Source organism: Mediterraneibacter sp. 210702-DFI.3.120 (genome assembly GCF_020561005.1).
In the GTDB taxonomy this organism is placed as follows: domain Bacteria; phylum Bacillota; class Clostridia; order Lachnospirales; family Lachnospiraceae; genus Mediterraneibacter; species Mediterraneibacter faecis.
The window spans coordinates 1-57,671 of the sequence record NZ_JAJCNG010000008.1 but is presented as its reverse complement, the minus strand read 5'-3'; the positions used below and the strand labels follow the sequence as shown (position 1 = coordinate 57,671).

53 protein-coding genes, 1 pseudogene and 1 riboswitch (1 of these 55 running past the window's edge) are annotated in these 57,671 nt (G+C 39.2%); of the genes and pseudogenes, 45 read left to right on the top strand and 9 right to left on the bottom strand.

Annotated elements, in window-relative coordinates; genetic code table 11:
- Window positions 1–249 carry the beginning of an SPFH domain-containing protein gene (locus LI162_RS05995; protein WP_055170830.1) on the bottom strand. It extends 795 nt beyond the left edge of the window, so 249 of the gene's 1,044 nt are visible here — the first part of the coding sequence; its start codon is at window positions 247–249; the stop codon falls past the left edge of the window.
- 302 nt (window positions 250–551) lie between these two features.
- Complete coding sequence (gene pckA, locus LI162_RS05990; protein ID WP_117497364.1) at window positions 552–2,156, bottom strand: phosphoenolpyruvate carboxykinase (ATP); 1,605 nt, start codon at window positions 2,154–2,156, stop codon at window positions 552–554.
- Between the two features lie 365 nt (window positions 2,157–2,521).
- Here pckA and cobT point away from each other — a divergent pair, with 365 nt between their 5' ends.
- The 10 genes from cobT (at window position 2,522) to LI162_RS05940 (ending at window position 12,995) form a co-directional block, all read left to right on the top strand.
- Window positions 2,522–3,640: a nicotinate-nucleotide--dimethylbenzimidazole phosphoribosyltransferase gene (gene cobT, locus LI162_RS05985; protein ID WP_227156010.1), complete on the top strand. Its 1,119-nt coding sequence runs from the start codon at window positions 2,522–2,524 to the stop codon at window positions 3,638–3,640.
- Between the two features lie 18 nt (window positions 3,641–3,658).
- A complete protein-coding gene (gene cobS / locus LI162_RS05980) occupies window positions 3,659–4,411 on the top strand; it encodes an adenosylcobinamide-GDP ribazoletransferase (protein WP_227156008.1) in 753 nt (250 codons plus the stop codon).
- An 86-nt stretch (window positions 4,412–4,497) separates the two neighbouring features.
- Complete coding sequence (locus LI162_RS05975; protein WP_227156006.1) at window positions 4,498–5,112, top strand: histidine phosphatase family protein; 615 nt, start codon at window positions 4,498–4,500, stop codon at window positions 5,110–5,112.
- On the top strand, window positions 5,109–6,101 hold the full coding sequence (gene cbiB, locus LI162_RS05970) for an adenosylcobinamide-phosphate synthase CbiB (protein ID WP_227156004.1): 993 nt from the start codon (window positions 5,109–5,111) through the stop codon (window positions 6,099–6,101). The genes LI162_RS05975 and cbiB overlap by 4 nt, the downstream gene beginning before the upstream one ends.
- Complete coding sequence (locus LI162_RS05965; protein WP_227156002.1) at window positions 6,089–6,679, top strand: GNAT family N-acetyltransferase; 591 nt, start codon at window positions 6,089–6,091, stop codon at window positions 6,677–6,679. The genes cbiB and LI162_RS05965 overlap by 13 nt, the downstream gene beginning before the upstream one ends.
- Window positions 6,680–6,713: 34 nt before the next feature.
- Window positions 6,714–7,763 (top strand): pyridoxal phosphate-dependent aminotransferase, encoded by a 1,050-nt coding sequence (locus tag LI162_RS05960; protein WP_227156000.1) that lies wholly within the window; start codon window positions 6,714–6,716, stop codon window positions 7,761–7,763.
- A 14-nt stretch (window positions 7,764–7,777) separates the two neighbouring features.
- Window positions 7,778–9,286 (top strand): cobyric acid synthase, encoded by a 1,509-nt coding sequence (locus LI162_RS05955; RefSeq protein WP_227155998.1) that lies wholly within the window; start codon window positions 7,778–7,780, stop codon window positions 9,284–9,286.
- Window positions 9,287–9,367: 81 nt separating this feature from the next.
- Window positions 9,368–10,708 (top strand): MATE family efflux transporter, encoded by a 1,341-nt coding sequence (locus tag LI162_RS05950; protein WP_227155996.1) that lies wholly within the window; start codon window positions 9,368–9,370, stop codon window positions 10,706–10,708.
- Window positions 10,686–11,366 carry an HAD family hydrolase gene (locus tag LI162_RS05945; RefSeq protein ID WP_227155995.1) on the top strand — a complete coding sequence of 227 codons (681 nt, stop codon included), beginning with the start codon at window positions 10,686–10,688 and terminating at the stop codon, window positions 11,364–11,366. The genes LI162_RS05950 and LI162_RS05945 overlap by 23 nt, the downstream gene beginning before the upstream one ends.
- A gap of 81 nt (window positions 11,367–11,447) precedes the next feature.
- On the top strand, window positions 11,448–12,995 hold the full coding sequence (locus LI162_RS05940) for a WD40/YVTN/BNR-like repeat-containing protein (protein ID WP_227155993.1): 1,548 nt from the start codon (window positions 11,448–11,450) through the stop codon (window positions 12,993–12,995).
- Between the two features lie 423 nt (window positions 12,996–13,418).
- Here LI162_RS05940 and LI162_RS05935 read toward each other — a convergent pair whose 3' ends face one another.
- Window positions 13,419–13,655 (bottom strand): hypothetical protein, encoded by a 237-nt coding sequence (locus LI162_RS05935; RefSeq protein ID WP_227155991.1) that lies wholly within the window; start codon window positions 13,653–13,655, stop codon window positions 13,419–13,421.
- A 56-nt stretch (window positions 13,656–13,711) separates the two neighbouring features.
- The gene (locus LI162_RS05930) at window positions 13,712–15,067 is read right to left on the bottom strand and encodes an 8-oxoguanine deaminase (RefSeq protein ID WP_155203329.1); all 1,356 of its coding nucleotides are present in this window, start codon (window positions 15,065–15,067) and stop codon (window positions 13,712–13,714) included.
- 189 nt (window positions 15,068–15,256) lie between these two features.
- Window positions 15,257–15,352: riboswitch (purine riboswitch) on the bottom strand.
- Between the two features lie 237 nt (window positions 15,353–15,589).
- On the opposite strand from LI162_RS05930, the gene LI162_RS05925 reads away from it, so the two are divergent.
- The 9 genes and pseudogenes from LI162_RS05925 to LI162_RS05885 all read left to right on the top strand — a co-directional run.
- Complete coding sequence (locus LI162_RS05925) at window positions 15,590–16,273, top strand: 3'-5' exonuclease (RefSeq protein WP_227155989.1); 684 nt, start codon at window positions 15,590–15,592, stop codon at window positions 16,271–16,273.
- 151 nt (window positions 16,274–16,424) lie between these two features.
- On the top strand, window positions 16,425–16,673 hold the full coding sequence (locus LI162_RS05920) for a hypothetical protein (RefSeq protein ID WP_155203327.1): 249 nt from the start codon (window positions 16,425–16,427) through the stop codon (window positions 16,671–16,673).
- A gap of 16 nt (window positions 16,674–16,689) precedes the next feature.
- Entirely contained in the window at window positions 16,690–17,049 is a 360-nt protein-coding gene (locus LI162_RS05915) for a YccF domain-containing protein (protein WP_054753526.1), read from the top strand.
- Between the two features lie 96 nt (window positions 17,050–17,145).
- Window positions 17,146–17,472: a hypothetical protein gene (locus LI162_RS05910; RefSeq protein WP_227155987.1), complete on the top strand. Its 327-nt coding sequence runs from the start codon at window positions 17,146–17,148 to the stop codon at window positions 17,470–17,472.
- A 20-nt stretch (window positions 17,473–17,492) separates the two neighbouring features.
- The gene (locus LI162_RS05905; RefSeq protein WP_155203325.1) at window positions 17,493–18,281 is read left to right on the top strand and encodes an HD domain-containing protein; all 789 of its coding nucleotides are present in this window, start codon (window positions 17,493–17,495) and stop codon (window positions 18,279–18,281) included.
- Window positions 18,282–18,415: 134 nt separating this feature from the next.
- Window positions 18,416–19,060, top strand: a complete 645-nt coding sequence (locus LI162_RS05900; RefSeq protein WP_227155985.1) for a metallophosphoesterase — start codon at window positions 18,416–18,418, stop codon at window positions 19,058–19,060.
- Between the two features lie 129 nt (window positions 19,061–19,189).
- Complete coding sequence (locus LI162_RS05895; protein ID WP_118106978.1) at window positions 19,190–19,768, top strand: metallophosphoesterase; 579 nt, start codon at window positions 19,190–19,192, stop codon at window positions 19,766–19,768.
- Window positions 19,769–19,795: 27 nt separating this feature from the next.
- Window positions 19,796–20,536, top strand: coding sequence for a metallophosphoesterase family protein (locus LI162_RS05890; protein WP_227155978.1), 741 nt, complete (start codon window positions 19,796–19,798; stop codon window positions 20,534–20,536).
- A 118-nt stretch (window positions 20,537–20,654) separates the two neighbouring features.
- Window positions 20,655–21,178 (top strand): annotated as a pseudogene (locus LI162_RS05885) (IS256 family transposase); the annotation flags it as partial.
- A 550-nt stretch (window positions 21,179–21,728) separates the two neighbouring features.
- On the opposite strand, the gene LI162_RS05880 reads toward LI162_RS05885, so the two are convergent.
- A complete protein-coding gene (locus LI162_RS05880; RefSeq protein WP_155203321.1) occupies window positions 21,729–22,934 on the bottom strand; it encodes a PucR family transcriptional regulator in 1,206 nt (401 codons plus the stop codon).
- 14 nt (window positions 22,935–22,948) lie between these two features.
- The gene (codA, locus tag LI162_RS05875) at window positions 22,949–24,214 is read right to left on the bottom strand and encodes a cytosine deaminase (RefSeq protein WP_226865594.1); all 1,266 of its coding nucleotides are present in this window, start codon (window positions 24,212–24,214) and stop codon (window positions 22,949–22,951) included.
- 337 nt (window positions 24,215–24,551) lie between these two features.
- Between codA and LI162_RS05870 the strand changes: the two genes are divergently transcribed.
- Both LI162_RS05870 and LI162_RS05865 read left to right on the top strand, forming a co-directional pair.
- Window positions 24,552–25,232, top strand: a complete 681-nt coding sequence (locus tag LI162_RS05870) for a DUF3990 domain-containing protein (RefSeq protein WP_117497332.1) — start codon at window positions 24,552–24,554, stop codon at window positions 25,230–25,232.
- Window positions 25,207–25,848, top strand: a complete 642-nt coding sequence (locus LI162_RS05865) for a helix-turn-helix domain-containing protein (RefSeq protein ID WP_015527854.1) — start codon at window positions 25,207–25,209, stop codon at window positions 25,846–25,848. The genes LI162_RS05870 and LI162_RS05865 overlap by 26 nt, the downstream gene beginning before the upstream one ends.
- 93 nt (window positions 25,849–25,941) lie before the next feature.
- On the opposite strand, the gene LI162_RS05860 is transcribed toward LI162_RS05865, so the two are convergent.
- Complete coding sequence (locus LI162_RS05860) at window positions 25,942–26,454, bottom strand: hypothetical protein (RefSeq protein ID WP_020436345.1); 513 nt, start codon at window positions 26,452–26,454, stop codon at window positions 25,942–25,944.
- 177 nt (window positions 26,455–26,631) lie between these two features.
- Here LI162_RS05860 and bioD point away from each other — a divergent pair, with 177 nt between their 5' ends.
- The 15 genes from bioD to folK all read left to right on the top strand — a co-directional run bounded on the left by bioD (window position 26,632) and on the right by folK (window position 41,770).
- On the top strand, window positions 26,632–27,315 hold the full coding sequence (bioD, locus tag LI162_RS05855) for a dethiobiotin synthase (protein WP_020436346.1): 684 nt from the start codon (window positions 26,632–26,634) through the stop codon (window positions 27,313–27,315).
- A 54-nt stretch (window positions 27,316–27,369) separates the two neighbouring features.
- Window positions 27,370–28,575, top strand: a complete 1,206-nt coding sequence (gene bioA, locus LI162_RS05850; RefSeq protein ID WP_015527858.1) for an adenosylmethionine--8-amino-7-oxononanoate transaminase — start codon at window positions 27,370–27,372, stop codon at window positions 28,573–28,575.
- Between the two features lie 3 nt (window positions 28,576–28,578).
- A complete protein-coding gene (bioF, locus tag LI162_RS05845) occupies window positions 28,579–30,513 on the top strand; it encodes an 8-amino-7-oxononanoate synthase (protein ID WP_015527859.1) in 1,935 nt (644 codons plus the stop codon).
- Window positions 30,514–30,772: 259 nt separating this feature from the next.
- On the top strand, window positions 30,773–31,306 hold the full coding sequence (locus LI162_RS05840; RefSeq protein ID WP_227155976.1) for an RNA polymerase sigma factor: 534 nt from the start codon (window positions 30,773–30,775) through the stop codon (window positions 31,304–31,306).
- Window positions 31,307–31,369: 63 nt separating this feature from the next.
- Window positions 31,370–33,454, top strand: coding sequence for a beta-propeller domain-containing protein (locus tag LI162_RS05835; protein WP_227155974.1), 2,085 nt, complete (start codon window positions 31,370–31,372; stop codon window positions 33,452–33,454).
- Window positions 33,455–33,632: 178 nt separating this feature from the next.
- The gene (locus LI162_RS05830; RefSeq protein ID WP_117826191.1) at window positions 33,633–34,499 is read left to right on the top strand and encodes a DMT family transporter; all 867 of its coding nucleotides are present in this window, start codon (window positions 33,633–33,635) and stop codon (window positions 34,497–34,499) included.
- 48 nt (window positions 34,500–34,547) lie between these two features.
- Window positions 34,548–35,087: a DUF3877 family protein gene (locus LI162_RS05825; protein ID WP_015527865.1), complete on the top strand. Its 540-nt coding sequence runs from the start codon at window positions 34,548–34,550 to the stop codon at window positions 35,085–35,087.
- 29 nt (window positions 35,088–35,116) lie between these two features.
- Entirely contained in the window at window positions 35,117–35,917 is an 801-nt protein-coding gene (locus LI162_RS05820) for an MBL fold metallo-hydrolase (protein ID WP_227155972.1), read from the top strand.
- Window positions 35,918–35,945: 28 nt separating this feature from the next.
- Window positions 35,946–36,938 (top strand): bifunctional adenosylcobinamide kinase/adenosylcobinamide-phosphate guanylyltransferase, encoded by a 993-nt coding sequence (locus LI162_RS15740; protein WP_055148752.1) that lies wholly within the window; start codon window positions 35,946–35,948, stop codon window positions 36,936–36,938.
- A 13-nt stretch (window positions 36,939–36,951) separates the two neighbouring features.
- Window positions 36,952–37,587 carry a precorrin-8X methylmutase gene (locus LI162_RS05805; protein WP_055148754.1) on the top strand — a complete coding sequence of 212 codons (636 nt, stop codon included), beginning with the start codon at window positions 36,952–36,954 and terminating at the stop codon, window positions 37,585–37,587.
- Between the two features lie 99 nt (window positions 37,588–37,686).
- Complete coding sequence (locus tag LI162_RS05800; protein WP_227155970.1) at window positions 37,687–38,997, top strand: bifunctional folylpolyglutamate synthase/dihydrofolate synthase; 1,311 nt, start codon at window positions 37,687–37,689, stop codon at window positions 38,995–38,997.
- A 21-nt stretch (window positions 38,998–39,018) separates the two neighbouring features.
- On the top strand, window positions 39,019–39,576 hold the full coding sequence (gene folE, locus LI162_RS05795) for a GTP cyclohydrolase I FolE (RefSeq protein ID WP_015527868.1): 558 nt from the start codon (window positions 39,019–39,021) through the stop codon (window positions 39,574–39,576).
- Between the two features lie 46 nt (window positions 39,577–39,622).
- Entirely contained in the window at window positions 39,623–40,114 is a 492-nt protein-coding gene (locus LI162_RS05790) for an HD domain-containing protein (RefSeq protein WP_227156049.1), read from the top strand.
- Window positions 40,111–40,926 (top strand): dihydropteroate synthase, encoded by an 816-nt coding sequence (folP, locus tag LI162_RS05785; RefSeq protein WP_015527869.1) that lies wholly within the window; start codon window positions 40,111–40,113, stop codon window positions 40,924–40,926. Before LI162_RS05790 ends, folP begins: the two co-directional genes overlap by 4 nt.
- Window positions 40,927–40,933: 7 nt before the next feature.
- A complete protein-coding gene (folK, locus tag LI162_RS05780; RefSeq protein ID WP_020436357.1) occupies window positions 40,934–41,770 on the top strand; it encodes a 2-amino-4-hydroxy-6-hydroxymethyldihydropteridine diphosphokinase in 837 nt (278 codons plus the stop codon).
- Window positions 41,771–41,950: 180 nt separating this feature from the next.
- On the opposite strand, the gene aroA is transcribed toward folK, so the two are convergent.
- Entirely contained in the window at window positions 41,951–43,249 is a 1,299-nt protein-coding gene (gene aroA / locus LI162_RS05775; protein ID WP_196021791.1) for a 3-phosphoshikimate 1-carboxyvinyltransferase, read from the bottom strand.
- A gap of 23 nt (window positions 43,250–43,272) precedes the next feature.
- Window positions 43,273–44,370 carry a prephenate dehydrogenase gene (locus LI162_RS05770; RefSeq protein WP_055163107.1) on the bottom strand — a complete coding sequence of 366 codons (1,098 nt, stop codon included), beginning with the start codon at window positions 44,368–44,370 and terminating at the stop codon, window positions 43,273–43,275.
- A 339-nt stretch (window positions 44,371–44,709) separates the two neighbouring features.
- Between LI162_RS05770 and LI162_RS05765 the strand changes: the two genes are divergently transcribed.
- The 9 genes from LI162_RS05765 to LI162_RS05715 all read left to right on the top strand — a co-directional run bounded on the left by LI162_RS05765 (window position 44,710) and on the right by LI162_RS05715 (window position 57,407).
- Window positions 44,710–46,785: an elongation factor G gene (locus LI162_RS05765; RefSeq protein ID WP_055163106.1), complete on the top strand. Its 2,076-nt coding sequence runs from the start codon at window positions 44,710–44,712 to the stop codon at window positions 46,783–46,785.
- A 281-nt stretch (window positions 46,786–47,066) separates the two neighbouring features.
- Window positions 47,067–48,425: a Trk system potassium transporter TrkA gene (trkA, locus tag LI162_RS05760; RefSeq protein ID WP_055170883.1), complete on the top strand. Its 1,359-nt coding sequence runs from the start codon at window positions 47,067–47,069 to the stop codon at window positions 48,423–48,425.
- 10 nt (window positions 48,426–48,435) lie between these two features.
- Complete coding sequence (locus LI162_RS05755; protein WP_227155968.1) at window positions 48,436–49,881, top strand: TrkH family potassium uptake protein; 1,446 nt, start codon at window positions 48,436–48,438, stop codon at window positions 49,879–49,881.
- Window positions 49,882–50,358: 477 nt separating this feature from the next.
- Window positions 50,359–51,114 (top strand): hypothetical protein, encoded by a 756-nt coding sequence (locus LI162_RS05750; RefSeq protein WP_040015611.1) that lies wholly within the window; start codon window positions 50,359–50,361, stop codon window positions 51,112–51,114.
- Window positions 51,115–51,756: 642 nt separating this feature from the next.
- Entirely contained in the window at window positions 51,757–52,725 is a 969-nt protein-coding gene (locus LI162_RS05745) for a hypothetical protein (RefSeq protein ID WP_227155967.1), read from the top strand.
- Window positions 52,726–52,818: 93 nt separating this feature from the next.
- Window positions 52,819–54,042: an XRE family transcriptional regulator gene (locus tag LI162_RS15565; RefSeq protein ID WP_117459757.1), complete on the top strand. Its 1,224-nt coding sequence runs from the start codon at window positions 52,819–52,821 to the stop codon at window positions 54,040–54,042.
- 107 nt (window positions 54,043–54,149) lie between these two features.
- Window positions 54,150–54,674: a DUF5104 domain-containing protein gene (locus LI162_RS05725; RefSeq protein ID WP_055065934.1), complete on the top strand. Its 525-nt coding sequence runs from the start codon at window positions 54,150–54,152 to the stop codon at window positions 54,672–54,674.
- A gap of 1,266 nt (window positions 54,675–55,940) precedes the next feature.
- Window positions 55,941–56,141 carry an excisionase gene (locus tag LI162_RS05720; RefSeq protein WP_055065933.1) on the top strand — a complete coding sequence of 67 codons (201 nt, stop codon included), beginning with the start codon at window positions 55,941–55,943 and terminating at the stop codon, window positions 56,139–56,141.
- Between the two features lie 78 nt (window positions 56,142–56,219).
- Window positions 56,220–57,407: a site-specific integrase gene (locus tag LI162_RS05715; protein WP_117865373.1), complete on the top strand. Its 1,188-nt coding sequence runs from the start codon at window positions 56,220–56,222 to the stop codon at window positions 57,405–57,407.
- Window positions 57,408–57,671: the final 264 nt, after the last annotated feature.

The window sequence follows — 57,671 nt, the reverse complement described above, 5'->3', positions numbered from 1 at the left end:
GTTTCCAAAAAGTGTAAGAACCAGAGCTTCCTGTGGTTTCAGCACCTTCAATCCAAGAAATGGAACCCATCCGATGCACAGCCAGATAATGCTGACAACCAGTCCAGCGATAACCGGCGGAGCATCAAACTCATGTTCCAGTGCGATTGCGGACAGAACGCATCCTGCTATTGCAATCAGATAGAGCAGACAAAAGAGCAGAAGCATTCCCATTCCGTTTTTCTTATTTGATAATATTTTTTCATTCATAGTGATTCCTCCTCTGGAAATAAAATGAAATTTATTTGATATCATTATGATATCACTTTTAGAAAAAGAAGTCAACAAGAACAAAGAATGTGCCTTGGCACATTCTTGCGCCTGCGGCGGTCGCTTGCGACACCTACCTTGTACGCCGCAGTGCGCATCCTGAGCGGAGCGTTTTTTACATATTAGGAAAGGACTTTCCTAATATATAAAAAAGCTGTGAAAGATAAGTAATTTCATCTTTCACAGCTTCTATTTACATATTTATTCTATCAATCCCAGAATTTTGGAATACAAGAACAATCTTACAGCTGAGGACCTGCAGCAACAAGTGCTTTACCAGCTTCATTTCCTTCGTATTTAGCGAAGTTCTTGATGAATCTCTGAGCAAGGTCTTTTGCCTTAACATCCCATTCAGCAGCGTCAGCGTATGTGTCACGAGGATCAAGGATTCCTGTGTCAACACCCTCAAGCTCTGTAGGTACTTCGAAGTTGAAGTATGGGATTGTCTTTGTAGGAGCTTTGTTGATTGCTCCGTTAAGGATAGCGTCGATGATTCCACGAGTATCTTTAATGGAGATACGTTTTCCTGTTCCGTTCCATCCTGTGTTAACAAGGTAAGCCTTAGCTCCGCTAACTTCCATCTTCTTAACAAGTTCCTCTGCATATTTTGTAGGATGCAGCTCAAGGAATGCCTGTCCGAAGCAAGCTGAGAATGTTGGTGTAGGCTCTGTAATTCCACGCTCTGTACCAGCAAGTTTTGCTGTAAATCCAGACAGGAAGTAGTACTGTGTCTGATTCTCTGTCAGGATAGATACCGGAGGAAGTACTCCGAAAGCATCTGCAGACAGGAAGATTACATTCTTAGCTGCCGGTGCAGAAGATACTGGACGAACGATGTTCTTAATGTGGTTGATCGGGTAAGATACACGAGTGTTCTCTGTTACGCTCTTGTCGTTAAAGTCGATCTTTCCGTTCTCGTCAAGTGTAACGTTCTCAAGAAGAGCGTCACGAACGATTGCGTTGTAGATGTCTGGCTCAGACTCTTTGTCAAGGTTGATAACCTTAGCGTAGCATCCACCCTCGAAGTTGAATACTCCGTTGTCATCCCAGCCGTGCTCGTCATCACCGATGAGGAGTCTCTTAGGATCTGTGGAAAGTGTTGTCTTACCTGTTCCTGAAAGACCGAAGAAGATTGCTGTGTTCTCTCCGTTGAGGTCTGTGTTAGCTGAGCAGTGCATGGAAGCAATTCCCTTAAGTGGAAGGAAGTAGTTCATCATAGAGAACATACCTTTCTTCATCTCTCCGCCGTACCATGTGTTAACGATAACCTGCTCTTTGCTTGTGATGTTGAAAAGTACAGCTGTCTCAGAGTTAAGTCCGAGCTCTTTGTAGTTCTCAACTTTAGCTTTGGAAGCATTGTAAACAACGAAATCTGGCTCGAAGTTCTCAAGTTCTTCCTCTGTTGGCTGAATGAACATATTTGTTACGAAATGTGCCTGCCAAGCTACTTCAACGATAAAACGGATTGCCATACGAGTATCTTTGTTAGCACCGCAGAATGCATCTACAACGAAAAGTCTCTTGTTAGAGAGCTCTTTGATTGCGATATCTTTAACAGCTGCCCAAGCTTCTTCTGTAGCTGGGTGGTTGTCGTTCTTGTATTCATCAGATGTCCACCAAACTGTATCTTTGGAGTTCTCATCCATAACGATGAATTTATCTTTAGGAGAACGTCCTGTGTAAACACCTGTCATAACATTGACAGCACCGAGTTCACTTTCCTGTCCTTTTTCAAAACCTTCAAGCTCCGGTTTTGTCTCTTCTTCGAATAATAATTCGTAGGAAGGGTTGTATACGACTTCTGTTGTTCCAGTAATGCCATACTTACTTAAATCAATTTTTGCCATCTTACATATACCTCTTTCTTTCTAATGATAGAATAAAATGCTGCTCATGCAAGCTTTTCATATCCTTTTTTAATTATACATATTATGTGAAGAAAATCAATAAAAATCCCGTAAATTTTTTAACAAAGAACTGGGAAAAATGAAAGATTTCATATTAAAAATGCAAGAAGAAAAAAGAAAAATGTCAAAAAATGAAAAATTACAAGGAAAATATGACAGATTCCGTTGCTTTTTTATATATCAGAATGAAAAAAATTATGATAAAATAGGAGAATGATGCTAGAAAATGCGAAAAAAACTGGCTTGTGAAGTTAGAAAGACAAACTATAGATCAGAAGAAAATAATAAGAAAAGCAGACATAACAATGGTAGATGATGAAAGAAAAACGACAAAAAATGAAAAGATGTCGATGAAAGAAAATGAAAGATTATTGATTGAAAAATTCAAAATGATAAAACCGGTGGAGAAATCCTATGAAGAACAGGCAAAAAGACGATGGAAAACAGTTGCAAAACCACTGTTTAGCTTAGGAAAACTGGAAGATGCTGTGATCCGGATGGCTGGAATTCGAAGAAAAGCGGATTTTGAGATTAAAAAGAAAGGCTTGCTGATCTTTTGTGCGGATAATGGAGTTGTATCAGAAGGAGTGACCCAGACCGGACAGGAAGTGACAGCAATCGTTGCGGACAATTTTACAAAATGTGCGACGAGCGTATGTATTATGGCAGAGACCGCCGGAGTGGATTTATTTCCAATCGATATTGGAATGGTGACAGATGTTCCGTCGGTGACAGATCCGAAAGACAAAGTGATGTACGGAACAAAGAATATGGCGATGGAACCTGCAATGTCAAGAGAACAGGCTGCACAAGCCGTTCTTATTGGCATACGAAAGGTCAAAGAGCTGGCAGAACAAGGGTATGATCTGATCGCAACAGGTGAGATGGGGATTGGAAATACAACGACGAGCAGTGCTGTTGTGTCCGTTCTGCTTGATGAAAGTGTAGAAAATGTGACAGGGAGAGGCGCAGGCCTTAGTTCAGAAGGGTTAAACAGAAAGATTCAGGCAATCCAGACGGCAATTGAGAAAAATCAGCCGGACAAGGAAGATATTTTAGATGTCTTGTTCAAAGTCGGAGGGCTTGATATTGCCGGAATGACAGGTGCATTTCTCGGAGGTGCGATCTATCATATTCCGGTTCTGATTGATGGGTTCATCTCTTCTGCAGCAGCATTGTGCGCAGTGCGTATGGTTCCTGAGACGGCGGATTATATCCTGGCATCACATTGCTCTGGAGAACCGGCGGGGCGAATGGTCTTAGAAGAGCTGAAACTTCCATATCTGATTGATGCGAAGATGTCTCTTGGAGAAGGCAGTGGTGCAGTTGCAGCAATTCCACTTCTTGAGATGGGTGTGAATGTTTATCGGAAGATGAGTACCTTTGAGGAGATTAAAGTAGAGCAGTATGAAGAACTTAAGTGAAGATGAGGAGTAAGAAAAATGTGGTTATTGAACGCAATGATCATTGCAATCGCAATGTATTCTAAGATTCCGATGCCGCGGGTTGACTGGAATGAGAAAAATATGAGATATGCGATGTGCTTTTTCCCTCTTGTTGGTGTTATAATCGGTGTACTAGAGGCAGTTGCAGGGAATCTGATCACAGTATGGAAGGGAGAAGGAACTTTCTTTTATGCAGTTGTATTGACTTTGATTCCGGTTTTTATAACAGGTGGGATTCACCTGGATGGATTCGCAGATACGATGGACGCAAAAAGTTCTTATGGAGACCGGGAGAAGAAGCTGGAGATTCTGAAAGACCCACATACGGGAGCATTTGCGATCATCAGTCTTTGCTGTTATTTCCTTCTGTGTGTGGGGATTTTTAGTGAAATGAGAATAGAACGCCTGTTTGCGACAGCACTCGTGTTTGTGTTCTCGCGTTCGCTGAGTGGAATTTCTGTTGTGACGTTTCAGGCAGCGAAGAACAGTGGACTGCTTCGGACATTTCAAGACGGTGCACAGAAGAGAAATGTAAGAATTGTATTGATCATATGGCTATTGGCAGCCGGAGTTGGATTCTATCTGACAGCAGGATTATGCGGAGTGGCAGCAGCAGTTGTCGGATTTGCTGTTTTCTTTTATTATTATCAGTTTAGCAGAAAACAGTTTGGAGGTATTACGGGAGATCTTGCCGGATACTTCCTGCAGTTATGTGAACTGTTTATGCTGGCAGTGCTTGCATTATTCTAGAAATGTTATTGCATATAAATGTTTTATGATAGATGCTTTATTATAGAAATGAAAATGAAATAAAATAGATTTTTTTGGAGTGATTTATGGAGCTTATTTTGATCCGGCATCTGAAGACACCGGGCAATGAAAAGAGACAATATATCGGAAGTACAGACGAAGAACTGTCAGAACAGGAAGTACTGAACTTTAAACAGAGATATAAAATAGATAGCTATCCACAGGTACAGCAAGTGATTGTCAGCCCAATGAAGAGATGTATTCAAACGGCAGAGTTGATTTATCCAGAGGTGCAGATACAACAGGAATCGTTGCTGAAAGAATGTGATTTTGGTATCTTTGAAGGTAAGACATATGAAGAACTGAAAGATAGAGAAGAATATCAGGCATGGCTGGATTCCGGTGGAACGATTGCATTTCCGGAAGGGGAGGAACAGAAGGAATTCCGTTCACGTTGTGTGAGAGGCATGCTCTGTCAGGTGGATAGATTATGCAAAGAAAATGTAGAAAGCGCAGCTTTTGTCGTTCATGGAGGAACGATTATGGCGGTGCTGGAACAATTGGCAGAAGACCAAAAAGATTTTTATCACTGGCAGGTGGAAAATGGCGGAGGATATAGAATGCTTGTGAATGAAGATGAGTGGAAGTCAGGTATTCATAGATTTCGTAAAATTCAAAAACTGGGAGGAGTGACAGAATGAATGGAAGGATGACGATTCTGGCATGCATCATAGGATTTTTGTTAGACTGCATTTTCGGAGATCCGGTCTGGATGTATCATCCGATACGCGTGATCGGAAACCTGATCAGTGTGTTGGAAAAAGGATTGCGGAAGTTGTTGTGCAGTCGGATTCCTGCATCAGAACAAAAGAAGAAAAATAAAAGAGAAGTTCTGGCAGGAGGGATTTTATGGATTCTGACAGTTTCATTATCCTTTCTTGTACCGGCGGTACTCTTATTTGCTGCAGGAAAGGTTCATCCGGCAGTACAGTTTCTTTTGGAAACCTTCTGGTGTTACCAGATATTTGCGGCGCGGTGTCTTGTAGGAGAAAGTAGGAAGGTTTATCAGAAATTAAAAGAAGACGACTTGCCTGGTGCAAGAAGAGCTGTATCCATGATTGTCGGAAGAGACACAGAGAACCTTACAGCAGAAGGTGTGACGAAAGCTGCAGTAGAGACAGTGGCGGAGAATACTTCCGACGGCGTGACGGCTCCACTTTTATTTCTTCTGATCGGCGGCGCACCGCTTGGATTCTTATACAAGGCAGTGAATACGATGGATTCCATGCTTGGATACAAAAATGAAAAATATCTGTATTTCGGAAGAATTCCGGCAAAGATGGATGATGTATTTAATTACATTCCAGCCAGGTTGACGGCGTGGTTTATGGTTGCTGCAGTATTTTTGACGGGGATGGATGGGGAGAATGCGTGGAAGATTTATCTGCGTGATAAGAGAAAACATGCAAGTCCGAATTCCGCCCAGTCAGAGGCGGTATGCGCCGGAGCGCTTGATGTACAGTTAGCCGGGGATGCGGTTTATTTCGGGAAAATCTATAAAAAGGATTATATCGGCGATGCAATCCGTAAGATTGAACCGGAAGATATTCTTCGTGCCGGGAAGTTAATGTATATGACAACGATACTGATGATGGTTGTCTTTGGAGGTTTATTGTTATGGATTTATTGATTCGATTTGCAAAAATGGAAGATGCAGAAGAACTTCTTGCACTCTATACACCATATGTAATGGATACAGTGATTACATTTGAATATGAAGTTCCGTCACTGGAAGAATTCAAAGATCGAATGCGTCAGACGATGAAAAAGTACCCGTATCTGGTCGCAGAACAGAATGGCGAGATTCTTGGATATAGCTGTGCAGGGGCATTTAAAGGTCGTGCAGCATATGACTGGGCAGTGGAAACAACAATTTATATAAGAAAAGACCGGCAGAAAACCGGAGTTGGTAAAAAGCTGTATGAGGCACTGGAGAAAGTACTGCACGCTCAGAACATTTGCAATTTATATGCATGCATTGGATATCCAGAGGTTGAAGATGAATATCTGACAAAGAACAGCGCACAGTTCCATGCACATCTTGGATACCGCATGGTAGGAGAATTCTATCATTGTGGATACAAATTTGACCGCTGGTATAATATGGTCTGGATGGAAAAGCTTCTGAATCCGGAGGTTAAACATCCAAAGCCGATCAAATGGATGGAAGAGAATCGCGAGGAGTTGGAGGCAGTACTTTTAGATTAAAAATGAAACACATAGAGAAGTAGGAGTATGATTCATGGAATATGTACACGGAGGAGACATTTATACATATGGAGATGTGCTGGATTTTTCAGTTAATGTAAATCCTTACGGTCCGTCAGAAGAAGTTCTTGAAGCGGCAAAAAGATCGATGGATGAAGTGAGTCTTTATCCGGACAGTCAATGCAGACGGCTCAGAAAGAGACTGGCAGAGAAAAAAAGTCTGCCGGAAGAATATTTTCTTTTCGGAAATGGAGCAGCGGAGCTGTTCTTTTCTGTCGTTCTTGCAGAAAAACCAAAGAAAGCATTGCTTCCGATTCCGGCTTTCGCAGAATATGAACAGGCACTTCGGACGGTAGACTGCGAAATCATTTATTATAAGTTGAAAAGAGAGAATAACTTTGCATTGACAGAAAGCTTTTTGGAAGAACTGACAGAGGACATTGACCTTGTATTTTTATGCTCCCCGTCGAATCCGTCAGGGCAGGTGATCGAACCGGTGCTTATGGAACAGATCTTTACTCGATGTGAAGAGAAGAAGATACGTCTTGTTTTAGACGAGTGTTTTATTGAATTCCTGGAAGAAGCGCAGAAGTATACCATGGTGAAAAAGGTGACAGATCATGTGTGCCTTTTTCTTGTACAGGCATTTACGAAGATGTATGGAATCCCGGGATTGAGACTGGGCTATGCAATGACTTCGGATGGAGAACTTAAAGAGAAGATGCAGCAGATCCGTCAGCCCTGGAGCGTGTCGGTTCCGGCACAGGCGGCGGGGGTAGAAGCATTGACAGAGAGAGAAGAACAGAGAGTTCAGAAAATACGAAACAAAATCGTGGAAGAAAAAATGCGCATGGAAAAGAAAATGCGTGAGTTTGGGATTAGATTTATTCCAACAAAGGCAAATTTCTTCTTATTATATAGTGAAAGCTCATTGTTTGAACGATTGTTAGAGCAGGGGATTTTGATTCGAAATTGTGAGAACTATAGAGGGTTGAAGAAAGGCTGGTATCGGATTGCAGTGCGGACAAAAGAGGAAAATGATGTTCTTTTACGGGCACTTGAAACAATACTGTCAAAGCAGTGAAGGAGGCGAAAAATATGGCGAAATCAATTATGATACAGGGAACGATGTCAAATGTCGGGAAGAGCGCACTGGCAGCAGGTCTTTGCCGTGTACTGAAACAGGATGGATACAAAGTTGCACCTTTCAAATCCCAAAATATGGCACTCAATTCTTTTATCACAAAAGAAGGACTGGAGATGGGAAGAGCCCAGGTGATGCAGGCAGAAGCTGCAGGGATTGAACCGGAAGCAATAATGAATCCAATTTTACTTAAGCCGACGAACGATACAGGATCTCAGGTGATTATCAATGGTAAACCAATCGGAGTGATGGCTGCAAGAGAGTATTACTGTCATAAGAAGGAATATATTCCGGCAATTATGGATGCATATCATGAGTTGGAAAAAAAGTATGATATCATTGTAATTGAAGGTGCCGGAAGTCCGGCAGAAATCAACCTGAAAAAAGATGATATTGTAAATATGGGAATGGCAAAGCTTGCAGACGCACCGGTGCTTCTTGTCGGAGATATTGATCGTGGTGGAGTATTTGCCCAGATCGCCGGAACCGTAATGCTTCTTGAAGAGGATGAAAAAGCACGGATCAAAGGAACGATCATTAATAAATTCCGTGGAGATGTATCCATTCTAGAGCCGGGCCTTCGGATGCTGGAAGAAAAGACAGATATCCCTGTAACGGGAGTAGTTCCGTACTTTTATTTAGATTTGGATGAGGAAGACAGCCTGACGGAACGATTTCAGAAAAAAGAGAAGCCGGGACTGATCGATCTGGCAGTGATCCGATTCCCAAGGATCTCTAATTTTACTGACTTAGCACCTTTAGAAGCATTGGAAGAAGTAAGTGTGAGATATGTTTCATCTCCGGCTGAGTTTGGCAATCCGGATGCGGTGATCCTTCCGGGAACAAAGAATACGATCAGCGATCTTCTGTGGATGCGTCAGAACGGACTGGAAGCAAGAATTCTGAAACACAGCGCACAGAACAAACCGGTCTTTGGAATCTGTGGCGGATACCAGATGCTAGGAATGGAAATCTCAGATCCAACAGGAGAAGAGTACGGAGGAACTGTACAGGGAATGGGACTTTTGGATACAAAGACTGTGTTCCGCCCAGAGAAACATAGAACCAGAGTACATGGAACATTTGGCGAGATGAAAGGAATCCTGAAAGAGATGAAGGGACTTCCTTTCGAAGGATATGAGATCCATATGGGAGAGACGATTCTTGATGAGCACGCATCCGGGCTTATAACATTAGAAAATGATTCTGATACGCTACAACAAGGACATCCGGATGGTTCACAGAAGGAAAATGTCTATGGCTGTTATGTGCATGGAATCTTTGATTCACCGGAAATGTCAGGTGGTTTCTTGTCAGCTTTATTAAAAGAAAAAGGCTATGATCCGGAGACGGTACAGGCAGTAGACTGGAAGTCTTATAAGGAAGAACAGTATGATAAGCTTGCAGATATCGTTCGTGCTAGTCTTGATATGGAAGAAATTTATAAGATCATTGGCTTATAGAGTTAGCAGAATTATTTATTGAAACAGATTTTTTACTGAAACAAATTTTATTGAAAAAGTTGTGATGAGAGAAGGTGTGGAATGATTACAGATTTAACGAAAGAACATCCGAACAAGACATTGTGGCGTTTTCTTCTGCCGATGTTGTTCAGTGTGATGTTCCAGCAGATTTACAATATCGCAGACAGTATGATCGCGGGAAGATTTGCAGGAGAAAATGCGTTGGCAGCAGTCGGTGCATCTTATCCGATCACAATTATTTTCATGGCATTTGCCGTGGGAATGAATCTGGGGGCATCCGTAGTCGTATCAAGACTGTTCGGAGCGGAAGACCGGGGCGGTGTGAAGCGTGCGGTTACAACAGCATTTCTTAGTTCTATGGTGCTGGGAATCATGCTGACATTATTCGGGTATTTCTTTAATCATCAGATGATGAGATGGATCCGCACACCACAGAATATTATGGCTGACGGAGTTTTATATTTGAAAATTTACATTTTCGGAATTATCTTCCTGATGCTTTATAATGTGTGTACCGGAGTATTTACAGCACTCGGGGATTCTAAGACACCGTTATATTTTCTGCTTGGTTCCTCAGCCGGAAACATTATTCTTGATTACATCTTCGTAGCAAAATTCCAGTGGGGTGTGAGCGGTGTTGCCTGGGCAACATTTATCGCGCAAGGTGTGTCAGCCGTGCTTGCATTAGTAACACTTCTCGGAAGATTGCAGAAATTTGCCGGGAAAGAAAAGCAGCCGTGGTTTGATAAGAAATTATTTGCACAGATTATGGCGATTGCAATTCCAAGCATTCTTCAGCAGAGCGTGTTGAGTGTAGGAAATCTTTTCGTGCAGGGAATTGTAAATCAATTCGGTTCAGCAGTTGTTGCGGGATATTCAGGAGCAATCAAGCTGAATACATTTGCCATCAATATCTTTATGACACTTGGATCCTGCCTGTCTAGCTATACGGCACAGAATATCGGTGCCGGAAAAACCGAGAGGATTCCGTTGGGATTCCGTACTGGATTGAAGTTATCAGAGTTTACAGCACTACCATTTGTTATGTTGTATTTCATTTTCAGCCGTCAGATGATGGGATTATTCTTAGGCGCAGAGAGTGTAGAGGCAATCAGTGCAGGAATGGCATTTTTGAAAATTGTATCACCGTGGTATTTTATGATTGCAATTAAGCTGATGACAGATGGAATTATCCGGGGATCAGGAGCAATGGTCTATTTTGTGGTTGCAACAGTTCCGGACCTTATTTTGAGAATCGGATTTGCACTCGTCTTGACAAAAAGTTTTGGAAGTACCGGAATCTGGATGGCATGGCCATTTGGTTGGATCGTAGCGACCACATTAACATTGATCTTTTATAGAAAGTTGGGATATAAGAATGATAAAAGCAGTGATTTTTGATATGGATGGGGTTTTGATCAATACGGAACCGCTTCATTATCAATGTTGGGTAGAAATTTTTAAAGAACGATATGGAATTGACCTGAACTATGAGGTATATAAGCCATGCATAGGATCTACAAGACTCCATTTCATGAATCTGATCAAAGAAAATTATGGAATCACATTTGAAAGTCTGGAAGTAATGAATCAGATTATGAAAGAAAAGAAGAATGAAATTATTGCAAGAGACGGATTCCCTGAGATGCCGGGAGTAGGGCAGATGCTTTGCTGTCTGAAAGATGCGGGGTATCGCCTGGCCGTGGCCTCTTCTTCTCCAAAACCTGTAATCACAGAGACACTGGAAACGCTGGATCTGATGAAATATTTCGATGTCGTGACAAGTGGAGATGAAGTGAAGAATCCAAAGCCGGCGCCGGATACATTTCTTTTTGCGGCAAAGCAGCTGGGCGTACCGGTAGATGAGTGTATTGTGATCGAGGATTCGACGAATGGTGGGAAAGCTGCTAAGGCGGCTAAGATGCCATGTATCTGGATGCATAATCCGGATTCCGGAGATCAGGAGATACCGGATGCAGTGCTCGAGATTACGGCCTGGACAAAGGAGAATATAGAAAAAGTTATGAAGTTTTTACATTTTGGTCAAGAAAAAGTGTAAAAATAAATGAGCGATATAAAATTTTTTTGAGTAGAATACTTAGAAATAGTAGACCTGGAAGTATTATAAGGATGTGGTTGAATGAAAAAACTGAAATTTATATTTGGCAAACTTAGTATCATCTATTATATATTGTTTTTGCTCGTGACCTGTGTACTTTGCAAGTATGGAAGCATCAGACAGCTGAAGTTTGCATTCTTGGCTTCAGGTATCCTTCTGGTACTCAGTCTTTGCGTCTGGATCGGCTGCCTGATCGCGGAAAAGGAAAACCCTTTTAAAATGAAAGGTGCACTCAGGAAAACAGTGTTTGGTACAGAACTTTTGATTCTACTTGTAGTTACGGTTGGATGTATTTCTTATATCGTATATACTGCGATTCCTTATAATGGCGCATTGTCCTGGAAGGTAGACAGCCTGTTTAAGACAAAGAAAATAGAGTATGAACATAACAATTTCTTTCGTGATGGCGCAGAAGGGCTGATAAAAGATGTCAATAAGAAATTGAAACTTCCGGACGAGTTATATATCACAGATAGTTTTGAGATGTCCTTTGATAAAGACGGAACGATAACCCGCGTATCGGCCTATCTCTACGGACAGAATGAAAAGGGAAAAGATAAGACCTATCTGATTGATTATGATATAGATAAAAGTGATAAGATTGTTGTGCAGATCGCAGGTTATGCCAATGCCGATTATGATGATGACAAGAAATTAGACCCTATGTTTACTATTCTGGAAAAATCAGATTGTAAGATGCAGGTGACACAATGGAATCTGAATTACGCATTTTCAGATAATCCGCCGGAATATGAGATTCTGTATTATGGAAAACGCTCTTTCGCTTCTTCGGAAGGTCTTGTTTATCTTCCGGGAGATGTGGATGGTGACGGAGCAGTCAGTGGTATGACTGATTTCACAGCACTGGATAGCGGTGGAGAAGCACTTGGATATGAAGTGTCTCTGTATCTTCCGCAGGATGAATCTGTGACGCCGGTGCGTTATATGATGGAACCAGAATATATCAGTCCTGATACAATTAGTCAGAATGAGCAGGCGGAGAAAGATTCGCAGGCAAAAGAACAGGGAAAAGAGAATAATACCTGGACGGTTGATACGGACGGAAGCGGTGTTGTCCGATTCTTCTTAAATGAGCAAAAAGGCTGGAAACTTTCAGTTGTTGATGCGGCTCTTGGAACACGTTATTACAAACTGAAAACTACGTCAGATGGTGGGTATAACTGGACAACAGTAAATGAAGATCCATTCGACGGAAATGGCGGAGTAGGAGAAGGGATACAATTCTTCGACGAGCAGTTTGGATTCATCGGTCTGAGCGGGGCATCGCAGACACATTCGTCTATTTATGTTACAAAAGATGGTGGAAAGACACTGAAGGAGATAGAACTTCCGATGGATACTGTGACAGAATATCCGCCGCATATGCAGGAATATGGCCTCACGCTTGAAGATTATCAGTATCTGGAAATGCCACAGCAGGATGGAGAGAATTACACGATTCATGTGATGACGCAGAGTGGCGAGACAGAAGGGCTTGTATTCACATCTGAAGATCAAGGTGAGAACTGGATTTTTACCGGAGTGTTTGATGAAAATGACTTATCATAAAAAACCAATAACTTTGTAGTATATCAAATGGCTCCGCGTGTACATCTAAAAACTATTCACCAAGCTATGTATTAAAAGCAATGGAAATTCCAGAGGAAGAGCATGGCACACTGTTACTCATTATCATTTGCGTCTTAGTCCTACAGTTAATGGAAATGCAGAAAATTTTTTAGAGCATGCCATAAATACCTTAAATCATTTTTCAAAGGATCTTTCACAGAATCCGTCAAAAGAAGAACTGAAGGCTGCAATAAGAGACTGTAAAAATGAACTTAAGAAAGATAAATATATAAAATATGTCCGGAAAACGAGGATCAAAGAAAACTAGATCAAGCAAGAGCCTTGTGGAGAGCAACGGTGGATATACAGATAATTTATGGGTGCCGCATTACGGCACCCATAGGTAAATAAAGGGAAATAGATTTAACCCATCATAGCTTCTTTTGCTTTTGCAATATCAGCAGCATCTTTCATTGGGAAGAGTAAGTTGGCGATAATCGCTACGATACAGATTCCAGTTACTGCATCACTGAATACGAACTTCAATACGGATGGAAGCTGTGCCACTGCATCTGGATGGCTTGCCATTCCGAGACCAAATGCGAATGTAAGTCCCATAACAAGGATATTTCGCTCACTGAATCCTGCTTTGGAAATCATTTTTCTATATAGTATAATATTTTTGATTAAGCAGAAAATTATGTTCAAATGAGAGTTTAATGATTCAAATATTTGTTGACTTCTTGACGACAGTTGTATATAGCCTTTTCTTCGTCAATTCCTGTTAGCTGACCTTCTTTTACTACGATTTTTCCATTGACAATCGTATAATCAACAGTGCCCTTGAAGCCGACTGTGCCGAGCATGGATTTTATATCCAGGTCGGCCCCTACAAGCTCAAGACGATTTCTCCGAATCATGAATAAGTCTCCAGCTTTGCCGATTGAGAGAGAACCGATATCGTTTCTGCCGAGGATTTTAGCGCTGCCGTTTGTGGCAATCTTCAGAAGATCATATCCACTCGGAGCAAGCTTGCTTGAGTTCAGTCTGTGCAACAGGAACGCTACACGAAGTTCCTCTAACAGGTTAGAACCGTCATTGCTTGCGCTTCCGTCTACTGCAAGACCAACCGGTACACCTAGTTTTAACATATCCGGTATCCGACAGATACCGGAAGAAAGTTTCATGTTGGAAATTGGGCAGTGAGCTACGCCGGTTCCGGTCTGTGCCAGAAGATTCAGTTCCTCATCATTAAAATGAATTCCATGTGCATACCAGACATCATTTCCAACCCAGTTCATGTCTTCCATATAGGCAAGCGGTCGTTTGCCGTATTTCTCAAGAACATAATTCTCTTCATCAATTGTTTCGCATAAATGCGTGTGGAGGCGTACGCCCAAATCTCTCGCAAGGATTGCTGACTGACGATACAGTTCTTCGCTTGCACTGAACGGAGAGCACGGAGCCAGAGCAACCATTTCCATGGAATTTGGAGCAGGATTGTGGTATTTCTCTACGGATTTCTGAGAATCTTTCAAGATCTTATCCACGTTCTGTACCACACTGTCAGGCGGAAGCCCACCGTCTTTCTTGCTCAGATCCATGCTTCCGCGGGAAGCGTACATACGAACCCCGAGCTCTCTTGCAGCAGAAAACTGTGCGTCCAGAAGCGCATCGGAATTACCGCCCGGAAATACATAGTGATGGTCAAAACAAGTTGTACATCCGGATTTTAATAGTTCACCCATTCCTGTTAAGGAGCTGTGGTAAATCGTATCCTGATTCAGATTTTTCCAAATCTCGTACAATGTTGTAAGCCAGTCGAACAATTCCATGTTCTGAACTTGCGGAAGATTTCGGCTGAACGTCTGGTAAAGATGGTGGTGAGTATTGATTAGTCCTGGATAAACGAGACATCCCGTTCCGTCAATGACTTCGTCTGCGGTCTGCGGTTCTATTCCGATGTATGTAATGATGCCGTCTTGCATCAAAAGATTGGCATGTTCTAAAACAGCGTCCTGGCTGTCACAGGTAACAATTGCATCCGCATTTTTAATTAATAAGCTGCTCATATTACAACCTCCTGTATTTGTTTTATTCTTTGTTAATAACAAAGATATAACTGTTGAAATAATGACAGAAATCTTGCGAAATGTATAAGAAGTTCAATTCTAACCGCCGGCGAAAATATGGGAATTGATAAATGGATGACAGGATATTTATGACAAATAAAAAACTGCCGTGACAACTGACTGCAAATTTTTGGTTTCCCAAAAACTTGTAGTCAACTGTTACGGCAGTTGGTAGACACGCTCATCCAATCATGAACTTATACAAGTCAATTTCTATGATGTAATATATAATGGATTTAGTGGTGTGTCAAGGAAAAATTAATAAAAACGTCAAAAAAGATAAATATGAGATGGAAAATTGGTTAAAGTGTACAATGAAGATTGTGATTAGTTGATAAAACATCAATATCAACCCAAGTACGGTCTCTTTTGATTATAGAATAAATAGTCTGCGGAGGATATTTAATTTTTATGCAAATTCATTAGGGTTACTGTTGTGTGTTTGTTGTCTAGAATCATGAGTTGGAGAATACTTCTTGTGCAGTAAGGAAAAGATTAGCTCTCTATAAAGGCTTGAAAAGTATACTTTTTATTGGACAGAATCTCTATTCATATAAGTATGCGACCGAAACAATACAAATTGGTGCAGTTCTTCTTGATGATTCATTTAAAAGAATAGGAACACTTTGCCAATATCTTCATCCAGAACATGGTGTGATTGATTATTTTATAGAGAATCTGACAGGTATAAAGAACAGCCAGGTTAAAAATGCTCCTAAGCTGGAAGAAGTACTGCTACATATGATTGATTGGCTGGGAGAACGTGATTACAAAATCTATGCTTGGAGTGAATCGGATAGAGATCAACTGCTACATGAAATTAAAGCAAAAAACATGACGGATGAAAGAATCCATGCGTTTATGAAGGCTGAAAACTGGATTGACTATCAAGATGTATTTACGAAACGATTTGAATTATCACAACAGTTAAGTCTGGAAGAAGCTCTGGGACGAGTTGAGATTGAACCGGAAGGTAACTTTCATGACGGATTGGATGATGCTGTTAATACAGGATATCTAATAGAAAAATTGGAACTGAATCCAGAGTATCAATTGGTAAGTTACGAAATGCCGGATAAACCGTCAGAGCGCTTGAGCAGTACGCTTGGAGAACTATTTGCTGGGTTGGATTTGCGATTTACATAATAAGAAAAGTGAAAAGGTGCATCTTTTTGTGCGATTTGTATAAAAAGATGCACTATATGTCGTTGCTTATGATATACTAATTCTACAGCTATTCAATAGTTTGGTAAAAAAGCAGAATAAGGAAAGAGAGTATGAAAGATGTCATTTCAAGATGATAGTAAAACAATATATAGTGAAATGCTGCGTTATAGATTCAGAGCTATATCAAGTGTATTTAAATGAACTTAAAAGGTTGGCGAAAGAAGACGATGTAATCATAGACGTGATTGCACGTAGACGGTTTGGGAAAGAACCCGTTGAAGAAGTCGCTGTACCAGGGGTGATTAAAGTTTATCAAGACAGATTTTATATGGAAAATCAGTGGAATATATGTGTTAAGGCTACCGTAATTGTGGAGTAACAGGGGAGTGGATTAGATGAAATTATTAGGAAATATACTTTGGTTTCTTTGTGGCGGGATAATCGGAGGTCTTGCATGGATCATTGCAGGATGTATATGGTGTGTCACAATTGTTGGAATTCCTATAGGTTTGCAATGTTTCAAATTTGCATCCTTAGCATTTTGGCCTTTTGGAAAAGAGGTTGTATATGGGAATGGAACCTTCTCATTTCTTGTGAATTTAATTTGGATTGTTTTCTTTGGATGGGGAATGGCTCTTGGAAATATTGTCTTAGGATGTATGTGGTGTATCACGATTGTAGGAATCCCGTTTGGAAAACAATTCTTTAAAATGGCACGTTTGTCTTTTATGCCTTTTGGTGCAAATGTGCTTTAGAACAACCTTTTTATATAAAAAACAGTCAGGTGAAAATGGCTCCGAAGTTGAATGCAGCACTGATTCATATGATTGACTGGCTGGGAGAGTGCGAATATGAAATCTACGCCTGGAGCTGAAATCGAGCCAGAGGGTAACTTTCATGATGGATTGGGAAATTATTATCCGGGAAAAGACATAGAAGAATATTCCATAAAAGAATTAATCTGGGACAGGGCTGAGTATGATATCCAATATTTTGAAGATACATACGTGGTAACAGGACATACACCGACACAAGGAATTATGGGGAATCCAAAACCGGGTTATGCATACAGGGAGAATCATCATATTGCGATTGATTGTGGCTGTAATCGAAGAAATGGACGTTTGGCTGCAGTTTGTCTAGATACAGGACGGGAATATTATGTCGAAAAATCTTGAAAATAAGGTGGGAAAACGAAATGATTGATTTACAATATGCGAAGAAAGCTTTTGAAAACTATTTGAATGATTATGACCAAAAAAATGAAAAGATAAAGTTGAAGATTGTGCATACTTATGGAGTGATGGAATGCAGTAAAAAAATTACAGAAGATATGGAACTGTCCGCAGAAGATTGTGAGCTCGCTCAGATTATTGGATTGTTACATGATATCGGAAGATTTGAACAATTGAAATGTTACAACAGTTTTGAACCGGGAACGATGGATCATGCAGCATTCGGTGTGAGAATTTTATTTGAGGAGAGACTGATTCGGCGTTTTGTCGAAGAAAATAAGTGGGATGAAATTATAAAAACAGCAATAGGACATCATAGTGATTACTGCTTAAAAGGAATTACGAATGAGCGAGAATTGATGCATGCTCAAATCATACGTGATGCAGATAAACTTGACAATTGCAGAGTGAAGCTCGAAACAGCAATTGATATTCTCATGGGAGTTACTGCAGAACAGGTAGGAATGTCAGAAATTACGCCAGAAGTTATGCGGCAATTCAAAAATCATAAATCAGTTCTATTAGAGACAAGAAAGACAAAGATGGATTATTGGATATCTTATCTTGCATATTTTTATGATATAAATTTTAAAGCGACATATGAAAGTATAAGAGATAACCATTATGTGGATAAAATTATAGGAAGGATTCCGTATACAAATCCAGATACTGGAAAACAGATGGAACAAATAAGAAACGAAATGAATCTATATATTCAAAACGCTATAAATGAGAATGAAAATTACAGATAAATATAATTGAGATTTTGAAGGCGATTTACAATTTTCAGCATAGTGAACAGAAGATGAATAATATATGTAAGGTTGCAAGAAATGGCTTATTACATAACAGGAGATTGTCATGCACATTTTGAAAAGTTAATCTGGTGGCAAGATTCAATAAAGAACTTGGAAAAGAGGATGTGATCATTTTATTGGGGGATGTCGGATTAAACTATTTTGGAGCTGACAAAGATCGGGAGAACAAAAAAATACTTGCGGATTTTCCAAATTATTTCCTGTGTATTCATGGAAATCATGAGGAAAGACCTTATCATATACAAACTTACAGAACACAAATCAGGCGTGGAGGAGAGGTATATTATGAACCGGAATTTCCGAATATATTATTTGCTAAGGATGGAAAAATTTATAATTTCAATGGGAAAAAAGTGATGCCGATCGGTGGAGCATATAGTATCGATAAATATTATAGGATACGCAATGGTCTGCCATGGTTTGAGACAGAACAGCCGGACGAAGCGATAAAGAAATATGTAGAACAGAAACTGGACAAAGTGAACTGGCAGTTAGATATTGTCCTTTCTCATACAGTTCCGATAGAATGTGAGCCGGTATGGGCATTTATTCCAGGACTGGATCAGTCAACTGTAGATAAGTCAACGGAAAAATGGCTTCAATATATTTATGATAATCTGAAATTTACAGAGTGGTATGCAGGACATTATCATGTGGAATGTGAAGAAAGTGGAGTCCGGATTATGTTTGAAGAGTATGATGAGATTATGTAGGGCGAAATAATGGAAAATTGTGCTTTTATGCAGAAGATAATATAGAGAATCTTACGATCGATCAGATTAGATCACATGTGAAAAGTACAAGCTTTTAAGCAATAACTATGATATGGAGAGTGATGCGTAATGAATTATTATATCAGTGATTTACATTTGTTTCATGAAAACTCGATTAAGTTTGATGAAAGACCATTTGAAAGTCTGGATGAAATGCACGAGACGATCAAGAAACGATGGAATAGTAAAATAACAAATGGAGACAGGGTATTTATTCTTGGAGACATAAGTTATAGAGGTAAAAATGAAGATTTGATTGCTTATATTTCTACATTGAAGGGACAAAAAATACTTGTGAAAGGAAATCATGATGATGTGTCGGATTATAGATATCATCAGCTTTTTGCAGAAGTTTGTGATTATAAAGAAGTTCATGATTCAGCTAATGGAAAGAATTATAATCTCGTTTTAAGCCATTATCCAATTTTTAGTTGGAAAAGGATGGGAAAAGGATTCATTTTATTATATGGTCATACGCATGACAGTAATGAGGATACTTATTATCAAAGCTGTTTGATGAAAATGGTGGAAAGCGATTGTCAGCATGTGTATAAAACAGAAGTTAAAGCAATAAATGTAGGATGCATGAAACCCTGGATGAATTATGAACCGCGAACATTGACAGAATTATTGTCCTATCCACAATGAATTAGATGCTAGAAGGGAGACAGTTTTATGGCTACATATGTTATTTCGGATATTCATGGACAGTACAACATGTTTATAGAATTACTCGATAAGAGTGATCTAAAAGATACGGATACTTTATACATTTTGGAAGATGTGCTTGATAGGGGGCCTCAGCCTATTAAGACAATAAGAAAGCTTATGGAAATGCCAAATGCAATATGCCTGGTCGGTAACCATGAATTTATGGCGATGAAATGTCTGGGATTTTTGATGAAAGAAATTACAGATAAGTCCATAGAAGAGTTAGACGATGAAATGCTGGATAATCTGGAGACATGGCAATATAACGGAAGTAGATCAACGGTTGATGAGTTCACTCAGATGGATTCCGAGTCTAAAAAGGATGTGATCGATTTTATAAAGGAATTCCTGATATATGAAGAGGTGTCAGTCAATGACAAAAACTATCTTCTGGTTCATGGAGGTTTGGGGAATTATTCGCCAGAAAAGGATATAGACGATTATTCACTTCATGAATTGATATGGTCGAGAGCAGATTATAATATACAGTATTTTTCAGACAAGTATGTTATAACAGGACATACGCCGACACAAGCAATTAGAAATAATCCAAATCCAGGATATATTTATCGGCGAAACAATCATATAGCAATTGATTGTGGTGCTACCTATCCGGGTGGAAGACTTGCTGCTATATGTCTGGACACAGGCGAAGAATATTATTCTGAACCTAATAAAATGGGAAGTGATGCTATTGGCTTATGATGAAAAAGATGTGGCTGCTAAAACGCATTATGAAAATAAGTATTTTTCTATTGATGTTCCAGAAGACTGGATTGGCTACCGGGACATAATCGAGGAAGAGAATTCATTATATGTTGACCTGATTATCTGCGCTGACGGTCTTAGTGGCATTAAAGAGGCAATTGCCGCTGCATTTCCAAAAACAGAGTATCAGAGATGTATTGTACATCAGGCAAGAAACACGCTAAAATATGTTCCGGATAAGGACAGAAAAGCGTTTGCTTCCGACCTAAAAACGATTTACCATGCTTCCGATGAAGAGAAAGCTAGACTGGCTCTAGATCGTGTTACTGAAAAATGGACCGCAAAATACCCGAATTCCATGGAACGCTGGTATGATAACTGGGATGCAATAACGCCGATTTTCAAGTTTTCACCGGATGTCAGAAAGGTTATTTACACGACAAATGCAATTGAAAGTCTGAATTCTACCTACCGTAAGCTTAACCGTCAGAGAAGCGTATTTCCAAGTGATACAGCACTTCTGAAAGCCCTGTATCTGGCAACTTTTGAAGCCACAAAAAATGGACTATGAGCATTCGAAACTGGGGACGGGTCTACGGTGAACTCAGCATTATGTACGAGGGAAGACTCCCAGAGTAACAGAATCTGTATGCATGATGAGAAAGACGTTTTTGACGTCCGCTCTTGACATGCCTGAAATCATGTCGTATATATATAACAAGAGCTGGAAACTCCAATTTAGTGCTTCCAGCTCAATCATTATCATAGAAGATTATTATTTACAGACTTTTCTTCATAGTCTCTATAATAGAGGAGAGAGGTAAAAATTACATTGGATAAAAAATATAAAGAGTAATTAAATAAAGACTCTTATCTTTTTAGTGAATTAATTTTCTATGGCTTAAATAATAATAAAGAACAGTTTATTCCAAAGAAAAATGTAGAAAAATTTTTAAATTAATGAATTATTCACAGAACAATATTTAGAGACTGATAACTGTACCATGAACTTGAAAATTGATCCATGTAGTCGTAATACCGCGCACTCAACCGTCAAAAGGGCATAAAATTCCACTAGAAGAGTTTAGAACAGCTGCTTATTCTGTTAAAGCTGTCAAGGTTCATTAATAGTTGCTATTCCAGCTGTACATTTGCTTACCGATAATTGGTAACATATCTGAAAATCTCCTTACTCAAGAAAATAATAGATCATCAGTACATTGTATAGCTCCTGACTCTGGAATCTGTTCGCAAAACTCTTTCCTGTAAGCTGTTCTACTCTCTGTAATCTGTATTTCACAGTGTTCTTATGTGAAAACAGTTTATCAGCTGTTCTCTGCAGATTACAGTCACACTCGAAATAGGCCCACATTGTCTCCATCAACTGTGTATGAGCTTTCTTCTCATACTGTATGATAGGATCAAGCACTTCATCCGCAAATCGCTGCATTGGCGCAGTGTTCTCATACGACATCAGCATACGGTAAAATCCCATCTCATCATAGAAAATGATTTCATTTTTCCTGTTAATATGCTCCAATACAGAGTTCATTTTAGATGTCTCATGAAAGCTCTTTTGCAATTTGGATATGCTTTCACATTTTTCACCTATGTTGAGAGTGTATTCAATTCCGTTCAGGTCATTTTGCAAAAACTCACCAAACTGTTCAAAAATTTCTATTATCTTCCTGCGATCATCTGTACAGTCTTTCATAAAACCTATGATCCTGTCGCCATAGCAGGAAATGATTGCAGGATAATCACATTCAGCAAAATATTCTTTTAGAGTCTGTGCATAGTTTCTTATCTTGTCATTTGTAATTCCCTGATTTAATTCATTGCATGTCTCTTCCGAACTTTTTTTACATAGATGTAACACGAAAACCTGTTCTAACATCTTTGGATCATTTCCCATTTGCCTGCATTTCTGCTCGATACTGGATGTATTGATACAGTTTCCAAAAATAATCTCTGCAAGCAGACTGTCCTCTATATCTTTTCTGTCATCCAGATATGATATGGCGTGTCCCAGTTCCTCAAAAAAGTCTAAAAGTGGCACATTCCAAGGCATGGTGAAAAGCGGAAAATCATTATTTTCTGCTAAATCTATTACCTTTTGGTTAATCTGTGTTACATAATTCTCGCCCATCAATAAAAGAGCACACGACATATTAAGTTCAATTGCCTTTTTTATTGTTTGATACAGATCAAAATTTTTTCGCTGTGTTACCGGAGCACTTACTATTAAAAGTTCGTTTCCACGTACCCATTTCTCAAAATTAATATTCTCTGCCTTATAAGACCAGCGTATGCCCTTTTCCATGCCACCTGATCCGGCTATTACATTTGCCTGTGACATTGTCGTAAGTGATAGAAGATCCTTGCACTGAAACATTGTTTTCCCACCTTTTATTTCAGCAGGTCAATAGCTCCTGTTACCTTTGCAGGAATTTTTTTGAACAAAAATTCACCGTGTCTGACAGAAGCAGTGATTCCTGCTCTCTCACATATTGCTTCAAATTCTGATTTTGCATCAAGCACGATAAAGTTTGCAGGCTTATTTTCCTCGATTCCGTAGTGATCTGTAATATTCATGGTCACAGCTCCGTTCGTTGTCACAAGATCAAGAACATTCGTAATCTCTTCGGGTGACATCATCTGTGCCAGATGGATTCCGTGATCGAGAATCATCATCATATTTCCGTTTCCAAGCGGATACCATGGATCAGACATGGAATCCTGTGCAAAACATACATTGATCCCGTTGTCATAAAGCTCCTTTACTCTTGTGATTCCTCGTCTCTTCGGATAGGTATCCTGACGTCCTTCAAGATATACATTCTCAGTAGGACAGGAGATGAAATTGATGCCTGATTTTTTGAAAAGCTTCATCATTCGGAATGCATAACTATTATCTGCTGAACCAAAGGAACATGTGTGGCTGGCTGTAGTTCTTGTGCCTATACCTTCCATAAGTGCCAATGCATTCAACAACTCCAAAAAGCGGCTCTGCGTATCGTCTGTCTCATCACAATGTACATCGATAAGCTTATTATATTTGACAGCCAGTTCGATTGTCTTGTGGATTGATTTTTCACCGAACTCTCGGGCCAGTTCAAAATGAGGTATCGCGCCAACACAGTCAGCCCCCATCTTAAGTCCTTCCTCTACCAGTTTGTCACCGCCCTTGTATGCGTACATTCCTTCCTGAGGAAATGCAACAATCTGCAGATCAAGAATATCTTTTACTTCATCTCTTACTTCAAGTGCAGCTTTAAGACCTGTAAATGTTGGATCTGTCACATCAATATGTGTTCGGATAGCCTGAACACCATGCAGCATCTCTTTTCTTATTCCACTGTAAATACGCTCCTTCATCTGTTCAACAGTCATATTTCCTTTTGATTCACTCCAACGCTGGATTCCTTCAAAAAGAGTTCCCGATCCGTTTTCCTCACCAAGGCTTGCTGTAAATACATAATCAAGATGCAAATGCGGATCTACATATGGAGGAACTACCAGTTGTCCATTTAAATCAACTTCCTCACATCCCACCGTTTTTTCCTGTGGTATATCTGCTGAGATTTTCTTGAAAATTCCATCTTCAACTAATATAGAAACAAGTTCTTTTTGACCTTTTAGCTTTACATTCTTAAATAATTTTGAACCCTTCATACCGTATTCCTCTTTTCTCATTAACAGTAATGATTTGAAATAACATCATTATTGTTAGGTTGCTATTTGTTCTTTACGCACAAATCATAGCATCTGGTCAGAATACAGTCAATAAAATGCAAAATCAACGCTTTTATTTTATTCTTGCGTACAAAAAAAGTCAATTCATTTTGTGCGTTACACACAAAATAAACCGGACAGATGTAAAAGCATTATCTCCTAAAAAAACGATATCATAAATATTTTTGCGAGTTTCCTGTAATGAGTACACTGACTCAAAAACTTCTTGCAAGTATATCGCTGTAGCGATATACTTAACACATAAGGAGGAACTGGTATGAAAAAAGTATTATATCATGGATCAGAATTCTTAATTGAAAAACCAGAGTTCGGGAAGGGTGCCAGACACAATGATTACGGAAGAGGTTTTTATTGTACAGAAAATATAGAATTAGCAAGAGAGTGGGCATGTGCAAAGCAAAAAAATGGATATGTGAATATTTATGAATTGGACATGGAAGGATTAAAAGTGTTGAATCTGAATGATTCAAAATACCACATATTGAATTGGCTTGCTATTCTTGCAGATAATAGAACGTACTGGCAGAATGGAAGTATTGCAGAAGAGGCAAAAAAATACATAAAAGAGCATTTCCTGATAGATATTACTCCATATGATATTATTGTAGGATATCGTGCAGATGATTCATACTTTTCGTTTGCCCAGGATTTTGTTTCGGGAGTAATTTCGTTGGAAAAATTATCTGAGGCGATGCGGTTAGGTAAATTGGGCGAGCAGATTGTATTAAAAAGTCCGAAAGCTTTTGAGACGATTTATTTTCAGAATTATGAAAATGTAGATGCGGAAATATATTATATCAAGAAAGCGGAGCGCGAGCGTGAAGCAAGACGAGAATATAGAAGACGTAAAAAAGAAAGTGCAGATATTCATGAGTTATTCATGCTGGACATCATGAGGGAGGGTATGGAAAATGGTGATACACGCTTATTCAGATGATTATCTTACGTCAGCCCAACGAATATTGGGAGATATGTTGGATTTCGCAGTGAACACATATGATATGGATATTGATAAATTTTTTGAAATGTTTCTGGTTTCAAATGTGTCACGGCAATTTGAAATTGGAAATCCTACTTATGTAGCCGGAAAAACAGGGTGTGAGTTAGTCAAAGAAGTGATTCGGGATTCTGGGTTAGTAATGGAAGAGTACCCAGATGAGATGTATTTGGATAAATCACCAGAATATTGGAGTGGCTGGGCATTGGCCTATTATCAGTGGTATCGAGGAAGAACATTTTCACGCATCTACAGGGCGGTATCAATGACGGAAATTCGAAATATGTATGAAGTATACCACGAGATGGATTTGGCACATTTCGTGGAGCGGTTGGATGAATTATGGAACCAACATTATCCGGAGACAAATCTGAAACGAATTCGTGATTTGGCGGGACTATCACAGCGAGAACTGGCAGAACTGTCAGGAGTATCTGTGCGGCAGATACAACTCTTTGAGCAAAGACAGAGAGATATCAATCAGACCAGAGCAATTGATGTGTTGCGATTGAGCAGGGCGCTTGGATGCAAGAATGAAGATTTGTTGGAACTATGAGGATCAGGCTAAAGCAAAGAATCGTCTAAAGACAGCGAGATATGGGAAAGACCTGTATCTCGCTGTTAAAATAGATGCTCCTGAGTTGGTGTTTTAGGAAATTGTCTTAAGGACTCTTTTTAGAATTGAAGTCAGAACAGGGGCAGTTATTGCAGTAAAAATCATTCCAGGAGCTGCGCTTACTACTAAAGGTTGCCAGGCAACACCCAAGATTGTTGCCAATACCAGTCTGGCTGCAAACGTTCCGGCAGGACCAGCAATAATGAGGGCCAGTGGGTCCTTTTTTAATACTGTTAAGATAAGACCGGCTACAATACGGTACACCATTGCGATAATGACATTGTATATAGTCTGAAGACCTAATATCATCCCAATAATGCTGGCAATGATGCCGATGGTAAGATAATGTAGAAATCCTCTGATTCTTCCGATGCTTATGGCTAATGGGGCTGATAATTGAAATTCAGTTCCTGGAATGGGTGATGGGATTTTAAATAAGCCCGAGATGAACAGCAGAACAACCCACATGCCGTCCATAGTCAGATTTTTGACGCTAAAAAAATGATTGGATAAAATTCTTTCTTTTGATTCTTCTGTAGTATTCATAGTTTTCCCATCCTTTTGTTTAAAATATTTCTGCCATTTCCCATTGAGAGAGATTAAAAGCAAAGCTATTGTATACAATAAGCAACTAATTGTCAACCATTAAATAAAAAAGGTTGACAATTAGTTGCGAGTAAGTATATACTTTGCCTAAAGTATGCAAGAAAAAAGGAGAATGCAATGGGAAAAGGGATATTTGTAACCGGTACAGGTACGGATGTTGGTAAAACATACGTTACAGGATTGATTATAAAAAAGATAAAAGAGAACGGGATGACTCCAGGCTATTTTAAAGCTGCTATGAGTGGAAATGAAAGAGAGGAAGATGGAACGCTGATTCCTGGTGACGCTTTGTGGGTTAAGAATGTATCAGGAATCTCCCAGTCAGTAGAGGAAATGTGCCCGTATATCTATGAGCATGCTTATTCTCCGCATCTGGCTTCACGTCTGGAAGGAAATCATGTTGAGATGGCAGTTGTTTTGGATAATTATAGAAAAGTAAAAGAGAAATACGACTATATAACAGTTGAGGGAAGTGGCGGTATTTTATGTCCGATCTGTTTTGATGAGGCACGTATTGGGTTGACAGATATAATAGATGAGATGGAACTTGACTGCATTCTGGTTGCAGATGCAGGACTTGGAACAATCAATAGTGTTGTACTAACTTATGAATATATGAAAAACAGAAATATGAATATAAAAGGAATGATTTTTAATCATTATATAGCGGATAATATCATGCATGAAGATAATATACGCATGTGCGAATATATGACGGGGCTTCCGACTCTGGCGAAAGTTTCCATGGGAGACGTGGACTTGAATATTGATATAGCAGAATTAATTTCATTATACAGATAACAATATAACGGAATGAGGAAAGCAAAAATAAGAATAATTTTAGGAGATAAACTTATGATCTGGTATCCATATGTACAGATGAAGAAAATGAAGACACCATATAAAATTGTAGATGCAGAAGGAGTTTATTTGTATACGCAGGATAATAAAATGATAGATTCCGTATCTTCCTGGTGGTGTATGATACATGGCTATAAAAATAAAGAAATTAACGAAGCAATGAAGAATCAGATTGATCAATTCAGTCATGTCATGCTAGGTGGGCTTACTCATGAACCAGTCTTGAAATTATCAGAAAAACTAAAAGATTTTCTCCCGGGAGATCTTGATTACTGTTTTTTTTCAGATTCGGGTTCGGTTGCTGTAGAGGTTGCCTTGAAAATGGCATTGCAATTTAATATTAATCGTGGCAGCGGAAGAAAAAAACTCCTTTCGCTTACCAGCTCGTATCATGGAGATACATTTATGTGTATGAAGGCCGGAGATGATGAGGATTATCATTTTATATTATCAGAAGATGATAAGAAGGATGTAATTCACATTCCAACGGAAATGGATGCATTGGAAAAAGTATTTCGGACACACGGAAATGAATTTTATGCATTTATTGTAGAGCCACTTCTTCAGGGAGCTGGCGGGATGAAAATGTATAGTATTGATTTCCTGAGAAGGGCAAGAGAACTTTGCAATGAATATGATGTTGTTTTTATATTTGATGAAGTTGCAACTGGTTTCGGACGTACTGGAAATCGTTTTGTGTCTGATCTTGTACTTCCGGATATTATCGTGCTTGGAAAAGCATTGACTGCCGGGTATATAGGACATGCAGTGACAGTAGCAAATCATAAAATATATAATGGATTCTATTCTGATAAGGATACAGATGCACTTATGCATGGTCCTACATTTATGGGAAATCCGGTCGCATGCAGTGCAGCATTAAAATCTATAGAAATATTTGAGCGTGAAAACTATATGGAAAAAATCAAGCATATAGAGGATATGGTTAGAAATCTGGTCTCCGGATTCACTCATCCGCTTATCAAAGAAATCAGATATATGGGTGGCTGTCTTTGTTTCCAGGTACATGACCCATCATGTCTTATCGGATTTCAGGAGTATGCATATCAACGAGGAGTATTTTCAAGACCATTTCTCGATATTATGTATGCCATGTTTCCGTATATCATACAGGATAATGAGATCAGGCAGATTGTTGATGTCATGAAAGACTGGTTCACTGAACAGAAAGGAATTTAATCTATGAGTGCGGAGGAATTGTACAGTATTAAGATGCGTGCAAGCAAAAAGGAAAACGGTACGGATGTACACATATCCGGAGCAGAGAAAATCGTTGAGGCACCGGATGTTGATATATTTGCCAATGCGCTGATAGAGAGAGGAATGCATCATTCCAAGGGTGAAGCAGATGCGTTGAACTTGAAGATAAATAAAGTCTGCAAGGAGAACATTATTTATCTTGATGCACTTTCAGTAGAGACAATTGAGGTCGAAACATGGGAAAAAGGGCAGGAAGAGATAAAAAAATATTTAAAAGAAACTGGAATAGACAATCCGCAAGATGTCATGCAATTCTTAGATGAAACTTATGCCATGAGAGGAGCTATGCTTCTTGATGTTGACAGGCTCATTCGTTTAGAACCGGATAAAAAACGTGGGATTCGTGCTACCAATATGGATCAGGAGAGAATGAAAGGGGACAGAATCGGAAACGAGAAGAATCATTATGAAGAAGCAATTGTACTTGCGACAAAAGTGGCAAATTGTCCTGGTATTATTGGTGAGATATGTATTTCAGATGATCCCGAGTACGTGACCGGTTATGTGAGCTCAAAAGAAATCGGTTATAGAAGAATCACGAAGATGAAGAGAATGGGGAGCGAAAAAGGAGGAAGAATATTTCTGTTTCGAGGAACAGATGCAGAAGAACAAAAAGCAATTGATTTTCTTCAGAATCAGCATGTGATCGTCAGAAATGTACCCAAAAAGATTTGCAAAAAATCAGATATGAAAAGACCACAGAAGTGGGATAAAATTGATAAAGCACTGGTATCTTTAAAAGAAAACCATCTTTTTCGCACAATGAAGACAATAGAATCAGCACAGAGTTCACATGTAACTATAGATGGAAAAGATTATGTATTAATGGCATCCAATAACTACCTGGATATTGCCAGTCATCCCTCCATAAAATCAGCAGTCGTAGAATCGACAGCTATGTATGGATTTGGCTCCGGTGGCTCCAGACTTACAACCGGAAATACAGTGATACATAATGCACTGGAGAATAAGATTGCTTCCTACAAGGAAACAGAAGCAGCGATCGTGTTTAACACAGGATATGTTGCAAATGTAGCAACAATATCCGCAATGGTGAAAAAAGGAGATACTGTTTTTAGTGATGAATTAAATCATGCAAGTATTATTGATGGATGCCGTCTTTCAAAAGCCAAAATTGTAACATATGCTCATAATGATATGGATGATCTGCGAAAAAAAATACAGGAGAATCCATGTGAGACAGGCATTGTTGTCAGTGATGCAGTTTTTTCTATGGATGGAGATATATTAAAGCTTCCGGAATTTCTTGATATCTGTGAAGAGAATCAATTGTTTTCCATGGTAGATGAAGCACATTCCACAGGAGTGATCGGCAAAACCGGTCATGGAATCCGAGAATACTGGCAGGAAAAAAGACAGGTAGATATTTTAATGGGAACATTTAGTAAGTCGATAGGTGGCGAAGGTGGTTATGTGGCCGGAGAGACAAGACTGATAAACTATCTGAGAAATGTGGCAAGAGGATTCATATTTTCTACTTCACTTTCGCCAGTAACCATGGCTGCAAATCTGGCTGGAATCGAAGTTCTTGAAAAGGAAATCTCAAGAGTAACAAAATTGCAGTACAATGTAAAATATTTTTGTACACAACTTGGGAAATATGGTATCAATGTAAAATCTGAAACTGCCATAATTCCTGTTATTATTGGTGATGAGGAAAATGCACTGACAGTTTCCAACTATCTTCATGAGAATGGATATTTTATATCAGCGATACGTTATCCAACTGTTGCTAAAGGAGCAGCAAGGCTTAGAGTCGCGCTTATGTCCAGCCATACAGAAGCAGAACTGAAAAAGTGTGCAGAATTAATAGGAAAAGCCTTATTGATGAAGTAAAAATATGTTAACATTTTAGGAGTGAATAATCATCCAAAGACAGCGAGATATGGAAAAGACCTGTATCTCGCTGTCTTTTTATTAAGAAATTCTTAGTTTTCATCTGCAACAGTTTTTCTATTTGAAGACTCTAGTGTATATAACCTATAATAAAGATAATGTGAAACTATTCATAGACTTCATGAACCAATACAGGTGATTCATAAAAATGGTTATAAGAATCTTCAAATGAAAAAGATGATTCGAGAGGAGGGAACGAATGAAGGACAAAGAAAATTCAAGGGAAATACAATTCAAAGAGGAATTGGTTCGCAAGGCCAAGAATGGAGATACGAAAGCATTTTCCCTGTTATATGCTGGCGTTTGCAAGGAAATGTATAAATTCGCATTATATATGATGAAGCATACAGGAGATGCAGAAGATGCGGTAAGTGAGACCGTTATATCTGCATTTGAAAATATTGCGAAGCTCAAGAATGAGAGTAGTTTTAAAAGCTGGATCTTTACAATTTTAGGAAATCAATGCAGAAAAATGTTGGGAAAGCGTGGAAATCATGTGTCAGAGGAAGAGACACCAGAGGCTGGGCACGAACCGGACTATGAGCAGCATTTTGATGTGAAGGAAGCATTTGCAAGGCTTGAGGAAGAAGAGCGTATGATACTTTCGTATTCTGTGTTCGCTGGATATGGAAGTGAAGAAATCGCGCAGGTGCTTGAGATGAATGCTGCAACGGTTCGATCAAAGAAAAGCAGGGCACTTGGGAAGATGCGTAAGATGTTGGAAGCAGGATGATCGTACAGGATGATCTTATAAGAGATGGGTTTGAAAAAAGAATAGAAGAAGGAGGCGGAAAAGATGGAAGAAAATAGAGAAAAGAACAACAAGAAGATTGAGGATGAAAAGCGTTTAGAGCAGGATTTGAGACAGATGGCAGATGATGTGATCCTTCCGGACTCACTGGAACCGGAGGCAATTCAGAAAATGCTTCAGGCAAGACAGGAAGAAAAGCAGCAGGGATCAAAAACGAAAAAGAACAAAAAGAACTGGAAACGTATCGTTCCGATCGCAGCAGCGGCATGTGTCTGTGTGATAGTTGGAGCGACAGTTGGAATCAAGCAGATCAACAAAGGAAACAACAAAACATTAGATGCAGCGACTATCGCATCAGCAGCAGATCAGACAGAGACAACCCAGACACTTACAACAGCGAAAGATTATAAAGAAATTGAAAAATGTATCAAAGAATATAATAAGCAGATGGCACGGGATAACAACAGTATGGCTATCGGACTGTATGAAAGTGCGTCTTCGGCAGACGCAGCAACAGCAGAAAGCAGTAATGTTAGTGACACGGGGGGTTATTCGGATACGAATGTCCGTGAGAACGGCGTGGGGGAAGCCGATATTGTCAAAACCGATGGAAAAAATATTTATACATTGTGTCGGAGTGTTGTGACGATTACAGCTATTGATAATGGGTCCATGGAAAAGCTGGCCTCGATCGAACAGGATGCAGAACGCTATGTAGAAGACATTTATGTACAGGATGATAAATTAGTTCTGTTTGGAACATTAGGAAGACAGGTGGGAAATTCAGAGGATTCAGAAGCTTATGATGGATATTATGAGAACAATACTTATGTCCAGGTATATGACATCAGTGATCTATCCAATCCGAAAGAGATTGGTAACATGGAACAGAGCGGAGGATATAATACATCCCGGATTGTGGATGGATATGTCTATGTGCTTAGTCAGTTCCATCCTTATGAAGACAATGTTACAGCAAGAGATCTGTGGTATATTCCGGAAGTGCAGGGAAAATCTATCGAAGCAGAAAATATTTATATGCCACAGGAAGCAGAAGGAAATGAATATACGATCATTACAGCATTTTCATTAGATGATCCGTCAGAAAAAACAGATAGTAAGGCAGTCTTTGGTTATTCAGATGTGTGCTATGTAAGCGAAAATAATATTTATATTACAAGTAATTATTATGAAGATTCAGATGTGAGCAGAACGCTGATCCGCAAGATTTCTTATACAGACGGAAAGCTTGCTGGTGTTGCGCAGACGAAGATCAAAGGAATGCTGAACGATTCTTTCAGCATTGACGAGTATGAAGGAAACCTTAGATTAGTTACAACAATTGATGAAACTTATTCGAATGATGATATTATGCCATTGAATGAGACTGCAGATGAGACGGCTGATAAGAACGGAACAACGAATAAATCAGATGCAAGTAAGGTGACTGAGAAGGCTGTGGCAGAAAATGTAAAGGATGCGGTACCTGGTACAAATTCGCTTTATGTGCTGAATGACAAAATGGAGATCATTGGCTCCATTCACAATCTGGCAAAAGATGAAACAATCTATTCCGCAAGATTTATGGAAGATACAGGATATTTCGTTACTTACCGTCAGGTGGATCCATTGTTCTCGGTAGACCTTTCAGACCCGGAGAATCCGAAGATTCTTGGAGAGCTTAAGATTCCTGGATTTTCCGAATATCTGCATCCATATGGAGACGGAAAACTGCTTGGCATAGGGATGGATGTAAGTGAAGATGGATTTACAACAGAAGGTGTGAAACTTTCGATGTTTAATGTTACAGATCCATCCAATGTAACAGAGGAAAATAAGTATACGATTGAAGAAAGCTATGGTACAGATGTAGGATACAATTATAAAGGCGTATTTGTAGATGTTCAGAAGAATCTGTTCGGGTTTGTTACCTATCATGATGGAGTGACTTATCAGTTGTATACGTATGATGAGGCAGAAGGATTCAAAGAAGTGATGAGCAGACAGCTGAGCGGATATGAAGGCAGCAGAGGACTGTATATTGGTGACGTATTCTATCTTGTAAGCGGAAATATGATAGAATCTTATTCCATGAATGGATTTGAGAAGATGGATGATATTGTTCTGTAAACAATTTATAACTGTTCAGAGCTAACCTCCAAAATACTACGCATTTTATACCTTTTTTTGAAATTTTGCTTGGCTCTGAACAGTTACAATATTTTGGATTGACAGTTTGTAAGACGAAAATTATACTAATAGGAGATGAAATTGTAGTTTTGTAATAAGAGAAAAGGGGTTAGAAATCATGAGTTCCAGAAATAAAGGAATTTGCTTTATTATATTATCGGCATTTTCATTTGCGTTAATGGGTGCCTGTGTCAGGCTTGCGGGGGATGTGCCGTCCATACAGAAAAGCTTTTTCCGAAATCTGGTTGCATTCTTTGTTGCACTTATAATGATTGTGCGAAGTGGTGACGGATTTGAAATCAAGAAGGGAAACTTAGGTTATATGGTTTTGCGTGCAACATTTGGCACGCTGGGAATCCTTTGTAATTTTTATGCAGTAGATCATCTGGTACTTTCAGATGCATCTATGCTGAACAAAATGTCTCCGTTTTTTGTTATTTTATTTTCGTTTCTTCTGTTGAAAGAGAAATTAAAACCGGCGCAGGCAATTGCAATTTTTGTTGCATTTATCGGAAGCTTGTTTATCATTAAGCCAACCTTTACAAATATGGAACTCTTTCCGTCAGTGATCGGTCTATGTGGGGGAATCGGTGCCGGTATTGCGTATGCAATGGTAAGGATTCTTGGTCAGAGAGGTCAGAAAGGAAGCTCTGTTGTTCTGTTTTTCTCAGGGTTTTCCTGCATCGTGACACTTCCGTATCTGCTGTTTAACTATCATCCTATGACAGGAACGCAGATGCTGGCACTGCTTGGTGCCGGGCTTGCGGCAGCAGGAGGACAATTTGGAATTACCGCAGCATATTATCATGCGCCTGCGAAAGAGATATCGATCTATGATTATTCACAGATTATTTTCTCTACGATTCTCGGATACTTTCTTTTCGGACAGGTTCCGGACAAGTACAGTGTGCTTGGATATGTGATCATTCTCGCGATGGCGGCATGGATGTTCTTCTATAATAAAAGACCGGAAGAAAAAGAATAGAAACTGTTTGAAGCCAAATATATTTCAGATGAAAAGGATTATAAAATCATGGATTTTGCAAGACTTGAGAAAAATATTATAGATGTAATAAAGGAAGAACAGGCGAAGCTGGGCTACCGTAAGGAGAAGATTCGTCTGTATTATCCGCTGAGTTCTCTGAATCATTTCTTTCAGTTAGATGTGGATGAGACAGGAATGCAGGAAAAATTGAGCCGGTTTTCTGAGTATGAAGAAGGGAAGCTTGGAAGTGTTGAAGTGACAAATAAGGGGGAGCGGTTCTGTTTTCATATTCCGGAGGAAGGTGCAGAATATGTACACAATAATATGAAAGAGAATGAATTCATCAAAGACCTGATCGGGTTGATCTCTCATCATGGCTGCAAGATGGAAGATATCTTTGAACTGTTCCGTCAGCATTCGGATCAGATTACGATCGAAGAGATGCACAGTGATGAATTTGATTATATGATCTGCTTTGAAAATGATCCGGAGGATACTTACCGGTATTGCTTTAAAGATGAAGGATGCCATATTATTTACCATAGATTCCTGCCAGAAGATTATGAAGAATTTGGATTTGGAAAATAACTGTCAGGTCAGACAAAAAGGAGAAAAAAGTGAAGCTTACAATACTTGGAACAGGAAATGCAACCGTTACGGAGTGCTATAACACATGCTTTGTGATCAGTGATGACGACCGTCATTTTATGGTAGACGGTGGTGGCGGAAATACGATTCTTCATCAGTTAAAAGCAGCAGGACTTAACTGGATGGATATGAGAGATATTTTTGTGACACACAAGCATATCGACCATCTTCTTGGAATTATCTGGATGATGCGTATGATTCTTCAGAATATGAATAGAGGAAAATACGAAGGAGAAGCTACAATTTACGGACACGAAGAAGTAATCCGTATTCTGAAAGAGATGGCAGGTGAAGTTCTTTCGGCGAAGGAGATGAAATATATAGATGATCGTCTTCACATGGTCGTAGTAGAAGATGGAGAAGAACGTGAGATTATTGGAAAGAAAGTAACATTTTTCGATATTCATTCTACAAAGGCAAAACAGTTTGGATTTTGTATGCAGTTAGATGAGGATGAGAAATTGACCTGTTGCGGAGATGAGCCGTACAATGAACTGGAGCAGAAATATGCTGAGAACAGTACATGGCTCTTGCATGAGGCATTCTGTCTCTACGGACAGGCGGATGAATTCAAGCCATATGAAAAGCATCACTCCACAGTAAAAGATGCATGTGAGATGGCAGCAGACCTGAATGTGGAGAATCTGATTCTCTATCATACAGAAGATAAGAATATTGAACATAGACAGGAACTGTATCTGGAAGAAGGCAAAGTTTATTATGATGGAAATCTGTTTGTGCCGGATGATCTGGATGTAATAGAGTTATAAGGAAATAGTTAAGGAGAGGTGAAGGAGAATGCTTGAGTTAGTAACAGGAGGCAGCGGAAGCGGAAAATCAGCTTATGCGGAAAGCCGGATCTGTGAATGGAACAGGCAGGATCCGAAGCCTCTCTTTTATATTGCAACCATGTATCCTTATGGGGAAGAGACAGAAAAGAAGATTGAGAGACATCGGATGCTTCGTAAAGGAAAAGGGTTTGAGACATTAGAGTGGTATACAGGACTTAAGCTACATTTGGAAGAGGGATCATTACAAGGCTCAGATGTGCTTCTCGAATGTATGTCGAATCTCGTGGCAAATGAAATGTATATGGAATCCGGTGCAGGATGTCATGCAGATCAAGCCATTCTGAAAGGGATCCGAGAATTGAATCAACAGTGTTCGAATCTGGTGATCGTGACAAATGAAGTGTTTTCCGAATCAGTTCCGGATTCGCCGGAGATGAAAGAATACAAAAGGATTCTTGGCAGGATCAACTGTGAAATTGCAGCGATGGCAGATCAGGTGACAGAAGTCATTTATGGAATTGCACAGCAGAAAAAGGAACCGGATACGCTAGTCAATAGAACAGAAAAACCTGGCGTGGACAGTAACAAATCAGGAGAGTCGGTGATGTGTCAGAAAGAAAATAGAGTTCATATAATTATAGGTGGTGCATTTCAGGGAAAAACACAATATGCAACGAAAATTTATCCAGAACTTGGGCTGACTGATGGGATTAATTGTTCGCTGGATGAAATCAGAAATTGTGTGGCAATCAATAAATTCCATTCATTTACAAGGCGCTGGCTTTTGGAAGGAAGAACAAAGGAAGCATTACTGACGATACTTGAGAACAATAGAAGCCTTCAATTATTAATTAGTGACGAGATAGGATACGGTCTTGTACCTATCGATGATTTTGAAAGAGAATACAGGGAATTTCACGGGCGTGTCATGACGGAACTTGCAGAACAGGCAGATTGTGTAGAACGTGTTGTGTGTGGGATTCCGCAGAGAATAAAGTGAAAGGAAATTAGGGATGCTTTCAGAGATAGAACAGGTACTTCCTTCTGAAATAGAGAAGAGAAGTTTTGAGATTATAACAGAAGAATTAAAAGAGATGGGAAAGATTCTCTGTCCGGAGACAGAACTGATCGTGAAACGCTGTATTCACACAAGCGCTGATTTTGAGTATGCGGACAGTCTTGTTTTTACAGAAGGTGTTGTGGAGAAAGCAAAGGATGCTATCCGCAGAGGTGTGCCGATTATCACAGATACACAGATGGGAAAAGCAGGAATTAATAAGAAACGTCTGGCAGAGCATGGCAGTGAAGTGCTTTGTTTTATGTCGGATGAAGATGTGGCAGAGATGGCGAAAAAGAATGGCACAACAAGAGCGGTGGCAAGTATGGATAAGGCAGCAGCACTTGGAAGAGAGGCTATCTTTGCAGTTGGAAATGCACCGACAGCATTGGTACGGCTTTATGAGTTGATTAAAGAAGGAAAGATTAATCCGGAATTAATCATTGCAGTTCCGGTAGGGTTTGTAAATGTCGTGCAGTCAAAGGAACTGATCTTAAGTCTGGAAGATACACCGTCGATCGTGGCACGGGGAAGAAAAGGTGGAAGCAATATTGCCGCATGTATTTGCAATGCTTTATTATATCAGATGTAAAACAGATGCAAAAAAACTTTGTTAGAACTTGTTAGAAAGATAGAATAGTGGTATTATAAGACTGTTTGATTAGAAAAAAGAATAGAGAGGGAACAAAACGTGACCTATAAAGAAGCAAGGGTATATTTGGACGAGATGTCGAAATACGGAAGTGTACTTGGCTTAGATACGATTCGAGGTCTGTTGCGTGAGCTTGGGAATCCACAGGATGACTTAAAGTTTATACACATTGCAGGAACGAATGGCAAGGGATCTGTGCTTGCATACACTTCAACAATATTAAGTGAGGCAGGATACAGAACCGGGCGCTATGTCTCACCGACAGTAATCTCTTATCTGGAGCGGATTCAGATTGACGGAACATGGATTCCGGAAGATGAATTTGCAGAATTGACAGAGAATGTAAAAGAAGCTATTGCCCGGATGGAGGCGGCCGGAGAGGAATCTCCGACAGTCTTTGAAGCAGAAACGGCAATAGCTTTTCTGTATTTTAAGAAGAAAAAATGTGATCTGGTCGTACTGGAGTCCGGTCTGGGAGGAATTCTGGATGCGACGAACATCATCGGAGCACCGGTGTGTGCAGCATTTGCAACGATCAGTGTGGATCATCTTGGTGTGATCGGAGATTCGTTGGAAGAGATTGCGCAGAACAAGGCTGGAATCATTAAGCCGGGATGTGCAGTAGTATCTGCGAAGCAGAAAGAAAATGCCCGGGAGATTCTGAAAAAAACTGCAGAAGAAAAAGGCTGTCCTTTCACAGAAGCGCAGCCGGAACAGATGATGATTTTTGAAGATTCCTACCACGGAATTACATTTTCTTATAAAGAATATGAAAAGATGCATAGTCCGCTTGCAGGCCAGTGCCAGAGAGAGAATCTTGCAACAGCGCTCGAAGTTATCCGCTGTCTGAACAGACATGGGTATCGGATTACAGAAGCACAGGTGCGAGAGGGACTTTCAAAGACGAGATGGACAGGACGGTTTACCTGCCTGTCAGAGTCCCCGTTATTTTTCGTAGACGGAGCGCATAATGAAGACGCAGCATTAAAGCTGAAAGTGACGGTAGAACGTTATTTTTCGGATTATAAGAAAATCTTTATCATGGGAGTCTTTAAAGATAAAGAATATGAGAAAATCACATCTATTCTTTGCCCGTTGGCAGAAAGTATATATACTGTTAGTCTTCCAAATAAGGAGAGGACGCTTCCGGCAGAAAAGCTGGCAGAAGTAGTGAAGAAACATTGCCAGAAAGTGAAAGCTGAACAGACCATCGAAACAGCTGTTGAGGATGCAAGTAAAGAGGCAATGACCCAAGGCAAGGATATTGCGCAGAAAACTGTGATTCTTGCATGCGGATCCCTGTCTTATCTTGGAGAGGTTCAGCGGATCGTGTTGAATAACCGGCAGTGAGATATAGGAGAGAAATATAAAATGATAGATCATGAAAAAGTAGAACAGGCAGTCCGTCTTTTGTTGGAAGGAATCGGTGAAGATGTGAACCGCGAAGGTCTTATAGATACACCTGACAGGATCGCCAGAATGTATGAAGAGATATATGGTGGAATGGAAGAAGATGCGGGAGTTCATCTTATGAAGACATTTACGGTAGAAAGCAGTGAGATGGTGATAGAGAAAGATATTACATTCTATTCAACCTGTGAGCATCATTTACTGCCTTTTTATGGAAAAGCCCATATTGCCTATATTCCGGATGGTAAGGTGGTAGGACTGAGTAAGCTGGCGCGCACGGTAGAAGTATTTGCAAGAAGACTTCAGCTCCAGGAGCAGCTGACAGGACAGATTGCAGACGCATTGATGGAGTATATGCAGCCGAAGGGAGCTCTCGTTATGGTGGAAGCAGAGCATATGTGTATGACAATGCGCGGAATCAAGAAACCGGGAAGTCAGACAGTTACATTGGCACGGAGAGGTGTGTTTGAGACAGACCCGACATTAGAAGAAAGATTCTTCCGTATGCTTGGAAGATAAAGAATACGTAAAGGAAAAGAAGTGAACAGACTTGAAACAGGAAAATATGTATCGGTTAAATGAAGTGGTCCATCACTGGATCTATCAGGATTATTATGGAAGAATCAAGCGGTTAGAGAAGGAGCGTATCTTTTGCTGTCATCAGATGCCACATTTTCTGGATGTAGCAAGGATCGCATATATTAAAAATCTGGAAGAGAACCTTGGGTTTGAGAAAGATGTGATCTATACGGCAGCAGTACTTCATGACATTGGAAAATCATTTCAATATAAATGGACAATTCCACATGAAGTAGCAGGTGAAAAGATTGCAAAAGAGATTTTAACAACATTACCTGAAGATGCACAGTTTACAGAAGAGGAACAGCAACAGATTCTTCGGGCTATCCGTGGTCATCGCAGAAAACATGAGGGAATGGAACCGATTGAAGAATTGTTTTATGACAGTGACAAACGCTCGCGTATGTGTCATTCCTGCCCGGCACAGACACAGTGTAACTGGACGGAAGAAGAGAAGAATATGGAGATAGAGATATGAGAATTGGCGGAAAAGAATTTGACCTGAAGAAAAATACCTATATCATGGGAATTCTGAATGTAACACCGGATTCCTTTTCTGACGGAGGAAGATACGACGGATTGGATCGTGCAATCGAACATGCGAAGCAGATGATTCAGGAAGGTGTGGACATCATTGATGTCGGTGGAGAATCAACTCGTCCGGGACATGTACAGATTACAGAAGAGGAAGAAATTGCGCGTGTTGTTCCGGTAATCCGAAAACTCAAAGAAGAATTTGATATTCCGGTATCGATTGATACTTATAAAAGTGCAGTTGCAGCAGCGGCAATTGAAGCAGGTGCGGATCTTGTGAATGATATCTGGGGATTAAAATACGATTCTAAGATGGCAGGATTGATAGCAAAAACAGGAGTAGCGTGTTGTCTGATGCATAATCGTGAGAATACAGATTATCAGAATTTCCTTGCAGACTTTATGGATGACATGAAAGAATGTGTGAAGATTGCGAAGGACGCGGGGATTGCAGATGATAGGATCATTCTTGATCCAGGCGTTGGATTTGGCAAGACATACGAGATGAATCTCGAAATTATTGATAAACTTGAAATAATGAAAGAACTTGGATATCCGGTACTTCTTGGAACTTCAAGAAAATCAGTGATCGGTCTGACACTGGATCTTCCGGTAGAAGAACGTGAAGAGGGAACGATGGTTACAACAGTTTACGGAGTGCAGAAGGGTTGTGCATTTGTCCGTGTTCATGATGTGGAGAAGAATAAGAGAGCAATCCGTATGACAAGAGCATTAATGAGAGAACATGAGGTATAGAGGACAGATGCAGAAGAAGTTCGATGAAATCAGAATTGAAGATCTGGAAGTGTTTGCAAATCATGGTGTGTTTCCGGAGGAAAATACGTTAGGACAGAAGTTTGTTGTCTCAGCAGTGCTTTTTACAGATACCAGGATGGCGGGAAAAACAGATGATCTGACAGCGTCCATTCACTACGGAGAAGTTAGTGCATTTATTACTGAGTTTTTACAGAAAAATACCTATCAGTTATTAGAACGTGCAGCGGAAGAACTGGCTGAAGCGTTGCTTCTTGAGTGGGACAGAATAGAAAAAATATCTATAGAGATCAAGAAACCATGGGCGCCTGTAAGACTTCCGTTAAAAACAGTCAGCGTGAAGATAGAGCGTGGCTGGCACACAGCATACATTGCGTTAGGATCTAACATTGGGGACAGTAAGATGTATCTGGATAATGCAGTAAAGGCATTGAATGAACTTCCGACAAGTAAAGTTGAGGTCGTATCTGAATATCTTGTGACACCTCCCTACGGAGTGACAGATCAGCCGGATTTCCTGAACGGCTGTCTGAAACTTCGCACGCTGCTTTATCCATATGAGCTTTTAGCTGAATTGAACAGAATTGAGAAAGAAGCAGGAAGAGAGCGAATCATTCACTGGGGTCCGAGAACATTAGATCTGGATATTATTTTTTATGACGATCTTGTTCTTGAAGAGGCGGATCTGTGTATTCCGCATGTAGAGATGCACAAGAGAAAATTCGTGCTGGAACCGTTGGGAGAGATCGCTCCGTATAAGCGCCATCCGATAAGTGGAAAAAGCGTTTGCGAGATGCTTGTTGAACTGAATGAAAATGATAATTAGAGGCTGTTAAAAACTATGAGAAACACGCTCTGCGAGTTTCTCAAGTTATCGCGACAGTCGCCAAGGTCTCGTGCAAGCACGGACTTTGGCTCGTTGTTCACGTAAATAAGAGCTGGACAGAAGTGTGTTGAAAACTTCTGTCCAGCTTTTTGTAGTCAGAAAATAATTAAATCAATTTGTTTACAGCAGCTGCTCAAAGGTGTCATAAAATGTTGGGTAAGACACATCTACGCATTTACTGTCAAGAATCTTTGTAGTACCTTCTGCAACAAGTGCAGCAATACTGAATGCCATTGCAATTCTGTGGTCTAACAAAGTATGAATAGAAGCACCATGAAGAGGTCTTCCGCCATTGATGATCATTCCGTCTTCAGTAGGTGTTACATCACAGCCCATTGCTTTCAGATTATCTGTTACAGTCTCAATACGATCCGTTTCCTTGACTTTCAGTTCAGCAGCATCTTTGATTACAGTAGTACCTTCCGCCATAGCTGCCATAACTGCAATAACCGGAATCTCATCGATCAAAGTTGGGATGATGTCTCCTTCGATTGTAGTTCCATGCAGTCTACTTGTGCGGACAAGAACATCTGCAATTCTTTCCCCACCTTCTGTACGTTCGTTAAGGAGGGTGATATCACCACCCATATCTTCACATACTCTCAAGATTCCTGCGCGTGTCGGGTTGATTCCTACATTTTCTACAAGAATTTCAGAATCAGGGACGATCAGTCCGGCAGCAATGAAATAAGCAGCGGAAGAGATGTCTCCCGGAACTGTGATTTCCTGTCCGTAAAGTTCTTCACAAGGACGGATGATAGCGGTTGCTTTGGAAGAACCGATCTCAAAAGTAGAGCGGATATCTGCACCGAATTCTTTCAGCATTAATTCTGTATGGTTTCTGGAAAGACTCGGTTCTGTGACAGAGGTCTCTCCATCTGCGTAAAGACCGGCGAGCAGCAGGCAGGATTTCACTTGCGCACTGGCAACCGGTGAATCATAATGGATTCCATGAAGCTGCGCCGGAGTAATATAAAGTGGGGCACATCCATTGCGGAGAATACTGGAAATATGTGCGCCCATCTGTGTCAATGGTTCAATGATTCTTTTCATTGGGCGGGAGTTCAGTGATTCATCTCCGGACAATTTAGAGTCAAACGGCTGTCCGGCGAGAATACCGGAAATCAGTCTCGTTGTTGTTCCGCTGTTTCCCACATCAAGGATCTTCTCCGGAGCACTCAGTCCATGCAATCCCTTTCCGTGTACGATAACGGAAGAATAATCGCTCTCAACTTCAATCTCAATACCAAGCTCTCTGAAACAACGGATAGTCGCGAGACAGTCGGCACCAGAGAGAAAGTTGTGGATCTGCGTCGTTCCGTTTGCAATCGAGCCGAACATAATGCAGCGGTGGGAGATGGATTTGTCTCCCGGTATTGTAACTTTTCCTTTTAATCCTGTAATATTACATAATTCCATAATCTTATTCCTCATTTCTGCTATCAGACTTCATAGATGACATAGCGGTATTTCTGCAAAAGTACAGAAGCTCTGTTTGCAGAATCTTCATCATAAAATTCAATACGAAGAACTCCTTCCTCAAATTCACGGTTGTGGATGATTCCGATGTTCTTGATACTGATGTTATTACTTGCAAGAATTGTGGCAATCGTAGCAATTCCACCTGTTTCATCGATGATATCACAATAAAGTGCAAACTGCTTTTTGATCGGTCCTGCAGATCCGTTCGGCATGGAGTTCCTGTAATCTTTGGAATTCTCAAACAGAGCGTACAGGGCAGGTTCATTTCCTTCATCCACAAGATCCTTTGCATGTGAAAGAGCTTCAATATATTCACCTAAGATCTGGGAGATGTTCTCACTGTTTTTCAGACAGATCTGCTGCCACATGACCGGGGAGGAAGAAGCAATTCTCGTAATATCTTTAAATCCCCCTGCGGCCAACGCTTTCATCATCCCTTCCTTCGAATCCGTATCATGTACAAAATTCACAAGTGTGGATGCAATAATATGCGGCAGGTGGCTGATCGTTCCGGTAATATGATCGTGCTCGTGGTAATCCAGAATAACAGGAAGAGCTTTTAAAGATGAAACAAAGTCTTTGTAAGCATCCACTTTTTCTTCCGCTACTTTAGCAGAAGGAGTCAGAATATAGTATGCATTTTCAATCAAATGAGCTTTGGAATTCATAAATCCGCTCTTCTCAGAACCAGCCATCGGATGTCCGCCAATGAAATTCGCTTCCATTCCCAGACGAATCACCTCTTCGTGGATGGAAGTCTTCACGCTTCCGACATCTGTGAGAATACAGTTTTCATCCAGGAGATCTTTCAGCTGGGAAAGATAGGCAGCATTGTAAGTGACCGGTGCACAGAGGAAAATATAGTTACATCCCCTGAAATTGTCATCAATGGATGAACAGGAAGTATGAATAGTGCCTTCCTGGATTGCCAGTGCAAGGGATTCTTTATTTTTATCGAATGCGATGATGTCGTAATCCGGATAATACTGGCGGATTGCCTTCGCAATAGAGCCGCCGATAAGTCCAAGTCCGATAAATCCAATTTTTTTAGCATTCATAGTTGTAAAATCCTTTCTGTTGTTGTGCAAAACATATCTTACTGTTCAGAAATCTTAAATCAGTAAGAAACATATATTCGTATTTTAACACTTTGCTCTGTAAAAGTAAATTGGTAATATTGCGTTACTGGTCGCACATTGTGTGAACAGCAACAATATTGCTTCTATATATAAGCGGAGTGTTTTCAAAGAATAGCTTTATGATAGAAAGTTAAAATTGTATAAAATGTAAAAAATAGTTGTAATTAATCAGAATATTTAGTACAATATACCCATGGTATGTATATCGACGACAAAAAAACGATGTGCATAATAGCTACATAACAAGGAGGCAGCAGTATGAAGGTTTACAGAACAGACGAAATCAGAAATGTGGTATTACTTGGTCATGGTGGAAGCGGAAAGACAAGTCTTGCAGAGGCGATGCTCTACGTATCAGGTGCAACGAATCGTATGGGAAAGATTTCCGAATCCAATACGGTGAGCGATTTTGATAAAGAGGAGCAGAAACGTGGATTTTCAATCAGCACAAGTCTGGTACCGATCGAGTGGGAGAAAGCGAAGATCAATATTCTTGACACACCGGGATATTTTGATTTTGTCGGAGAAGTAGAAGAGGCAGTCAGTGCAGCAGATGCAGCGGTTATCGTAGTATCTGGTAAGGCAGGAGTACAGGTTGGAACGGAAAAAGCATGGGAGCTTTGTGACAAATATAATCTGCCGAGAATGATCTATGTGACAGAGATGGATGTGGATGATGCAAGTTTCCGTCAGGTAGTAGCAGATCTGACAGAGAGATATGGAAAGAAAATCGCACCACATTTCCAGCCAATCCGTGAGAATGAGAAACTTGTAGGATATATTAATATTATTAAGAATGCCGGAAGAAGATATACAGGCATTGGACAGAGAGAAGAGTGCGAGATTCCGGATTACTGTATGCCGAACCTTGAGATTTTGAGAGATTCTCTTATGGAAGCTGTAGCAGAGACAAGTGAAGAGTTTATGGAGCGCTATTTTAATGGTGAGGAATTCTCTATAGAAGAGATCCGTGCAGCCATGAGAACAGAAGTAATGGATGGGGATATCGTACCGGTTGCGATGGGATCCAATATCCAGGCACAGGGAGTAGCCAACCTGCTTTCAGATATTGTTCGTTTCTTCCCGAGTCCGGATAAGAGAACCTGTGCAGGAATTAACCGCAGAACAAACGAGATTTTTGAAGCAAATTATGATTTCGCAAAAGCAAAATCAGCGTATGTATTTAAGACAATGGTGGATCCATTTATTGGAAAATACTCTTTCGTAAAGGTATGCTCCGGAGTACTTAAAGGAGATGATGTACTTTATAATGCAGACACAGACGCAGAAGAGAAACCAGGTAAACTTTATACCATGTGCGGAAGTAAGCCAAGCGAAGTGACAGAGCTTTTCGCAGGTGATATCGGAGCAATCGGTAAACTGACAAATACAAGAACAGGAGATACTCTTTCTGTAAAGGGAACACCGGTATCTTATGCAAAGACAGATTATTCTGTACCATATACATATATGAAGTATCGCGTAAAGAATAAAGGCGATGAAGATAAGGTATCACAGGCTCTTGCAAGAATGACAGCAGAAGATGTTACATTGAAAGCTGTGAATGACAGTGAGAACAGACAGTCTCTTCTTTATGGAATGGGTGAGCAGCACCTTGAGATCGTAGCAAGTAAACTGGCGGCAAGATATAAAGTAGAGATCACACTGGAGACACCAAAAGTTGCATTCCGTGAGACAATCCGTAAGAATTCTGACGTTGATTCCAAGTATAAGAAACAGAGCGGCGGACATGGACAGTACGGACATGTTAAGATGAAATTCGAACCATCAGGAGATCTCGAAACTCCATTTGTATTCGAAGAATGTGTTGTTGGAGGAGCAGTTCCGAAGAACTATTTCCCGGCAGTAGAGAAAGGTCTGCAGGAATCTGTAGTGAAAGGACCTCTTGCCGGATATCCGGTAGTTGGTGTGAAAGCTACTTTATACGACGGATCCTATCATCCGGTAGACTCTTCAGAGATGGCATTTAAGACAGCTACGATCCAGGCATTCAAGAAAGGATTCCTGGAGGCATCTCCGGTACTTCTTGAACCAATCGCATCCCTGAAAGTTACAGTTCCGGATGATTACACAGGAGATATCATGGGAGACCTGAACAAACGCAGAGGACGTGTGCTTGGCATGACACCGGTAGCCGGAGGAAAGCAGGCTATTGAAGCAGATATTCCAATGACAGGACTGTTTGGTTATTGCACAACACTTCGCTCCATGACAGGTGGAAGAGGATCTTACGAATATACATTTGCAAGATATGAGCAGGCTCCATCTGATGTACAGGAGAAAGAAATTGCTGCAAGAGCAGAAGAAGCATAATTAAAGATTCAGGCAATACAAAGAGTGTGTTATCCGGCTGATAAAAAGGAGTGGGTAGCACGCTCTTATTGCTTGTTTTAGAAAAAACAGTAACATTGTATTTCACAAAAAAATCACAAGTTTGAGAATATGGTTGTACTTTCAAAACAAAGATGCTATAATTCATCTGCCTGTCTGCATTAGACAGGTATGTTGTTGTTTATGAAATCCTGTGAACAGTGACATAAAGTGACTGTGTAGAGCAGTTATAAGATTATTATAATAATATGAGGGATAAGAAAATGAGGATTATTATTATCGGTGACGGAAAGGTTGGTTACAAGCTTGCCAAGCAACTTTCCGCCGAGAAATATGACATTATAATGATTGACAGTAATGAAAATAAGTTGAGATTTGCTATGGATCGTCTGGATATTGCCTGCGTGACGGGAGATGGCGCAGACGCAGAAGTACTTAAACAGGCAGATGTAGCGCATGCCGACCTGGTGATTGCTTGTACATCAGCAGATGAATGCAATATGTTAAGCTGTCTGATCGCCAGAAAATTAGGTGCAAGACATACGATTGCCCGTGTGCGTAATCCGATTTATTATCGTCAGATTGGACTTCTGAAAGAAGATCTGCATCTTAGCATGGCTGTAAACCCGGAACTTATTGTGGCAGATGAGATTAGCAGACTTCTGCTCTTCCCGGATGCGAGTCAGGTGGAGACTTTTGTGAAGGGACGTGTAGAATTGATTGAATTACCGGTTGCGGAGGGAAGCAGCCTGGCAGGGTTAAGCCTTGCGGAAATGTATAACCGGTTCCAGATCCGTCTGCTTGTTTGTGCAGTGGAACATGGAGATGAAGTTTGCATTCCAGATGGAGAATACAGGATGCGTGCAGGAGACCGTCTGCATATTGCGGCATCTCATAAAGATTTAGAGGCATTTTTTAAAGCAAATGGAAAGCGTAAGGACAAAATCAAAAAAGTCATTATTTGTGGAGCCGGAAGAGTTGGTTACTATCTTGCACTTCAGCTTAGCACACTTGGTATGCAGATAAAGATCATAGAACAGAATCGCCAGAGATGTGAAGAACTCTGCGAATTACTTCCAAAAGCAACGATCATTAATGGAGATGCAACAGATCACGATCTTCTTGTAGAAGAAGGGATTGATGAAGCGGATGCATTTGTTGCCCTGACAGGGATGGATGAAGAGAACATTATACTTTCTCTTTTTGCAAAGAGTCAGAATGTGGACAAAATTGTTACGAAAGTCAATGAAGACAGACGCGCACGTATGGTAGAAGACTTTGGAATTGATAGTATTGTTTCTGTTAAAACAGCTACAGCAGACGCAATCATGAGTTATGTCAGAGCGCGTAAAAACTCTCAGGGAAGTGCGAATGTTGAGACAATGTATCAATTGGTTGATGACAAAGTTGAAGCACTGGAATTTATTGTTAAGGCTGAGACAAATTATACAGGAATTCCATTGAAGAATCTCTCATTGAAACCGAATAATCTGATTGCATGTATTGCAAGAAAACGTCAGATCATTCTTCCGAGCGGAGATGATTGTATTCAGGTAGGAGATAATGTGATCATTATCACGATGGAAAAACAGATTGAAGATATTAAAGATATTTTAATGTAGGTGCAGCGCGATGAATAAGAAGATGATAGTATATATTTTGGGAAAAATGATGGGAGTCGAAGGATTACTTCTGCTGATCCCAGCGTTGGTTTCCCTGATATATCATGAAAAAAGCGTAATTTCTTTTCTGATTGTAGCAGCAATCCTGCTTGTAATTTATATGGTGTTCGGAAGGAAACTTCCGGCTTCAAAGCAGATTTACGGAAAAGAAGGTTTTGTTATTGTTGGGCTTGCATGGATTTTATGGTCCGCATTCGGAGCGCTTCCGTTTGTAATTTCGGGCAGTATTCCACATTATGTTGATGCACTTTTTGAGACGATTTCCGGTTTCACTACAACCGGATCTACAATCCTGGCAGATATCGAGGCTCTGCCAATGGGAATTTCCTTCTGGCGAAGCTTTACACACTGGATCGGTGGCATGGGGGTACTTGTATTTGTTATGATGATCACATCTCTGGATGATGAGAATGCAATGCCGCTCATGCGTGCGGAAGTACCGGGACCGGAGGCGGATAAGCTTGTCCCAAAGGCAAGACATACCGCAAGACTTTTATATGGAATGTATTTTGTTCTGACAGCAGCAGAAGTGGTTTTTCTGCTTTTTGGCGGAATGAACCTGTATGATGCACTTTTACATGCATTCAGTACTGCCGGAACGGGAGGATTTTCTAATAGAGCTGCAAGCATCAGCTTCTACGACAGTGCATATATTGATGGTGTGATCACAGTATTTATGATTTTGTTTGGAATTAACTTTAACTTGTACTTTTTCATATTGCTCAAAGACTGGAAATCCATTCTGAAAAATGAAGAGCTGTGGGCATATCTTGGAATAGTAGGTGTGTCAATCGCTATAATCACAGGAAATATCCTCAAGATTTATGGAACGGTTGCACATGCATTCCGCTATGCATCTTTCCAGGTCGGTTCGATCATTACGACAACCGGATTTGCAACCGCAGATTATGACCAGTGGCCGGAACTCTCGAAATCAATATTATTGGCACTTATGTTTGTGGGAGCCTGTGCAGGATCCACCGGAGGAGGTATTAAAGTAAGCCGTTTATTGATCATCGTGAAATCAATCCGCAGAGAAGTTCGTAAGATGTTACATCCGAACGCCGTTACGATCATCAAAGTCAATGGCAAAAAAATCGGACAGGATACATTGAAGAATGTAAATCTCTATCTGACGTGTTACATTATAATTATGATTGTATCAATTTTACTTGTCTCTATTGATAATTTTGATTTTGCGACAACATTTAGTGGAGTACTTACTACGATGAGCAATGTAGGACCTGGAATTTCAAAGGTAGGACCTGTGATGAATTTCCACCCATTCTCAGCAGTATCCAAGCTGGTATTCTGCTTTGATATGCTGATTGGAAGATTAGAGATCTTCCCATACCTGCTTCTTCTTTCTCCGGAACTTTGGAGAAGAAGATTCTAGACGATTTTTTGTTAATTATGTGCGGAAAATTTGAATGAAACAGATTTTTTCGCACATTTTATTTTTACAAGTAAAAAGAGTAAAAATCGAATTATCCGCATAAACACAGGGATTTTAAGCAATATGAAACAAAAAATAAAAGAATTTTACCACTAATTTACTACGAATGAAAGAACCTTGATACGACAGAGAAAACAGCATAAATAAAGGCAAAATTGGCATTTCATACAGAATATGAGATGTCTTTTTTGTTGCTGTAATACAGTATAACTATTCTTTTTCTGCTTGATTATTAATCATTTTTTAGGACATGAATTGTCAAGAGCTTGTTGCGTAGCAATGTTTACACTCTTGATAATTTATGGAATAAAAAATATTCTGACAGATACTAGAAAAGTGATGACTACTCAATTTTCTAATGATATAATATGATAAATAATAATAGATAAACTTGAAGTGATTAAGGAAGTGTATGCCATGAAAAAATTTTTGAAAATAATGTTAATCATAATTGGAGCGATTTCTTTGATTTTTGTAGCTCTGATAGGGATTGGGTTATTTGTTGATGTTGAATATGATGACCATATTGAAAATGGTCGTTATACTTATGTTCCGGAAGAAGAAAATAAAGATAATGAATACGTGGAATTTACGATAAATGATTATGATAAAAATAATGCCAAGCTTGTATATTATGACACGATTGAAGAAGCTATTCAACTTTCCACTTTGAATGCTGAAAATGAGGAACTTTCGGTTCCTGCTGATTTTCTTAATCATGTTGATGAAACCTTGCATATATGGCAAGGCAAAAAATATGATACGATTTTCTATCGGGCTGGAAATGATAACGATGATATTCAAGGCTTAGTAATGGCTCGTTGTAAAAAGCAGATACAGAATGGGCATACACAATACGCATTTATAAATGCTACACCGGTTACAACGAAACGAGATAGAATTTTGTTAGATGATATTACAGAGCTTATTCACTCTTCTTTGAAATTAAGTGATTTCCAACAAGACTTAAACCCCGATTATCCAAGCAAGCGTTTTGTTTACGGCTATGCACATGATAAAGAAATCTATTCATTGGAAGTAGAAGGACAAAAACCGGACGGTGTAATTGAAATCAATGTATATGACAGAGTCATGTATCTATGGTATTACAATGACTTACAAAGTAACAAAAGAGGTGACTGTTTAAGCTATTCGGTAGATGTACCTAAATAAAATGACATTTTTACATAATACTATATTATTAGTTAGGCAGACGGAGTGATCCAGACACGGTGGCAGGAAAATCTTTCAGATTTTTCTGCCATGTCTTGCAAGTGGCTGGTTTACTTCGTCTGTGAGCGAGCCTGTGGCGAGCGAAGATTAAGCCCCCGTTATCTAACAAGGGGGGCACAAAAAACAAAAGACACTATACACTAACAGGCGGAAAACGCTGTATTTACAAGGCAAAACCGCATTTTATAAGATGTGATATAAAAAGTATCTATTTCACAAAAGAAAAACAATAAATTTAAACATTATAATATTTTAATTTTTGTGGTAATGATATGCAAACTTTTTAGGAGGGAAGATATGGATTGTAAAATGACTGATATTATTGCTATTATTTCAAGTATCATTGCTATTGGTTATTCAATTTATTCCATAATTACTAAAAGTTATATTCGTCAATACAACCTTGAAAAATTTGAACATTTTTCTTTAAATCAGAAGAAAGTTTGTATTGTTTTCAATTTTATTATGACACTTATAATTGGGATAAGTGGGGTGTATATATTGCTATTATACTTATTCTAATGGGATTGAAAGCATTTATGTAGCAAATAGCAAAATTTTATAAGTGAAACGAGGTACTCTATGGAAAAAAAGGAACTTATCAAACTATATTTACAAAATGTGGATAAAATATTTGGATATGCCAACATGAACGCATATATTGATGAGCGATTAAAGAAGTATACGAAATACTGTCAAAGTAAAAAGCCAGAAGAACAGATTATTATATGGCTGAAATTATTGCATGAAAATTTCGGAAAAAAGATTGTTTATTTAGGAAGTTACTTAGCATTACAAGAAAAGGATATGAGCTATTTAAATAATGCGTTCAATTCGGCAGTAACATGGGGACAACTCACAATAACAAACAGCGGTTGCGACCATTCCATTCACGCTTGGAATATTTTACCACATATATTCTGTGCAAACCGCTTTCGTGACATTGAAAAAATATTTCCAAAAGAAAACGGACGTAGTAAGAATGGGTTAAAGTCTGCATGCAGTATCACAAATTTAGTGATGTATCTGTATTATCAAGAACCTATGTGGAAACAATATGTGATTGATGAAAGTAAAGAATTTCTTCAAAATAAACATACAGCAGAAGAAAAAGCTGTGATAAACGGTTTCCTTGCACTAATAGAAAAAAATTGGGAAAAATTCTCATTGGAATTGGCTAATCTCTGTAAAGCACATAGAAAATCAAAAGATTATGGAGAAAATCCATTTACAAGAAAAATTTCCTTTTTTGCATTTGGATTGTATAACTTTGCAAGATACTTGTATAGAGAAGAAGTTAAAAATATTACACTTCCTCAAAATGAATTTTTATTTGAGGATTTTAGAATTTATCAAGAAAGCACTAGTTGTCAAATAGGACAACCGTTTTGCATTTTTGAAGAACCGTTATTATTGTTGAATGATTTTGAAAAAATTGATTTACCGATTATGTATTTAACAGCAGGTAAAAAAAGAGTTTTGGATATTGAAAATTATAGGCAAGAAGTGGTAAAGAAAATACAAGCACTTCATAGCAATCAGAGCAGTTAGTCTTAGGATTGACTGCTTTTTCTATACGGATTTTTAATGATAGGCAATTATCAGTAAATGGTAGTTGCCTTTTTTGATTGGAGGAATTAAAGAATGAATGATAAAAACTTTATTGAAGAATTAAGACAAAAGCGTGAGGAATACGGAGTAACACAAACAAGGCTTGCTGTTGCTTGTGGTATCAGCCGTGAATATTACAACCGCATTGAAAAAGGGAAACAGCCATTGAATGACGAATTAAAAGGAGTCATAGAAAAACAGATTGAGCGTTTCAATCCACAAGAACCACTATTCCTGTTGATTGATTACTTCCGTGTTCGCTTTCCTACTACGGACGCATTGGCGATTATCCGTGATGTATTACAACTAAAACCCGATTATATGCTTTATGAAGATTATGGAAAATACGGATATGAAAGCAAATATGTTTTAGGCGACATCAATGTCATGTGTTCCATGCAAGAGCATTTAGGTGTTTTATTGGAACTGAAAGGCAGAGGCTGTCGTCAAATGGAAAGTTATCTATTGGCACAGGAACGCTCATGGTATGACTTCATGCTTGATTGTTTAACGGCAGGTGGTAAGATGAAACGGCTTGACTTGGCAATCAATGATAAAGCAGGAATATTGGATATTCCAAAGTTAAAGGAAAAATACAAGGCTGGCGAATGTATCTCCTACTTTCGTATGCAGAAAGATTACAGCGGTACGGAAAAATGTGGTAGCGATTTACCAAAGAATACAGGAGAAACCTTATATCTCGGTTCAACAAGCAGTGAATTATATATGTGTGCTTATCAGAAAAATTATGAGCAGTATGTCAAGAATAGCATAGAAGTTGAAGATACGGAGATTAAGAACCGCTTTGAAATACGCATGAAGAATGAACGAGCCTATTATGCGGTTGTAGATTTACTGACTTATCGGGACGCTGAACGCACTGCTTTTTCTATCATCAATCATTATGTCCGCTTTGTTGACAGAGAGGACGACAAGCCAAAAAATCAATGGAAAACAAATGATGATTGGGCATGGTTTGTAGGGGAAAACAGAGAACCGATACGCTTAACTACAAAGCCAGAACCTTATACTTTACAAAAAGCGTTGCATTGGTTACAAAGACAGGTTGCACCAACCATAAAAATGGTACAGGCATTAGACAGAGAAAATCATACAACGATACTAAAAGATATGATTGAACAGGCAGAACTTAAAGACAAGCATAAACACTTATTACAATTAGAAAAATCAACCATAGAAGAACGAATAGATACCGCTATTCCACAAGAGAATGACGATGTTTTAGAAAAGCAATAATTTATTTTATGGAGAAAGTTAAAGACAAGTTTAAAGCTAAATGCTACAATGTAAATACAGGTTATATAGATATAAAATATTTAAGTATTAAATGAGGTATAAATAATATGAAACAAATAATATTTATTTTTTGTATGATATTGATGTTAAGTTTCTGTGGGTGTACGAATGTTGGCTCAAATAGAAATGAGTATATGTCTAATTGGTTTAAATCGGAACAAGAAATATCAGATAATATGATGAAACAAATTATAGATTTATACAATGAAGGCAATGTAAAAGAATTTGAAAAATTGTTTTCACAAAACAGTAAAAAAGACATAGAGGATATAAATAAACAAATTTCTTCTTTCTTCGAATTTATTGATGGAGATATACAAGAATATTCTGGTGATTGTGCATCATCTAGTGAAAATAATAATGGAAATAAACGAATTGAATTAGACGGAATGTATCATATATCAACTTCTAAAAATGAATATTATTTGAATTTTTATATGGTCTATAAAGCTGATGATGTTCCCTCAGATATAGGACTATCCAAAATTGAAATTGCGACTGAACAAACTGTAAACAGGGAAAACTTTATGTGGGATACATCAGAAAACGGAATATTTGTCGTGCGGGAATAAACATAGAATGATATGTTTGAAAGATAAACCAAAACAAAGTTGTGACACATACTTCCTCCTACTTTTTGTTTTTTAGCCATTTAGTTTAATCTGTTTTAATGAGTTATAAATAGAGATACCGTTATTTAAAAGAAAGAATAACGGTATTTTTTAATGCAATGGAAATTTTCAGATTTAGTCAACAAAGAGCTTTTTTCATTCCCTATGTTTATTAAAAGAAGAAAAACAAATTTTTTACAGAAATCTGCAACAAAACAGCTACTTGCGTACAGATATGGTGCGAGAAAAGGAAATCTAACTATTTTTGAAATGGGGTCATAAAATTTTTACTCGGTGTACAGACACGAAGATTAAAAAGAAATTGAAATTATTTTGAAAAATCTGCAACAAAACAAGGTTTCTATTCCTTATATGGAGTGAAGTTGAGGAAATCTAAACTTTTTTTGAAAATAGGTCATTAAATTTTGGCTTGCTGTCCCTATATGAAGTGAAAGACGAAAAAAGTTTTGAAAAAAATGTCGGAAAATCGAGTTAAGCGGACAGTATTATGCAGAAAGAGGAAATCACACTTTATTTCTTGATTTGTATTCAAACAGGCATTAGCTGTTGAGTGTTGATGCGGAAAGAGAAAATTATTTTATCCTCAACTTAACAATTTAAGGTTTCCGTTCCCTATATGGCGTAGAAAGAAAAAAGTTTAAGAAATGTGATACAAATAACGCTATTCTGTCCTGATATGGAGTGAAGAAAATATTTCATTCTATTGTTGGCAGTAACAGTATGGTTTGGGTAGTTAGGGTGTGAAAAGAAAAATAATCTTTTTTCATCACCAGCTTAACAAATGGACGTTTGCTATACAGATAGTAGTGAAAAAAGAAAAAATGTTTGAATTTTGGTTACATTTCCTCTCTTTTCCAACGCGGTATATAGGAGAGATGATTTTCTTCTTTCGTGTTCTTTGACAACTGAATAAAGCAGTCTGATACATTAGACAGACAGCGAGCCGTTGGAGCTGATACGCCATGACCTTTTCCCTTTAAAGCGAGCGGAAACTGTCAGCGTCCATGTAAAAGATTTATCCTCTTTTATCGCCATGACCTGTCCTGTCTGATAATGATACTCCCGTACAGCCACAGCTTGAGCGTTCAGAGCGTCGCACGCAATGGGTACGGCTACATAAGAACTATGCAGAGGTGGAACTCCTGTGGGCTATGATAAAAGCCGTCAGACTGTTTAAAAATCAAAAAAGAAAGGAGGTGCAGTTTTATGTATGATTTAAATACACCATTATGGGAACGCTACCTTATGACGATTGAGGAAGCGTCCAGTTATTTCCGTATCGGAGAGAACAAACTCCGCCGTATTGCAAGTGAATATAAAGACGAGTGTGTTGTGATGAACGGAAACCGTATGCTGATTAAGAAAAAGAAATTTGAACATATGATTGATAAATTGGAAGAAATCTAATGCAAAAGAGCTTTGTGCATGATATGATACTTATATGTCGTAACAAGGCTCTTTCAGTTTTGAAAGGAGTTTTGAAAGATGTCAGAAAAAAGACGGGATAACAAAGGTCGCATTTTAAGGACTGGAGAGAGCCAAAGGGCAGACGGCAGATATATGTATAAATATGTTAATCGTGCAGGCGAAACAAAGGTTGTGTATTCATGGAAACTGGTGGCTACGGACAGAGTACCGAAAGGAAAGCGTGATGATTTATCTCTTAGGGAAAAGGAACGGGAGATACAGCGTGATTTAGAGGACGGAATAGACACCAAAGGAAAGAAAATGACATTGTGTGAACTATATGCCAAAAAGACGGCACAGAGAATCAATGTCAAGAAGAATACACTAGCAGGGCGAAAATATCTCATGGACGCATTGAAACAGGACAAGCTGGGTTCACGAAGCATAGACAGCATTAAACCGTCAGACGCAAAAGAATGGGCGGTCAGAATGAAAGAAAAGGGCTACGGCTTCAAAACCATTAGTAACTATAAGCGTTCCTTAAAGGCTTCTTTCTATATGGCAATCGAGGACGATTATGTAAGGAAGAACCCTTTTGATTTTCAGTTAAGCGAGGTTATTGATGATGACAGCGAAAGCAGACAGGCATTGAGTGAGGAACAGGAAGAAAAACTGCTGTCCTTTCTCCAGTATGATACGGTGTATCAGAAATATTATGATGATGTGCTGATACTGTTAAAAACAGGCTTACGAATATCTGAATTGTGTGGACTTACTGTACAGGACTTAGATTTTGAAAATCATACACTCAATATCAACCACCAGTTATTACGCAATCAAGAGGGATATTATATAGAAACGCCAAAAACAAAGTGTGGCATACGAAAAGTTCCTATGAGCGAAGAAGCAGGAAAAGCATTTCAAAGAGTGTTGAAACGCAAAAAAACTGGAAAAGGGATTGTAATTGACGGTTACCGCAATTTCCTGTTTCTTAATCAGAAAGGTATGCCTATGACAGCTTGTTACTATACTTCTACATTGAGAAATATAGTAAAGAAATACAATAAGTACCATGATGAACCCTTACCGAAGATAACCCCGCATATATTAAGACATACGTTTTGTACACGATTAGCACAGAAAAACATGAACCCAAAGAACCTGCAATACATTATGGGACATTCCAGCATAATGATAACGCTGAACCTGTACGCCCATGCTTCACAGACAGGAGCAAACATGGAAATGCGAAGTCTGATAGCCTAGTAATTTACTACGAAATTTACTACGATAAAAAGACAAGATATGCAGATTTATGAGTGGTTATAAGAAGTATCTGCCAAAAAGAAAACACCGATAAAGCCTGTAAAATAGGGATATATCGGTGTTATAAGAACTTATGAAAAGATAATTAGAAATTTATTTTATGTTTATATGATAAAATGGTAACTGTTCAGAGCTAAGCAAAATTTCAAAAAACAGGTGTAAAATGCTTGCATTTTTAAGACTGTTTTTGAAATTTTATTTGGC

Coding starts and splice junctions, on each gene's coding strand:
- pckA (WP_117497364.1), bottom strand. CDS start 2,156: ATGGCAAAAATTGATTTAAGTAAGTATGGCATTACTGGAACAACAGAA.
- cobT (WP_227156010.1), top strand. CDS start 2,522: ATGGTAGATGATGAAAGAAAAACGACAAAAAATGAAAAGATGTCGATG.
- cobS (WP_227156008.1), top strand. CDS start 3,659: ATGTGGTTATTGAACGCAATGATCATTGCAATCGCAATGTATTCTAAG.
- LI162_RS05975 (WP_227156006.1), top strand. CDS start 4,498: ATGGAGCTTATTTTGATCCGGCATCTGAAGACACCGGGCAATGAAAAG.
- cbiB (WP_227156004.1), top strand. CDS start 5,109: ATGAATGGAAGGATGACGATTCTGGCATGCATCATAGGATTTTTGTTA.
- LI162_RS05965 (WP_227156002.1), top strand. CDS start 6,089: ATGGATTTATTGATTCGATTTGCAAAAATGGAAGATGCAGAAGAACTT.
- LI162_RS05960 (WP_227156000.1), top strand. CDS start 6,714: ATGGAATATGTACACGGAGGAGACATTTATACATATGGAGATGTGCTG.
- LI162_RS05955 (WP_227155998.1), top strand. CDS start 7,778: ATGGCGAAATCAATTATGATACAGGGAACGATGTCAAATGTCGGGAAG.
- LI162_RS05950 (WP_227155996.1), top strand. CDS start 9,368: ATGATTACAGATTTAACGAAAGAACATCCGAACAAGACATTGTGGCGT.
- LI162_RS05945 (WP_227155995.1), top strand. CDS start 10,686: ATGATAAAAGCAGTGATTTTTGATATGGATGGGGTTTTGATCAATACG.
- LI162_RS05940 (WP_227155993.1), top strand. CDS start 11,448: ATGAAAAAACTGAAATTTATATTTGGCAAACTTAGTATCATCTATTAT.
- LI162_RS05935 (WP_227155991.1), bottom strand. CDS start 13,655: ATGATTTCCAAAGCAGGATTCAGTGAGCGAAATATCCTTGTTATGGGA.
- LI162_RS05930 (WP_155203329.1), bottom strand. CDS start 15,067: ATGAGCAGCTTATTAATTAAAAATGCGGATGCAATTGTTACCTGTGAC.
- LI162_RS05920 (WP_155203327.1), top strand. CDS start 16,425: ATGATAGTAAAACAATATATAGTGAAATGCTGCGTTATAGATTCAGAG.
- LI162_RS05915 (WP_054753526.1), top strand. CDS start 16,690: ATGAAATTATTAGGAAATATACTTTGGTTTCTTTGTGGCGGGATAATC.
- LI162_RS05910 (WP_227155987.1), top strand. CDS start 17,146: ATGAAATCTACGCCTGGAGCTGAAATCGAGCCAGAGGGTAACTTTCAT.
- LI162_RS05905 (WP_155203325.1), top strand. CDS start 17,493: ATGATTGATTTACAATATGCGAAGAAAGCTTTTGAAAACTATTTGAAT.
- LI162_RS05895 (WP_118106978.1), top strand. CDS start 19,190: ATGAATTATTATATCAGTGATTTACATTTGTTTCATGAAAACTCGATT.
- LI162_RS05890 (WP_227155978.1), top strand. CDS start 19,796: ATGGCTACATATGTTATTTCGGATATTCATGGACAGTACAACATGTTT.
- LI162_RS05880 (WP_155203321.1), bottom strand. CDS start 22,934: ATGTTTCAGTGCAAGGATCTTCTATCACTTACGACAATGTCACAGGCA.
- codA (WP_226865594.1), bottom strand. CDS start 24,214: ATGAAGGGTTCAAAATTATTTAAGAATGTAAAGCTAAAAGGTCAAAAA.
- LI162_RS05870 (WP_117497332.1), top strand. CDS start 24,552: ATGAAAAAAGTATTATATCATGGATCAGAATTCTTAATTGAAAAACCA.
- LI162_RS05865 (WP_015527854.1), top strand. CDS start 25,207: ATGGTGATACACGCTTATTCAGATGATTATCTTACGTCAGCCCAACGA.
- LI162_RS05860 (WP_020436345.1), bottom strand. CDS start 26,454: ATGAATACTACAGAAGAATCAAAAGAAAGAATTTTATCCAATCATTTT.
- bioD (WP_020436346.1), top strand. CDS start 26,632: ATGGGAAAAGGGATATTTGTAACCGGTACAGGTACGGATGTTGGTAAA.
- bioA (WP_015527858.1), top strand. CDS start 27,370: ATGATCTGGTATCCATATGTACAGATGAAGAAAATGAAGACACCATAT.
- bioF (WP_015527859.1), top strand. CDS start 28,579: ATGAGTGCGGAGGAATTGTACAGTATTAAGATGCGTGCAAGCAAAAAG.
- LI162_RS05840 (WP_227155976.1), top strand. CDS start 30,773: ATGAAGGACAAAGAAAATTCAAGGGAAATACAATTCAAAGAGGAATTG.
- LI162_RS05835 (WP_227155974.1), top strand. CDS start 31,370: ATGGAAGAAAATAGAGAAAAGAACAACAAGAAGATTGAGGATGAAAAG.
- LI162_RS05830 (WP_117826191.1), top strand. CDS start 33,633: ATGAGTTCCAGAAATAAAGGAATTTGCTTTATTATATTATCGGCATTT.
- LI162_RS05825 (WP_015527865.1), top strand. CDS start 34,548: ATGGATTTTGCAAGACTTGAGAAAAATATTATAGATGTAATAAAGGAA.
- LI162_RS15740 (WP_055148752.1), top strand. CDS start 35,946: ATGCTTGAGTTAGTAACAGGAGGCAGCGGAAGCGGAAAATCAGCTTAT.
- LI162_RS05805 (WP_055148754.1), top strand. CDS start 36,952: ATGCTTTCAGAGATAGAACAGGTACTTCCTTCTGAAATAGAGAAGAGA.
- folE (WP_015527868.1), top strand. CDS start 39,019: ATGATAGATCATGAAAAAGTAGAACAGGCAGTCCGTCTTTTGTTGGAA.
- LI162_RS05790 (WP_227156049.1), top strand. CDS start 39,623: ATGTATCGGTTAAATGAAGTGGTCCATCACTGGATCTATCAGGATTAT.
- folP (WP_015527869.1), top strand. CDS start 40,111: ATGAGAATTGGCGGAAAAGAATTTGACCTGAAGAAAAATACCTATATC.
- folK (WP_020436357.1), top strand. CDS start 40,934: ATGCAGAAGAAGTTCGATGAAATCAGAATTGAAGATCTGGAAGTGTTT.
- aroA (WP_196021791.1), bottom strand. CDS start 43,249: ATGGAATTATGTAATATTACAGGATTAAAAGGAAAAGTTACAATACCG.
- LI162_RS05770 (WP_055163107.1), bottom strand. CDS start 44,370: ATGAATGCTAAAAAAATTGGATTTATCGGACTTGGACTTATCGGCGGC.
- LI162_RS05765 (WP_055163106.1), top strand. CDS start 44,710: ATGAAGGTTTACAGAACAGACGAAATCAGAAATGTGGTATTACTTGGT.
- trkA (WP_055170883.1), top strand. CDS start 47,067: ATGAGGATTATTATTATCGGTGACGGAAAGGTTGGTTACAAGCTTGCC.
- LI162_RS05755 (WP_227155968.1), top strand. CDS start 48,436: ATGAATAAGAAGATGATAGTATATATTTTGGGAAAAATGATGGGAGTC.
- LI162_RS05750 (WP_040015611.1), top strand. CDS start 50,359: ATGAAAAAATTTTTGAAAATAATGTTAATCATAATTGGAGCGATTTCT.
- LI162_RS05745 (WP_227155967.1), top strand. CDS start 51,757: ATGGAAAAAAAGGAACTTATCAAACTATATTTACAAAATGTGGATAAA.
- LI162_RS15565 (WP_117459757.1), top strand. CDS start 52,819: ATGAATGATAAAAACTTTATTGAAGAATTAAGACAAAAGCGTGAGGAA.
- LI162_RS05725 (WP_055065934.1), top strand. CDS start 54,150: ATGAAACAAATAATATTTATTTTTTGTATGATATTGATGTTAAGTTTC.
- LI162_RS05720 (WP_055065933.1), top strand. CDS start 55,941: ATGTATGATTTAAATACACCATTATGGGAACGCTACCTTATGACGATT.
- LI162_RS05715 (WP_117865373.1), top strand. CDS start 56,220: ATGTCAGAAAAAAGACGGGATAACAAAGGTCGCATTTTAAGGACTGGA.